This is a genomic window from Acidobacteriota bacterium, from assembly GCA_019347945.1.
Taxonomy (GTDB): domain Bacteria; phylum Acidobacteriota; class Thermoanaerobaculia; order Gp7-AA8; family JAHWKK01; genus JAHWKK01.
Window position 1 is genome coordinate 1 of sequence record JAHWKK010000021.1, and the last position, 57,671, is coordinate 57,671.

The window sequence follows — 57,671 nt, forward strand, 5'->3', positions numbered from 1 at the left end:
CGATCTGGCTTCCTCTGCGGGTACCGTCAAAGCTGCGGGGTATTCACCCGCAACCATTTCTTCCCCACTGACAGGAGTTTACAACCCAAGGGCCTTCATCCTCCACGCGGCGTTGCTGCGTCAGGGTTTCCCCCATTGCGCAAAATTCCCCACTGCTGCCTCCCGTAGGAGTCTGGGCCGTGTCTCAGTCCCAGTGTGGCCGATCACCCTCTCAGGCCGGCTATCGATCGTCGCCTTGGTGAGCCGTTACCTCACCAACAAGCTAATCGAACGCGGGCCCCTCTCAAGGCGAGAGCCGAAGCCCCCTTTGATCCGTAGATCATATGCGGTATTAATCCGAGTTTCCCCGGGCTATCCCCCACCTCGAGGCAGGTACCCACGCGTTACTCACCCGTCCGCCGCTCGACTCTACTGAAGAGCAAGCTCTTCAGCAGGCCTCGCTCGACTTGCATGTGTAAAGCACGCCGCCAGCGTTCATTCTGAGCCAGGATCAAACTCTCCAGTTTTATCTGTTCGCGAGCCCGAAGGCCCGCAATTCGAGTCTGATTCGTTCCGGCACAGCTGATAACGCTTGCTGTTGCATTCGGAAACATGATTACTTCAATTTGGATCGCTGATGCGATCTCAAAGGAATCACGATGGTCCTACTTCCTATTCAGTTTTCAAAGAGCCAACCCCCGTTCAGAAGGGCCGATCATTCTGTCAGCCCCCGCTTCACGGTGTCAAGCGAACACTCCCGACTCAGCCGGGCGTTTTCGCCTGCCCCATGACGCCGAAGCGAGGCATCTAACTCCTCCCCGCTCCCTCGTATTCCTCCCGCCTCGCCAACCGGCGAAATCGAGAAGAATCGGGCTCCGATCTCCAGATTTCAAATGAACAAAATTTCCTGATGCGCAAAGAGTCAAAACAAGCTTGCGGCACCCGAAATTCCAGAAGGCCGTGCCGTCCAATCGACCATTTTCCGGCAGGCCCCCCAGCTAACGGTCCACCCCCTCCCCCTATTCCATCGATAGCGTTTTCTACCCCCCTCTTCCGTTCCGCCCCTCGTCTGGAATGTTTCACTCGCCGCGAGGCTTCGGATCGCCGAGGAACCGAATGCAACGAAAAACCCGCGAAATCACGATCGGATCGACGAAAATCGGTGGGTCCAATCCGATCGCCGTGCAGTCGATGGCCGCCACGCGTACCCGTGACATCGAGGCGACGATCCGGCAGGTACGCGCCATCGAAGCGGCCGGTGCCGACATCATCCGGATCGCCGTGGATACCCCCGCCGACGTCGAAGCACTTCGCGAGATCCGCCAGCAGACCTCGGCGAACCTCTCGGTCGATCTCCAGGAGAACTACAAGCTCGCCGCCCGCGTGGCGCCCTTCGTCCAGAAGATCCGCTACAACCCGGGCCACCTCCATCATCTCGATCGGCAAACGCCCGTTCGCGACAAGGTCGCCTTCATCGTCGACACAGCGGTTACGAACGGCTGCGCGGTGCGCATCGGCGTCAACTGCGGATCGGTCGATCCGGCCAGAAAGGATCAATACGGGCGCGACGACTCGATCAGCCCGATGGTCGATTCCGCCCTCGAGCACGCCGAAATGCTCGACGATCTCGGCTTCGCGAACTACTGCGTATCGCTCAAGGACAGCGATCCGAACAAGGTCATCGAGGCAAACACCAGATTCTCCACCCGCCGCCCGGACGTCCCCATCCACCTCGGTGTCACCGAGGCGGGACTCCCACCGGACGGCATCATCAAGACTCGAGTGGCTTTCGAGCAACTCATCCCGCAGGGGATCGGTGACACGATCCGCGTTTCGCTCACTCTTCCGTTCGATCAGAAGGGGGAGGAAATCACCGTCGGCCGGCAGATTCTCGCCGACATCGCGGACGGACGCTTCCGATCGGTCCCCCGTTTCGTCCAGTCAGGGCTGAACATCATCAGTTGCCCCTCCTGTTCGCGCGTCGAGAACGAGGCGTTCATCGATCTTGCCCACAAGGTGAGAGAGATCACCACATATGCGAAAGACCACGACGTGACGATCGCAGTGATGGGATGCCGCGTGAACGGTCCGGGCGAAACCGACGATGCGGACCTGGGGATGTGGTGCGCTCCCAGTTTCGTGAACCTGAAGCGGGGAGAGACGACCATCGGTACGTTCGGCTACGACGAGGTTCTCGACGTCCTCCGGACCGAGCTCGACGAGCTCATCGCTCGCCGACAGACCGAGGTGAGCGTTTGATGACGAATGCGCGTCTCCGGGGTCTTTTTCTCCTGATTCCCGTCGCCATCATCATTCTGGATCAATGGACGAAGGGACTGGTCCTCCGGAATCTCCGCCAGTACCAGGACACGATCGAGGTCATTCCGGGCTTCTTCCGGCTGGTCCACTACAGGAACACCGGCGCGGCGTTCGGACTCGGGAACGCGTCGGGGAGCAGCCTCGTACCGACCCTGCTGACGGTCGCGGCAATCGGGGTCATGATCTTCGTCATCGTGTACGCCTGGCGCTCGTCCCCGAACGAGAAGATTCTCCAGACGGCGCTTCATCTCGTAATGGGGGGAGCGGTCGGAAATCTCATCGACCGGTTCCAGCACGGCTCGGTGATCGATTTCCTCGACGTTTACGTCGTCACCGGAGGCGAGGCTCATCACTGGCCGGCATTCAATGTGGCCGACTCCGCGATCTGCATCGGTATCGGGCTTCTGATTCTCGACAGTCTCCGCCGGCCCTCGGAGCGAACCGACCGCGTGGCGGATCCGACCCAGACGTGAGGTGGCCGCTTCCGCCCGTCAGACGTCGATGACGGTCGGCTCGCCCTCGACGATCAGTGCGGGCTCGGTCAACTTCTGCACCTCGTCCACCGAGACGCCGGGCGCGACTTCCACGAGCTTCAACCCTCGTTCAGTCACATCGAGAACGCAATAGTCGGTGATCACACGATCCACGCACGCGACCCCGGTCAGCGGGAGCGAGCATTCGTTCAGAATCTTCATCTCTCCCTTTCGCGTGACATGCTCCATTGCGACCACCACCCGCTTCGCTCCGGCGACGAGGTCCATCGCCCCGCCCATCCCTTTGACCATCTTGCCGGGAACCATCCAGTTGGCGATGTCCCCGCTACCGGACACCTGCATCGCTCCAAGGATCGTGAGATCGATCTTCCCTCCTCGAATCATCGCAAAGGAATCGGCGGAGGAAAAAAACGCGGCACCCGGTATGACGGTCACCGTCTGCTTTCCGGCGTTGATCAGATCCGCGTCGACCTCGTCCTCTTTCGGAAACGGGCCCATCCCGAGGATCCCGTTCTCCGACTGGAGGATCACGTCCATCCCATCGGGAATGTAGTTGGCGACCAGGGTCGGCATCCCGATCCCGAGGTTCACGTAATAGCCGTCCCTCAGCTCTCTGGCCGCCCGCCGGACGATCTGGTCACGATCAAGCGGCATGTGACGCCTCGCTATCGAACGGCCACCGGATTCCGCGAGGGACGACCCGGTTCAGTCTGGCGCTCCCTGTTCTCGACATCGGCTCAGCTCCTCACCGTCCGCTGTTCGATCCGTTTCTCCCGGGGAGCAACGATCAGTCGATGGACATAGATCCCGGGCACATGGACGAAGTCGGGATCGATCTCCCCGACCTCGACGAGCTCTTCGACCTCGGCAATACAGATTTTTCCGGCGGTGGCGGCCATGGGATTGAAGTTCCGGGCCGTCTTGCGAAAAATGAGATTTCCCATCCGGTCGGCTTTCCACGCCGCCACGAGCGAAAAGTCTCCGACGATTCCGCGCTCGAGGACGTAATGTTTTCCATCGAACTCGCGAGTCTCTTTCCCCTCGGCGACGACCGTTCCATAGCCGGCAGGCGTGTAGAAGGCCGGAATCCCCGCGCCACCCGCCCGCATCCGCTCGGCGAGGGTTCCCTGAGGAACGAACTCGACCTCGAGCTCTCCCTCGAGATATTGCCGGGCGAACTCGTCATTCTCACCGACGTACGATGAGACCATCTTCCGGATCTGGCGCGTCTGGAGCAGCAGGCCCAATCCCCAATCGTCGACACCGGCGTTGTTCGAGACACAGGTTAGGTCTTTTGCACCGAGCTCGACGATCGCCGCAATGAGGTTTTCGGGGATTCCGTTCAGGCCAAAGCCACCGACGACGAGTGTCGCACCATCGCGGAGATCGGCCACGGCTTCCTTCGCGGATCCGACGAGTTTGTCGATCATCGGGCCGCTTATATCACAGTGATTCCGTCCCGAAGAGAGGACGACATGTCCTTGTTCGAGGGCAAAAGCGAGGGTCGAACGCTCAACGGCCGGGCCAGCGGGCGGGTAATTCGTTTGCTATTACGGCTCTCGGAGGGAGTTGCCATGACCGGAATCTCGTATCGAGCTTCATTGGTAATCATCACCCTGTTTACGATCGCATGCGTCCCCGGAGCAGGCTCGATCGCCAGCGACGACGTTTCCATCGCCGGCGTCACCGGGAGCGCGACAGACTTCGGTGAACATCTCGACCTCACCGTGATCCAGACGGCATGGCCGGTCCCGGGGGTGGACGGGGAAGTCAGCGTCCCCTTCGAGCTCACGATGTCCAATCGAACCGGTGAACTGCTCGAGATCACCCGGGTCACGATGTCGAGCGTCGGTGAAGGCCGCTACCGCATACTCCGAACATCGAGACCGATCGAGGAGTCGCTCGAAGGTGGTGAAACGTCCACTGTCGATTACTGGGCGAGAGCATCGGTCGTGGGTAGCTCCACCCGAGAGCCTTTGCTGCTGAGGGTCGTCGTCGTGTACGAAAAGAGGGATCAGAGCTTCGAGGAAGTCTACAGCGTCCGATCGGGGCATCGCTTAGCGGGCGAGATTCCGATCGACTGAAGTTAGCCGCAACGCCTCCCGTAGGATCTCAGACCATTTCGACGATCATCGACGTCGCTTCTCCGCCCCCGTTGCAGATTGCCACCATGCCGCGCTTCAGGCCGCGCTCTTCGAGGGCGTGAATCAGGGTAACGAGGATTCGCGCTCCGCTCGCCCCGATCGGATGGCCGATGGCGACCGCGCCTCCATGGACATTCAGCTTTTCGTGCGGGATCTTCGCATCCTTCATCGCTGCCATCGCGACGGCCGCGAATGCCTCGTTGACTTCGACCAGATCGATGTCGTCGATCGACAGACCGCTCTTGTCCAGGATCTTCCGAATCGCGCCCCCCGGAGCTGTCGTGAACCATTCGGGCTCCTGGGACATCGTCGCCTGCGCGACGATTCTGGCCATCGGCTTCAGATCTTTCTCTTTCGCATGCTCGTCCGAGCAGATTACGAGGGCCGCGGCGCCGTCACTGATCTTGGATGAGTTCGCCGCGGTGACGCTTCCGCCGTCCGGCTTGAAAGCGGGGCGGAGTCTACCCATCTTGTCGAGTGGAGCTGCGAAGGGTTCCTCGTCGTCGGTAACGGTCGTCGTCCCCTTGCGGCCCTCGATCTCGACGACCGCGATCTCCTTCCGGAACCTGCCGTCCCTGACCGCGGACTGCGCCCGCTGATACGACTCGAGAGAAAACGCGTCCTGTTCCTCGCGCGAAAAGGAATACTTGTCGACGCAGGCTTCGGCGCACGCTCCCATGTGCTTATCGCCGTATGGATCCCACAGCCCGTCATGAATCATCAGGTCGAGGGCTTTCGCATTGCCCATCCGGAATCCGTCGCGGGCTCCCGGCAGCGCATAGGGCGCATTGGACATCGATTCCATGCCGCCCGCGACCGCGAGGTCGTACTCTCCGAGCCGGATGTCGTTGGCCGCCATCATCACGGCCTTCAGTCCCGAACTGCAGACCTTGTTCACGGTGACGGCGCCGGCCGAGGTGGGGATTCCGGCTCCGATCGCGGCCTGCCGTGCGGGCGCCTGACCTGCTCCCGCCTGCAGCACCTGTCCCATGATGACTTCCTGAACGTCCCCCGAGGAGACACCGGCGTTCTGGAGAGCGCATTCGATCGCAATCGAGCCGAGCTCGGTTGCGGATTTGGGGGCCAGAGCTCCCTGGAATGATCCGATCGGCGTGCGCGCTCCACCGAGAATTAAGATGCTTTTCATCTGGTCGACTCCTTGATCAATTTGCCGCACCTTCGCCAAGTCCCTTCCCCTCCACTCCCATTCCCGAGCGAACGCACTCGCGTGGCTTCTCGCGCCACCCCGCTCTGTTCTATGATGGAGCAACGCCGCCGGGCTCGGGTGTTTCGGTGCACCAGCCCGGGCCGGGCCGAGGCCCGCCGGGATCAATCGATCCGACCTTTTCGCAGGCGGCAATCCATTCCGAGGGTGAAACGAAATGACAATTACCACCACGATGTCCCAGAGGCTGACGATCGCGCCTCAACAGGTCCACGAGACGCTCGCCACGCACATGCTCGCCGACGGTTACGACATCGTCATGGATCTCGATCAATCCCAGGGATCCTGGCTGTTCGACGCGAAACGGAATGAGCGCGTGCTCGACTTCTTCTCCAATTTCGCGTCGATGCCGATCGGCTACAACCATCCGAGTCTCGACAATCCTCAATTTCGGGACCGGATCGCGACTGCCGCCCTGAACAAGCCGGCCAACTCCGATCTCTACACGACCCAGATGGCGGAATTCGTCGAAACGTTCGCCCGCGTCGCCGTTCCGTCTCCGTTCAACAAGCACATGTTCTTCATCGAGGGTGGAGCGCTGGCCGTCGAAAACGCTCTCAAGGCTGCCTTCGACTGGAAGGTTCGAAAGAACCTCAGCCGCGGGCTCCCCGAAACGACCGGATCCAGAGTTCTTCATCTGAAAGAGGCCTTCCACGGACGGACCGGCTACACCCTTTCGCTGACCAACACGGCCGACCCGAGAAAGACTCAGTATTTTCCAAAGTTCGACTGGCCCAGGATCGACAATCCGAAGATGCGCTTTCCGATGACCGAGCGCGTCACGGCGGAAGTCGCCGCGGCCGAACAAAAGGCGATCGCGCAGGCGAAAGCCGCGATCACCGAGCATCCCAACGACATCGCCGCGCTCATCCTCGAGCCGATTCAGGGCGAGGGTGGAGACAATCATTTCCGGCCCGAGTTCATGAAGGCTCTCCGTCAGCTTTGCGACGAGAACGAGATCATTCTGATTTTCGACGAGATTCAGACCGGGCTCGGGCTGACCGGGACAATGTGGGCTTTCCAGCAGCTCGAGGTCGAGCCCGACATGTTCTGTTTCGGCAAGAAGACACAGGTATGCGGGTTCGCTTCGAACGAGCGGATCTTCGACATCGACAAAAACGTGTTCACCGTCTCCTCCCGGATCAACTCCACCTGGGGAGGCAACCTCACCGACATGGTCCGCTCACAGCGTTATCTCGAGGTCATTGACGAGGAGAACCTGGTCGAGAACGCCGCTTCCGTCGGGAAGTTCATACTGGACCGCCTGGCCGGCATGGCCGGTGACGAAGCCGCCGGAATTTCCAACGTTCGCGGCCGCGGTCTGATGATCGCGTTCGATCTCGCGTCGGGCGAGCAGCGGGATCAGCTGCTTGAGAAGCTCGAAAAGAAAGGTCTGCTGGTCCTCGGCTCGGGGGAGCGCTCCATCCGGTTTCGCCCTCACCTGATCGTGACGGAAGAAGAGGCCTCGGAGGCGCTGGTCCGTCTCGAACAGGCCATCGGCTGAAGTCGTCCGAAGATTTCAGGAAAGCTTTGCCATCACCGCCGTCAGGTCGCTGAATTGCCATGGCTTGATCAGCAGGGCCACCGAGGAGTCGCCTTCGACGAACGAGACTCGATCCTCGGTTCCATGGCCGGTCGAAAAAACGACCTTCTGACCGGGCCGCTCTGCCCGAATCTCATGGAAGAGCTCGACTCCGTCGTAGTCGGGAAGTCCGATGTCGATGATCACGAACTGCGGATTCGTTGCGATGATCTCGCCGGTGGCACCTGTTCCTCTGTCGAGCGCGACCACCTCGAACCCTTCCATCTTCAGGAGTGTCGAGATTCCCGCGCGGACGGCCGCATCATCTTCGATCAGTACCACGCTGGTTCCCTGCTGAGGCTCGGAGAGAGAGTCCTTCCCTGCGGCGAATGAAGGGAAGATCAGGTGGACCGTCGTCCCATGACCCGGCCGACTGGAGACCTCCACCGACGCATCATGCTCGCGCAAAACGTGATGGACCCAGGTGAGCCCGAGACCCTTCCCCCTGGCGAGTCGTGTCGTATAGAGAGGATCGAAGATGTTCTCGAGATGTTTCTTTTCGATACCGGTGCCGGTATCAGAGATTCGAATGACGACCTCGTTCTCTCCGTAGGGGGGCGTTGCGGCATCAAACGTGAGCCGGCCGCCCTCGGGCATTGCCGCGACCGCGTTGGCGGCAATCTCTTCGAAGATCGTCCCGAGCCTGGAGGGGTCGAACCAGATCGACACGGGATTCCGTGGAGGCAGCATGACGAGCTCGATATCGGAGGGAAGAACAGCCCGGATGTCCGCTTCGAGCTGGGGAAAGAGCTCCTCCACCCGAATCTCGGCCGGTCGTGATTCGGCGGGACTTGCCTGGCTCTGAATCACACGAGTCAGCGATCTCCCCCGATCCACGGCCTCCCGGATCCTGTCCAGGGCCTCGCTCGACCTCCCGCTGGTCTCTGTGCGTACGATCACTTCGACCTGGGGGAGAATCGCCATCAGGATGTTGTTGAACTCGTGAGCGATCGTGATGGCGGCATGACCGAGTCCCGATACACGGTTCGCGCGGCGGAGTTGTCGTTCGAGCCGGACACGATTCGTCACGTCCCGAAGATCCACGAGAATGCCGCCGATGAGGGGATCATCGAGCAGGTTTCGTGTGACGCCCTCGACCCATCTCCAGCCGCCCCGGGCACGCCGGATCTGACTTTCGGTCGTTGCGATCTCCTTTCCGGCGAGCAATTGCCCGAGATCCGCCTTCACCAGTTCACGGTGCTCGGGGTTCACCAGGTCGAGAGCAAACTTGCCGATCAGTTCCTCCGGTCGAAACCCGAGCATCGGTTCGCAAGCCTGGCTGATGTAGGTAATGTTGAAATTGCGATCGAGCAGGAGAATGACGTCCGACGAGCTGTCGATCAGAGTTCGCGCCCGGAGCTCGCTCGATCGCAGTTTTTCGGCCATTCTGCGAACATCGGTTTCGTCCGAGACCGCCCCGACGAGCTTCACTGCCGTCCCTGCCTCATTGCGGAGCACTCTCCACCGACTGCCGACATACGCATATTCTCCGCACTTCATGCGGATACGGTAGGCATTCTCGAAGCTGGTCCGACCCTCGGACTTCAGGCTTTCGACGAACGATTCGCGAACGACCGGGAGGTCGTCCGGATGGATCAGCTCTTCGAAGCGCGTCACGGTTCTTTCGATTTCCCCCGGCCGGTAACCGAGGATCTCGTAAAACGCCTGGTTCCACCAGACACTGCCTTCGCCGACGTCGACTTCGAAAATGATGTCGCGTGCAGCGAGTGAAGCGTTGCGAAACCTCTGCTCGGCAGCCTGGAGCGCGAGAGTCTGACGGTGTCTGATCAGGCCACTCAGGATCACTGCGGCGAGAGCGCTGAGGCGCTCCACGTCGCGCCGCTTCCATCTTCTCCGCTCTCGTACCATGTCCAGGCCGAGAAAACCCAGCGGTTCACCCGCGTGAACTGCGGGGACGACGACACGGGAGGCGACTCCCTGCTGCTCGAACAGCTCAAATTCCTCCACGGCCTCGGGATCCGGTTTCCCGACATCGGGAATGACGACAGACTCGCCGTCGAGAATCCTCCGGGAAAGCCAGGGGATTCGGTCGCGCGCCATCTCCCGGCTCAGATCAGGGATGGGCCCGACGTCTTCGGCAGTCCACTGGTGTGCGCTGTTTCCGGCTTCGCCGTTTTTCGAAACGAGGACCGCGTAGACGCGATCCACCTTCATGAACGAGCCGATCAGACCGAGGGCGTCGTTGATCGCCCGATCGAAGCGAGACGGCTCGACCATGGCCAGACTCGTCGCGAGCTCCGCGACCAGCTCCACGAACGAGCGCTCGTTCCGCGCCATCCGGATCACTGATCGGCTCCGATCCGTTTGAGGGGGAGACGCACCGTGAAGGTGGACCCCCGGTCAGGCTCGCTTTCGGCCTGGATCGTTCCGCGGTGCGCAACGACGATCTGGCGTGCGACCGCGAGGCCAAGCCCGGTCCCGCGCGATTTGGTCGTGAACATCGGCTCGAAGACCAACTTCAGATCTTCCTGCGTGATCCCGACACCGGTGTCGTGCACCTCGATGTCGACCGAGTCGTCCCGAGCCGTAGCCCTGATTGTGACTTCTCCCGAGGGCATCGCATCAAGGGCGTTCATCACGAGATTCACGAGAACCTGAATCAACTGATATCGATCGACCTCGAAGATCGAGCCGTTGGTGAAGTCCTGGATCTTCAATGTGCAGCCGGAGCCGCTCAGAAGGGCCGAAGTCTCTTTTTCGAGGTCCCGCAATATCTGTGAGACCTCGAGACTGGTGAGGTCCAGCTCCGCAGGGCGGGCAAATCGGAGAATTTCCGAGGTCACTCTGACTCCACGTGCAACCGAGTACTCGATTCGTCGCGCAGCGTCTTCGAGGAGGGCGTCGCCCGCCGCCCTGCGAAGAATGACCTCCCCAAAGGGGCGGATACCCATCAGCACGTTATTGAACTCGTGAGCAATCTTTCCCGCCGTTTTGCCGAGACTGTCGAGTCTGGAAATCTCGTCGAAGCGTTCCCGAAGACGCACCTCTTCGGTGAGATCCTGAAACGTGATGACGACGCCTTTCTCGGTTCTGCCGAGCGGGACCGTTCGAAAGCGAACCAGCGAGGAGCGATCGCGGCCCGTAAACTCCGTTTCGGAAAAAACTGTCCCGGGGAAACGAATCGCCTCGAGCAACCTGCAATGGTCGACCTGCTCGGGACCATGCACGAGCAGATGAAAGTCGGATCCGACGAGATCCTCCTCGGTCGCTCCGAGAATGGCAACCGCCCGCCGGTTCGCTGCGGAGCACGTTCCATCCTCGTCGAGCGCAACCACACCGTCCTGGACCGAATCGAGAACCGCTCTCGCAAGCCCCGCGGCTTCGTCCGCGCTGCGGAGCGCGGCAATTCGCTCCATGTGGGCATCACGCTGAAACAGCTCCCGATCAATCACCAACGGGAGTCGTCCGAGATCGGATCGAAGAACCCAGTCGCAGATTCGCCCGGTTCGAATCAACCCTCTGATCAGTTCAACGTCGGTGGAATCGAGTAGCGCGATCACGGGGAGCTCGGCGAACTCGGAGAAAAGAGCGGAGATCTCCCGGTCCGGATTCTCCAGCCCGTGCCAGTCGACCAGCGCAAGGTCGTAGCTCCCTCTCAGCCGACCGATCTGGTCGGCGCCGGAGATTCGGTCGAGATCAACCTCGAGATCGGACTCGTCGAGACTCTTCTCGATCGCCGAGGAATCGGCCGGGCCGTTCTCTACCAGGAGGATTCGGAGAGGTCGCACGGGTTATGAGCCCAGTATGGCAGGTGTCAGCTCTGGTCGGCCAGCTCCAGCTCTCTCTGTGCCGGACTCCCCCCCCAGTTCGTATGCGGTGGCCGGTTCAGGACGATGTAGTTCCAGAAAAGCCTGGAGTAAGTCGTCGGTTTCATCCCGTGGCTCTCGTACCAGGGCGCCAGCAGCCGCTGCAGTCTCGGCAGGTTGTAGAGGGGCACGCCCGGAAAGTAATGATGTTCGAGGTGATAATTCGAGCAGAGATACACCACATCCCAGAACCGCGATCCTCGAACCAGCGTCGCCCATTTCTCCGGCTCTTCGGCCACGATGTCGTAATGCTGGCCGAGGCGGTTGAGAGCAAAGGCAAAGGGGAAGACGAAAAAGTAAGGGACGATCCAGGCCTTGAAGCTGACCCACCACCCGAGGCTCATACCGAGCAGCGCAATCACGAGCACGTGGATGAGGATCGTCAGAATCCTCTCATTTCGGATTTTCCGCTGCATATCCGGCGGATAGGTCGCGGTCTCCTTCGCAGCCGCCCGAAAATAGATGAGGAACAGTGCGGGGGTGAAATAGAGGAGCTTGAGCCATCGCGCGTTGATCTTAGGCGAGAGGTGATGTCTTTTCGGATCGTTCTCGGCCGAACCGAGCTCCGCGTGATGGTCCAGATGCCATCGTGTGAACTGCGTAGCGGAGATTCCGCTGGGGACCGCGTACAGCCAGCCGAGCCAGCGACTGAGCCGGTCGTTTCTGACGGGCAGCACGGTGGAATGAACGACCTCGTGCAACAGGATCGTGAAATTGAACAGCGCGAATCCGGCGATCACCGAGAACGGCAGCCAGAAATACCACGGCTGGACGAGGGCGGCGCCGATCACCCCGATGAGCAGCGCGATCACCAGGCCCGCGACGACCATGAAATGCTTCCCTCCGCTCCGCTCGTGGAGCTCCCGCACCACCTCGAGGGGAAGCTCCCGCCCGAGACTGTTTCGCATGGTGACCGTATGTTCGGCGTAGTGGCCCATTCGTCCCGGTCTAACGCGTCGAGAACGACCGAAATTTTCGCCGGGCCTCCCTGCTCTTCCCTTCCGTTCCGCGCGCCGCCCGCCCTACCGGATAGAATTCGCTCCGCGAAGCGATGCTCGTCATTCAGGATCCATTCAGAGAAACGGACCTTCCGCACGATTGCGTCTCGACGGTCGGCAATTTCGACGGGATCCACGTCGGACACCAGCAGATCGTCGAGCGTGTCGTCCGGCTGGCACGCGAAGCCTCCGTTCCGCCGGTGGTCATTACGTTCGACCCGCATCCGCTCGCAATCATTTCTCCCGATCGCGTTCCGCCACGGATTCTCACGACGGCGCAGAAAGCCGAAATTCTCGAAGGGATGGGAGTCGAGGCTCTTCTCGTGATTCCATTCACACCCGAGCTTTCCAGGATGCATGCCGCCGATTTCGCGAAGGAGCTGTTCGTCGATGCGCTGAAGATCAGGCATCTTCTGGTCGGGAGAGATTTCCATTTCGGTGCCGGCCGGAAGGGGGATGTCGCGCTGCTCGAGTCGATGGGAAAAGACCACGGATTCGAGGTTACGCCCATCGACGACGTTACAGTCCGAGGAATCCGGGTTTCCAGCTCGATCGTCCGGGATGCGATTCGGAAGGGAGCATTGCACGTCGTCCGCCTCGCCCTCGGTCGCGATCATTTCATCGATGGGGTGGTCGAGACGGGCCGGCGCCTCGGACGAAAGCTCGGCGTGCCCACGGTGAACCTCGCTCCCGACAATGAGCTCTTCCCGGAGTCAGGAGTTTTCGTGACCTCATCGACATTCGAATCGTTCGGTCGCGCGTTCAAAAGCGTCACGAATATCGGCGTCCGACCAACCCTTTATGAAAACTACGGAAGAACGATCGAGAGTCACGTGCTCGATTTTCACGCAAACGTTTACGGCGACCGGGTCAGACTGACGTTCCATCGTCTGTTGCGCAGAGAGCGGCAGTTCGAATCCGCGCTCGAGCTCTCTGCCCAGATCCAGCAGGACATTCAGCACGCTCATCAGTTCTTCGAAGGAAGGCCTCAAATTTGAGACTGCCAATTCCAATCACGGTGCTTTGCGTCTTCGCCGTCACCGCGGGTGCTCAGATGACCGAACAGGGGCCGTCCGCCAGATTCTACGAGACCAATCCCGATTTCACGTTCGAGTTTCCTTCGATCGAGGAGGGAGGTCAGGTCGTCATCGCGGCGGATACCCAGAGCCTCGACGACGATTACATGATTCTCGAGGGAAACGTCTCGCTCACCTATCAGGATGTGACCCTTTCGGCGGACTCGATCTCGTACAACCGGAGAACCCGGGATGCATCCGCCCGGGGACACGTCATCCTGGATCAGGGTCCGCGACGGATCACGGCTTCGCGCGCGATTTACAACTTCGACGCCCGCAGCGGCACCCTGTTCGACGCGACGGCAACCCTCGGATCGTCGGTCTGGGTCGCCGGAAAAACGATCGAAAAGCTCGACGATTCCACCTACCGAGTCGTGGACGGGGTGTTCACATCATGCGAGCTTGGCGATCCTTCCTGGATCTTCTCGTTGGATGAGGCTCTCATCGAAGTCGAAGGTTATGCGCGTCTCCGGGATATCTCGTTCCGCGCCGGAGGGGTTCCGATCATCAGACTGCCGTACATCATCTGGCCGACGAAGCGGGAGCGGGCGCGCGGATTTCTGATCCCCAAGCCAGGCTATTCGTCACGCTTCGGCGCGTATCTCCAGAATGCCTATTTCCTTCCATTCAACGAGTGGTCGGACGTCACGCTCAGAGCCGATCTCTACAGTTCGGGAGTCCTGGCGACCGGCGTTCAGGCGAACTACGTCCCGACGGCAAACACGGACGGGACTCTCGATGTCTTCACAGTCTACGATTCCGACACCAACGAGCTCGAGTGGAAGTACGACTACCGACATACGCAGGAGAACCTGCCGGGAGGGTTCAGGGGGGTCATAGACATCAAGGACTACTCCGACCTCCCCTTCTTTCAGAGATTCGAGCGCGATTTCGACCTCAATACGATCTCGAATATTTACTCGGCGGCCTATCTCACTCGCAACACACCAACCTGGTCGCTCAACATACGGGCCGACCGCCGCGAGCACTTTCTGGGCCTGTCGGACGTTCAGATCTTCGAGCAGCTGCCGGCCCTGCAGTTGAGGCTCTATCCGAAAAGAGTGCCCGGAACGCCGCTCTATTTTTCGCTGGACTCCTCTGCCTCGCATCTTCGAACATCCGGCAGCGTGACGCGCAGCGCCGAGTACTTTCGGACCGACCTCTTCCCGAAGCTCTCTCTGCAGCTTTCAACTCCCTCGTGGATCTCGGTGAATCCGGAGATTTCCTTCCGTCAGACCGACTACACCAAGAGTCAGGATCCTCTGACGGGATCGATCGTGGATGAATCTCTATCGCGAAGCTCCGGCCAGGCGAGCATCGACGTCACCGGTCCGAGTTTTTCGAAGGTCTTCGACATGACCATCGGCGAATTCACCCGCTTCAAGCACATCATCGAACCGAGGGTGCGATACCGCTACATCACCGACGTCGAGGGTCAGGACCGCGTCATTCGCTTCGACACGGTCGACTCGCTCGCTCTACCGCTGGTTTCCCAGACGATCGAGTATTCACTGACACAAAGGCTGCTCGCAAAGTCCGACGAGGGTGGCGGCTCGGCACGGGAGGTTCTCAGTTTCGCAATCGAGCAGTCCCAGGCGATCAGCGAACCGTTTCGGATCTCTGACGGCGAGGAGCAGTTCTTCAGTCCGCTCCGTGCCTCGCTCCGGTTCAACCCCTACCGCTCCGTTCGCGTCGAAGCAACCGCGGCGATGTCGAATCAGAACGACTATGTCGAACGAGCCAATGTGTCCGCCTATCTCTCAGGGGCGAAGTCGTATCTGCAGACGACCCTCTTCTCCACATTCTCTCGGCCGGGATCGATCCTCGAGGATTCGAGCCAGATCCGTATCGCGACCGGCAGTCCCCTCTGGGGCGAAAAGCTCCGGGGTGATGTCCAGATCAACTGGGACATCACGGAAGGCACTCTCCTCGAGCAGCGCTATCTCCTCGGTTACACCGCCTCCTGCTACACTTTCGCCTTCGAGTACCGGGACTTTCAGGAGTTCAGTACCGTGCTCACCCCGGTGCCCTCTCTCGACGTTCGCAGGACTCGCGACTATCAGATATCGATCAGCCTGAAGAACGTCGGCACCTTCGTCGACTTCCGCGGCTCGTTCGATCGAACCTTCTAAGGAGCAACCTCTTTTGAACAGACGCATGAAGGGCCTGATCCTCTCCGGTGGAAAAGGGACCAGGATGAGGCCTCTGACGTTCACGTCCGCAAAGCAGCTCATTCCCGTGGCGAACAAGCCAGTCCTCCACTACGGAATCGAAGCAATCGTCGCGGCCGGGATCGAGGACATCGCAATCATCGTGTCCCCGGAGACCGGAGGGGAAATCCGCGATGCGATCGGAAACGGAGATGCGTTCAACGCCCGGATCGAGTACATCGAGCAGGACGAGCCGAGAGGACTCGCTCATGCGGTACTGATCGCGGAAGAGTTCATGGCGGGAGATTCGTTCGTGATGTATCTGGGCGACAATCTGCTGCAACACGGCATCTCCCTGCTGGTGGACGAGTACCGTGAGCTCGGCGTCAACTGCGAGATCCTTCTCACCAGGGTGCCGGATCCCTCGCAGTTCGGGGTCGCCGAGCTGGGTCCGGACGGCGAAGTCGAACACCTGGTAGAGAAGCCGCGCGAGCCCAAATCGGATCTCGCCCTCGTCGGTGTTTACATGTTCGACTCCAATATTTTCGAGGCTGCCCGCTCGATCGAGCCATCATGGAGAAACGAGCTCGAGATCACCGACGCCATCCAGTGGCTGATCGATCATGATTTTCGAGTGCACTCCCACATCGTCAAGGGATGGTGGAAAGACACCGGAAAAATCAACGACATGCTGGAGGCGAACCGAACTGTTCTCGACACCCTCGAGCCGAGGGTCCATCAAGCTCCGGATCACGACTCCAGCATCGAGGGAAAAGTTCTCATCGATGAGAGCGCACGAGTCGAGCATTCCGTGATCCGCGGACCGGTGATCATCGGCCCCGGCTCGGTGATCCGTGAGGCGTTCGTCGGCCCCTATACGTCGATCGGCGCCAACTGCCACATCGAAACGAGCGAGATCGAGAACTCGATCGTTCTCGAGGGCTCATCGATCATCGGGGTCGACAATCGGATCGAAGCCAGCCTCGTCGGCAGGAACGTCAGGATCGGGAGGACGAGAAGAAGACCGTGGGCTTATCGCTTCGTCCTCGGGGACAACAGCGAGGTCGGTATTCTCTGAGCAGCTCTGACGACACTCGATACGTTTTCAAGCAATCCTCCCGGAGCAGCCATCAGATCATCCTGAGGATCCTCGGAAAGCTTCACCCAAACCATGTACTCGACCTCGGAGCATGGGACGGCGCACTCGCATCTCAGATCCGAAACTTCGCCGATGTCGAGACCCTGACCGCAGTGGAAGCTAACGTCGATCAGATCGGCCGGATCGCGAAGGTCTTCGATCGAGCGATCATCGCGGATCTCGATCGCCTCACGAGGCTTCCCCGGCCGGTCGATATGATCGTGATGGCCGACGTTCTCGAACACCTCGCCAGACCCGAGGCTCTTCTCGCTCTTGCTATTGAAGCACTCGACCATGGCGGCGCGATCGTCGTTTCGATTCCGAACATTGCGAATCTAACCAGCCGTCTCGGCCTGCTCTTCGGCCGATTCGAATATCAGGATCGAGGAATCCTGGACCGGACTCACCTCCGCTTCTACACGCTCTCATCCGCCCGACGCCTTCTCCGGGAGGCCGGGCTTCGAATCGAAGCGGAAGAAACATCCTCGGTGCCGCTCGATCTTGCGCTTCCGTGGATGCCCTCGATCCTGCTGCGGCCGCTCGGTTGGATCACGGACGCCCTGACGCCGCTGCTTCCTCGCCTACTCGGCTACCAGTTCATCTTCGTCGCGCGCAAATTGGAACGGTAGAGAACCCAGCTCGTCCCGAACAGAAGGATTCCAAGGAGCGAAGCCGGCCACGCATCGCGCCCGATTCGCCGCCGCAACTCCACGCTGTGATCTCCCGGCGGCACCGGCACTCCTGCGAACAGTCCATTGATGAGGAGCGGCTCGACGATTCGCCCATCCATTTCCACACGGAGATCTTCGTTGACCTTCTCGGAGGTCGTGAGAAGGAAGCCGCCGGAAGAGCCGACTTCGATCAGCGCCCCACTGCTCGATCGTTCGACGATCCGGAACCGCGCGGTTCGCTTGGAAAGTGGAACATCCTCGAGCTCGTAATGAGCAACGTCCTCAATCTGCGTCGTTCGCCCGAAGTCGAAGGTCCGGTCGTCGAGCACCTCGCGGATCGGCCGGCGGTCGAGACGCCACGTCGCTCGATATCTGGGCAGTGCCGTACTTCTCGAGAAGACCCGGGCCTGATCGAACGTCCGCTGAAGCGTCACACCGCCATACAACCGGCCGGTCAGAATTCGCTCATCCGCATCTGTGACGATCTCGATGCAGCCATCCGGCGCGGAGACGCGGACCAGTAACGCTTGGCCTGGCCGTATCTCGTCGGGAACCCCGAGCTGAACACGATCGTGAGCCTCGAGATCGCGTCCGGCAAGTCTGATCGAATCGACGACTTCGCCCGTCTCCGGAACGACCGTGACAATCTTCAGATGGCACGGCGCAGCCTCGCGCTGCCGGCGATAGAGAATCTCGAAACCGGTGATCGACTCGTCCATGACGATCAGTCGCTCGGGACTCAGCGCCCCGTCGATCGATCCGAAGGGCGTCGGGCGGGTCATTCCCTCCTCGATCCGCCAGCGGAGAATGTCGATCGGTGGAGGCTCGACGAAATGGGTCACTCCCAGCAGATCGAGAACCGGATGATCGATGTCCGCCGTGAGCGCGTTGACCGTCGTCACCGTTCCCGCACGCACCGTCTCCGGGTCGACCCGTTCGAGCATCGATCGATACAGACTCTCCGATGCCCACTGACTTCGGACGTCCTCGACGCCGAAGATCTGCGCCGAGTTCGGCATGAGCCAGAAAAACATCGGAAGGACTCGCTCGCCGGACGCTTCGAGAAGGTACTCGATCGATGGATCGGAGGGAACCTCGGCGACCTCGGGCGTGACGAATGGATAGAAAGCCCCGGCGAAGAGGGCGAGCTCGACCGCAACGATCGACACGACGAGAATCGTCAGGAGTTGCCTCCGCCGGGGAGGCAACCACGCCGCGAACTTCATCATCCCCGCTGCCGCCAGAAATCCGACCGCCAGCGGTACGAGAACTTTCAGACGCGTCAGCGGCGAAAAGTTCATGCCGGGGAGTCTCTCGATCAGAGCTGCCACGGGTGTCCCGAACATCGCAGCGATGACGACGGCCAGGAAGAGGAGCCAGAAGATAGTATGACGTGAACGGCTAAGGATACCGAGAATCGACAAGCCGAGAGCAGCGACGCCGACGTAGATGGTGGCCTCGATGAAATTGTTCGCGGTGCCGAGGTTCTCGACTCCGCTCCAGTTTCTCGCCATGGGAGAGCCCGCATAGAACGGCCGAACGAAGCCGAGCAGATGCGACCATGGAAAGAAGATGCTCCCCGCGAAATCCTCCCTCATCTCCAGATATGCCGTCCGGCTCAGAAACCTGATGAACGGCAGAAGCGCGGGGGAGACGATCAGGAATGCCGTCACCGCCGCAACGACGCATCTCGCCGTCTCTTTCCAGGCCACGCGTCGAGCTCTGATCGACTTCAGCGTCCAGTAGCCGATCGAAACGTAAAGCCCGTAAAGGATCGCGGCGGGATATCCGCTCAGAAGAAGAGTGATTCCGAGCAGCACGAGCGCAGGGAACGAGTTTTTCTTCCCGCGGTACATCCGCGCGATCATCCACAGCAGGGCGGGAAAGATGACCGTGGCATTGGTCATCTGCCAGAGCAACAGAACGGAAGTGGCTCCGGCCGCCGCGATCACCAGCGCTCCGACCGTCGCGCCCGCCCGGCTGAGCTGCTCCTCCCGCAACCAGCCATAGGCGAAACCAAATGCGAGGATCAGCTTCAAAAAGACGATCAGCTGAAAGAAAAGCGATGGAGGCGCAAGCGAAGGAATCAGGATGATCGGAGTCAGAACCGCGGAGGCGGCCGAGCCCCAGCCCGGTACCCCGGAAGCGATGTAGGGATTCCAGTGAAAAGACGCGAGGTCTCTCCGAAGCATACGGGCCATCGGATAGTAGGCAAGAGGGGGGTCGTGGATCTGCGGATTTTGTGCTTCGACGGGATTTTCGCCGACCCACGGCTCGTAGTTTCCATAGACGTCGTTCGGCGAGAGAACTCGATCCATGAAGATCGTCGGGAAGAAGACAACCCCGAGGAGAATCATCAGCCCGAACATCGGGATCCATGCGGGCTCTCCGGCGGGAGTGGGCTCGGTCTCGTCGGCGCTGCTCACCATTGGCCGCTCATCTTAACTCGCGCGATTTGACGGCGATGCCGCGCTCGCGCAACCATCCGGTCGTGACACCCCACCGAATCATCCTGGCAGCCAAGCCCGATCCAGCCTTCATCGATCTCGTCGGAGACGACCCGAGATTCGTTCTCGAGGATCACTCCGAGACACCGGATCTGGGGGAAGTTCTGCCGGGAGCTTCCGTCCTCGTCACCCGGTCTCACGTGCGCATCGGCGAATCGCAACTCACGAGGGCGGGAGAGCTCCGCCTCATTCTTCAGGGGACGAGCGGGATCGACAATCTCGACGTTTCCGCCGCGAAAATGAGAGGGATCTCGGTGGTCACCGTTCCGGGAGCGAACGCGAATGCAGTCGCCGAGGCGGTGATCGGGGTGATCATCACTCTCACCCGGTCGATGAGGTCCTACGACTCGACGATGCGCGCCGGTTCATGGGACCGCGCCGGCTGCGCTGGAAAGCGCGAGCTTCGGTCTCAGTCGGTAGGAATCATCGGCCTCGGAAGAGTCGGCTCGCGACTGGCTCTTCTCCTTCGACCCTTTGGATGCCGCGTTTCCGCTTTCGATCCGTACATCGACTCGGGCCACTTCGACGAGCTCGGAGTCGAACGGCGAACCGAGCTCGATGAGCTTCTCGCCCGTTCGGATGTAGTCTCGTTTCACGTTCCGCTCACTGAAGAGACGAACGGGATGGTCACGCGAGACCGGCTCCAGCTGCTTCCGCCGGGATCCGTGCTGATCAACACCAGCCGCGGAGCCGTCGTCGACTACCAGGATCTGGTCCAGAGTCTCGATGCCGGTCGACTGTCGGCCGCATGGGTCGACGTCTTCGACGCAGAGCCTCCTGACTTTTCGACCCTCCCCCATCATCCGAATCTGTTGATGACCCCGCACATCGCCGGCTGCACGAAGGAGGCCCGCGACGAAATCGGCGAAACGATGTATCGAGCTCTGATCGAACACTTCAAGTGAGGCGTGTCGGGTAGAATCGCCTCATGAGCAAGCGAGCCAGCAATTTCATTCTGATCGGCATCGTCGTGGGGATCATCCTCGCTTTCCTCGGGGTCTGGCTTTTCGGGGAAGCGATGACATCGGTCCAATGGCTCGGTGACCTGTTTCTCACGGCGCTCAAGATGATCATCATTCCCCTGGTGGTCGCCTCGATGATCGTCGGCATCACGGGTCTCGGAGACGTCCGGAAGATTGGAAGACTCGGAGGCTCCACGATCCTCTACTACGCCATCACGACCGGCATCGCGGTGATGCTGGGGCTATTTCTCGTCCAGCTGATCCAGCCCGGTCTCGGCATGGAGATGGGAGCGGACGTCCCCGATCGTGTGGCCGGCAAATCGGAAATCGGGTTTACCGACATCATTCTTTCGTTCGTCTCACCCAACATCATGCAGGCGATGGCGAACATGGATATTCTGCCGGTCATCCTGTTTTCGCTGGTATTCGGTGCCGTTCTGACGACGATCGGTCCGGTCGGCGAACCGGTCATCGCCTTCTTTCGAGGAGTGAACGAGACGATCATGCGGATAGTCGAGCTGCTGATGCTTTTCGCTCCCGTCGGTGTTTTCGGTCTGGTGGCCGGGAGGTTCGGCGAAGCAGGAGATCTCGGAGTAATGATCGGCGGACTCGGAAAATACATGTTCACCGTCATCCTCGGGCTCGGCATCCATGGACTCATCATCCTTCCCCTCATTCTCTGGTTTTTCGCACGGCGCAATCCCTACAGGTACATGTACAACATGTCGCCGGCTCTGCTGACGGCGTTCTCTACCGCCTCATCCTCCGCGACGCTCCCGCTGACGATCGAGCAGGTCGAGGAGAAGAACCGTGTCTCGCGAAAGGCCGCCTATTTCGTCCTTCCGCTCGGGGCTACGATCAACATGGACGGAACCGCCCTCTATGAAGCGGTCGCGGCGATGTTCATCGCGCAGGCCGCCGGAATTCACATGAGCGGGGCGGAACAGATCATCGTCTTTCTGACGGCAACGCTCGCCGCAATCGGAGCCGCCGGCATTCCGGAGGCAGGACTCGTCACGATGGTCATCGTTCTCAACGCGGTTGGGTTGCCGCTGGAAGGTATCGGCCTGATCCTCGCCGTCGACTGGCTTCTCGACCGGTTCCGGACGACCGTCAATGTCTGGGGCGATGCCTCGGGAGCCGGTGTGATCGACGCCGTCGTGGTCAGGAAAATGGAGGCTGCGGGTCTGGTCGCGGAACCGATCCATCGACCGGAAGTGTGATGCTGATCCGGAGTCCCGGATTGGTGTTCTCGGCCCTGATCGTACCGCCGTGTCGCTCGATGATCTTGCGGGCGTTCGCAAGCCCCAGACCGGTCCCTCCGCTTTTGGTCGAGAAATAGGGATCGAAAATCTTCGAAAGGTACTCCTCCGGCACCCCTGGCCCATCATCCTCGACACAGATCTCGACCAGTTCGTCGTCGAGTCGCCTCGCTTTCAATCTGACCGGAGTGTCGCTGCCGGTTGCGTGGAGCGCGTTTTCGATCAGATTGATGACGGCCCGCTGCAGCGACGCAGGGTCGCCTCGAAGCGAAGATGGAAGACCTTCCGCCTCCAGATCGACTCTCAGACGGTTCCCCGTGTTGTAGCCGCTGGCAATCTGCTCGAGCAGGACAGCCGGGGCCGTTTCACGAAACGAAGATTCCTCGTTCGCCGAATACTCACCAAACGCGCGTGAGGTCTCCCTCAGGGTCTCAACCTGACGAAGGATGTTCCGGCTGCCCGACCGAACCGCCTCGCGAAGATTCTCGTCCTCCCGGTCCGCGAGGTTCTCGAGATGCTCCGCAGTCAGCTGGATCGGGGTGAGCGGGTTCTTGATGTCGTGTGCGACCTGCCGGGCCATCTCCGCCCAGGCTTTGAGCCGGTTCGACCGCACGATGTCGGTCACATCCTCGATGATGACCATCCGTTCGCTGGACGCAGGAAGGCCGATGGTCGATATCTGAAAACTTCGGTCTTCGTCCGCCTTTCGCACGATCAGCTCGATGAACATCCGGGGAGTCGCGGACGGCTCCTCGAGAACTGCGGCGAAGGGTGATTGCCGGATCGCTTCACCATCGGGCCTGCCGTCGAACAGGCGTTCTGCGGCGGCATTGAACTCGAGCACGTCGGCGTGCTCGTCGAGCAGCACGACAGCCGCGTCGATGTTCTGAATCAGCGTTCTCAATCGGTCCCTCTGGAGTCGAAGATCGCCCTGCTGGGCTCCGATCGATCGCGCCATTTCGTCGAAGGTCGTGGCGAGGACGCGAAAATCCGGATCGGAAGGGGGGGAGATCGCAGGACTCAGGTTTCCTCTTCCGATCTGCCGGGCGGCGTCGGCCAGCTCCCCGACCGGACGCGAGATCGATCGCGCCACCCAGCCCGAGATCAGGGCGGCAATCGTCAGAATAGCCACGACGAGCAGTGACAGGTTCGTGGAGAGGTCGTCGATCTGTTCATCGATCTCCTTCGCCTGCACCACCAACGGCAGCCCCAATACCCAATCCTCTCCAGGAACGACGGCCATGGGGCTGTAGATCTCCGCGTAGTCGCGCTCACGCACACGATGAACTTCGAGAAGCGACTGTGCACCCTCGAACACGATCGCGGAGTAAACGGACCCGGGGAGAATCGAGGGCTCGACCCGTGCGGTGAACAGATCTCTTCGGCTCGATGCCGCGAGCCGCCCGTCACGGAACAGGTGGAGGTCGTGTCCAACGACGCCTGCGAGCCACTCGAGTATGGAGTCGTCGAGAGCGAGCTCCGGCTCGAGATCGGTCCGTGATCCCAGGTAGTCCTCCATCACACGCTGCGCGGCATCGAGGGCGTCCTGGCCGCGGAAGAGAAACTCTTCTTCGAACCGGTCGGCGACCGTGACTCGAAGGAAAATCCCGATTGCAAGAAAGGGGACGATCACGACCAGCGCCATCGCCGCGGAAAGTCTCGCCTGAAATCTGACGCCCGAAAGTCGGAGCGAGCCGACACCTCCCAGCCGTTCCGTCAGCGCCGGCGCTGAAAACAGAAGAACCAGCACCAGGGCCCACATTGCGAGAGATCCCGCTCTGCGCATCTCGTCACCCGCCGAGCTCACCTGAACGGGGAAGGCATAGAGCGCTTCGGTCCCTTCGCGAAGATAGACGTCGACATTCTGGGGAGCCGAGGCTCTCGCCCATACTGACTCGCCCGGCTCGAGATGACGCGAGTAATAGAACGCACTCCGCGCGAGTCTGAAGCCCGGAGGGGACGCTGGATTGCCGGAAGCATCGAAGATCGTATGTCGGAGCGCTCTCTCGGCGGCTGCGAGAAGGGGGTCGTGCTCTTCACTGTAATACTCGTAGTAGGGATCCTGCCCCACCGGTGTGGGTCCCCCGATCGGATCGGCAATCACCACCCTCGCCTCGCCGACGAGGTCGCCGGACCGGACGACCGGGACATGCCGCTCGACCACGTACATCCCCTCGAGCTCGGCTTCGGAGGCCGTCCCGAACCGGCTTACTCTCCGACCCGTCAGATCGCGGATCTCGATGCTCGACGGAGTACCCAGCCTGGCAAGGGTGCTCTCGCGCCATACCGCCCAGGCGAGATCTTCAGGAAATTTCGCGTTTCTCCCCTCCGGCACATGAGGCGTGATGTCGACCTTCTCGATCCGTTCGATCGTCGTCTCCACAATTCTTCCCAGCTGTCCGCTCTCCCCCATGACCAGCGGAGCCCGGACCTCGCTGACCACACGCCGCGCCGCCTCCGCATCGAACAAGGCCACCCCAGGTGAGATGAGCAGCGCGATCACGACCGCTCTGGTGATTCGCAGCCTCGCCCCATCCCGTCTGATCGCCGAGGTCAGAATGTTGCCGAGAATGCAGATCGCCATCATCACGATCAGCGCTCTTCCTGTCACGGTCGAAGGCCGGGCCAGATAGAACGTCAGGAGCAGAGCGCCCGCGCAGACGACCGCATAAAGAAGACGCCGGCGGTTCGTGTCGAGTCCCGGCCACCGCCTCACCAGGAGCATCCCCAGAAGGACCAGCGAAAGGGTCAGAAGACTCTGCGAGACGGATTCGGGAAGGATGTGCTCGGGAATTGACGAAATCCTCGAGTTCAGAATCAGATTCCGGACGAACTGAACCAGCAGCGGAACACCGACGACCGTGAAGACGACCGCCAGGGCGACGGAGTGGCGGCGCGGCACATACCGGACCAGAAGACTTCCGAGGGCCAGGATGACTCCCGCAGTGAGAAACAGGTCGAATGGTGAGCGGGAAAAAATGCCGAGCGCCCGCGACGCGTAATGGGAGTACCCGAACACCCCGGGATCGGCGTGCGAACCGGCAATCTCGAGGGCGACGAGCCGCCCTGCGACAATCAGCCCCGCCATCGCGAGGACCGCAGGAATCCCGAGCCGGGTCCTGCGTCCAAGCCAGCCGAGCCACGCCGCGATTCCCCAGAAGAATCCCGTCACCAGAAGCGGCGCCAGCCGCACACTGCTTCCGGACGGCCGATCGGGAGCTCTGACCGCGTAGATCGGCGGAGCACCCTCCCAGAGGCTCAGTTTCAGAATCCGACCCTTTTCACCCTCGACGGCTGCGCGTGACGAGGCAATCCGCTCGATCCTTCCGTGCAGCCGCAGCGAGAGCAGATCATCCGGACGTTGAAGATCCGCTGAGGAAGAGACGATCACCCGCATACCGGACTCGGGCGCCGTGCCTACCGCGTTCAGATGAACTCGGGTCGCCTCGAAGCACAACCGACTGCATCCTGCCGGAGGAAGGTCACCCCACCAGGCCAGAAGCTCCCCGCGCGCCGAGAGAACCTCGACTCCCGTTCGACCGGTCTGGGGAAGGGTGGCGAGGATTCGGAACAGTCCCTCTCGGGAGCTCGCGTCGCTCACGCGCTCCAGCAGGAGCTGCGCTTCGCGGTCGATCCCGGCGGCGCGGTCCCGGATATCGTGGACCAGCGCCGCTTCGAGATCGGCCTGGACATTGTCGGTCGCACACACGGTCAGCAAAGCGACCCCGAGCACGCCGACGATACTCAATCGCACCGGCCACCCCGCCTCCCCTTCACTCGCCACACGGGTTTACTGCAGCGAGCGAATCGAAGCGACGTACCAACGGTCGTCGCGGCTCTGAAGCGTGATGTGGACCTCCCGCGTCTGGGCGCTGTTCTCGATCTGGACTGACCATCGGCCATTGATGTGATACTGGTTCTGAGCACTCACTTTACGAGCATTCATCACTTCGAAACCAGTCGGAACCGCGCGGCTGAACAGCTCGTCGAGGACATACGACGCCTGATCGCGCCCGAAGAAGCCGGATTCGTTCACAAGCCCGGGAAACTCGAGCATCACCTGGTCTCCGATTCCGTTTACGATCGGATGGCTCTCCCCACGCTCGAACCCTCGTGTCAGGCTCGAGACCGCCAGGTCCAGCTCACGGAAACCATCCGCGTGCGCAGCAACTGCTGCGACGAGAGCGACGATAAACAACAGGCTCTTTTTACGCATTCGAGGCTTCCTCCTTCACTGCACAACCATTCGTGCCGCATGCCTATTCTAATTTACAAAATAACTCATGTTTCTGGAATAGTTTACGGCGGAAGCGCGCGTTCGACGCCGATCCTCGACCGACCTCTGCCGAAGACAATTGTCCTGATCAAGGGTCGGGAATAGATCAATCTATGCATTATTGTGCATGAATGCAATGAATGACTCATGCCGCCCATTCGATGTCGAATCCGCTGCCGAGATGCTTCGCGCCCTCGCCGAGCCGAACCGGCTGCGACTGATCGCGGGGATGACCAGCGACGATACGGGGGGTGCGCCGGTCGGTAGTCTCGCCGAGTGCTGCTCGATCGACCTTTCGGTCGTATCCCGCCATCTCAAAGCCCTCAGGGAAGCAGGGCTGGTCTCGTCCGAGAAACTCGGGCGGGAGGTCCGCTACTGCTGCAATCGCAACGAGGTCGTGGGATTGCTCCGCGATCTCGCCGACTGGATCGAGAACTGCTGCCCCGGACTCGAGGCGGCGGAGAAAGGAGAAGGAACATGAGCTGTTGCACGAGTGGTACTGGCTGCTGCGACGGAGATTGAGCCTCCGTTTTGATTCGAAATTCAGCCGGAGAGGCGCCCTCCGGCTGTCGATTCGAGCTCTGCTGCAGCAATCCCCAGTGTTCGGGCCTGTTCGATGAAATCGGACGGGAGCGGAGCCGCGATCACCAGGTCCTCGCCCGATCTGGGATGCTTCATCGTCAGCCGCAATGCGTGAAGCATCGGCCGGATCTCGTCGTCCCGAGTACCGTAGAGCCAGTCTCCGATCAGCGGATGACCGACGGCCGCGAGATGGACGCGGATCTGATGAGTCCTGCCGGTATGGAGGGTGAGCTCGAGAACCGACGCCCGTCGAGAGCTTTTCAGCGGCCGCAGGCTCGTGGTCGCGCGCCTTCCGTGGGGCCGCACCCCGAAGGTAATCGGGCCGATCCTGGCAATCGGAGCGTCGATCGTCTGTGAGACCGTGACCTCCCCCTCGACGAGCGCGAGATACGTCTTGCGAATTTCCTTCCGCTCGAATGCTCGATTGAGCTTCGCGTTGAGCTCCTTCTGCTTGGGAAAGAAGATGACGCCGGTCGTTCCCCGATCGAGCCGCTGGAGGAGGTACGCGGTCTCTCCGGCCGTTTCGAGATGATGTCGGACGGCGGCATGGAGATCCGGCTCGGATGGATCGTGAGCCTGCTGGCTCAGCAGTCCCGCCGGCTTGTCGACGAAGATCAGATCGTCATCCTCCCAGAGAATCCGGAGATCGCTCATTCGTCATACAGGAGGAACTCGCGACGATCTGCGGCGAACGTGGTGAGATCGTCGTTCCAGCTCTCGATCCAGTCCGCAAGGTCGCCACCCTCTTCGACGATGCTGCGATAGCGGTCCGTGCCGGCGAGAAGGTCGATTGCGAGCCGGTCGGCTTCGAACTCGTATGGCTCCTTCCTCCAGTCGAAGTTCTCGGGGTCCATGTCCCGCGCCGTCTTCACGCACCACAGACCGGTGCGATAAGGCTCGAACACCCTCCGATCGGTCACGTGAAGCTCCACACCGCCGCAGACCTTACCGGCATGCTTCTGAAACGTCGGCAGAAAATAGTGGGGACGAAATCGAATCCCAGGGAGGTCGAGGCGGTTCAGACGTCTGGCGAGCTCGAAGGCATCCAGCCATGGTGCACCGAAAAATTCGAACGGATGCGTGGTTCCTCGTCCCTCCGAAAGGTTCGTCCCCTCGACCAGGCACATGCCCGGGTACACTGCAGCGGTATAGACGGTCGGCATGTTCGGGGACGGAATCACCCAGGGAAGGTCGGTATCGCCGTACCACATCGCCCGCTTCCATCCTTCCATCGGGACGACTTCGAGATCGCACCCGAGATCGAACTTCGCGTTGAAGTAGCGAGCCAGCTCTCCCGCCGTCATTCCGTGACGCACGGGAAGCGGGAACAGGCCGACGAAACTCTGATAGCCCTCGCCCCGAATGTTTCCTTCGATGTGAATCCCATCGATCGGATTGGGGCGGTCGAGCACGACGATCCGGACTCCCAGCGGCGCGGCGGCGCGCATGCAGAGCGCCATCGTGTAGATGAATGTGTAATAACGGGAGCCGATGTCCTGGAGATCGATCACGAGGACGTCGAGGCGCCGGAGGATCTCCGGGTCCGGCTCGAGCTTCTCCCGCGTGGAGCCGTAGAGCGAATGGACAGTGAGGCCGGTCAGCGGATCCTTCGTGTCGGCGACGTGGTCCATGTCCTGAGCTTCGCCCCAGATTCCATGCTCGGGTCCGAAAAGCTCGGTCAGCTTCCAGCCTCGGCCGTTGTAGAGCAGGTCGAGCGAGTGCCTCAGATCGCTCGTCACCGCACTCTGATGGGTCACCAGGCCGATCTTGGACCCCATGATCGTATGCGGATCGTCGAACAGCACCTCGAGCCCGGTTCGTACTCTCTGCCTCATTCATTAAGTCTCCTCGGCCGCCTGACTCTGCGGCTTTCGTACCGCCGGGATCAGACGGAAAGACGCGCCAGTGAATCGATTGCGGTCTTCTCGTCGGCTCCCGGAATCTCGGCGAACTGGACCTCCAGCCCGGTCAGCAATTCCCGAAAGCGCCTGGTGATGAGATCCCGGTCGGCCTCCGGATCCCGAACGCCGTCGGGGATCATCTCCATCGAAGGGAGCAGCATGTAGAGATCCGCACGCCGCTTGCTCGCTTCACTCTCGATCCACTCCGGACACGATCCGTAGTAATGCCGCGCATACACAATGGTGGAAAAGAGATCCGTGTCGTGAAACACGATCCCTCCCCGAGCGGCTGCCACTGCTCGATCGATCAGATGAATCTGTCCGATCGCGATCGGCGGGACGTCCCGTGCCTCGAGCGGTCTTCCCAGATCCCGGGCGTACTCGCGCGCAAACTCACCGCTCCAGACGGTTCCAAAGATCTTCGCCAGCCGGGCCGCGAGCGTCGACTTGCCGCTGCACTCGGGACCGACGAGCGTCACCCGCCGCAGCTCCCGCGCCGCCATCACGCCGGCCGCTCTCCGATGAGGGTTTCGTACCCCGCCGCTGCTCTTGAATCCCGCAGAGACTGCTTCCATCTGAGGAATCCGATGACCGCGAGGACGAGCAAACCGACGTGGAGAATCGCCGTCGGAATCAAATCGCGGTTGATGAAGAGAGCGACGTAGAAGACGTCGACGACGATCCATATGATCCAGCTCTCCAGATGTTTCTTCGCCGTCATCCATTGAGCGACGAGACTGAAGCTGACCAGCGTCGAGTCGGCCCAGGGAACCGCCGCGTCCGTGTACGTCGACAGAACAGACGCGAGCGAGACCGCACCGATCGCTCCGAGTCCGAGCGCGACCACCAGCGGGAACCGCGGAATTCTGGTCACGCGCAGAACGTCGGCCTCAGTCTCGCCTCGCGTCCACAACCACCATCCGTAGATCGCGAACAGCCCGTAGAGAAAGTAGAGCCCGGAATCCGCGTAGAGCCGGGCCCGGAAATAGACGACCACATACATCGCCGTACTCACCAGCGAGACCGGCCAGCACCAGACGCTCTGCCGGGAGGTCAGCCAGATCGCGACCGCGGTGATGATGGCCGCGGAAACCTCGAAGAGGGACAACCCAGCCACTTCACAGCCGCCAGTCGAGTGTCAGCGAAAAACTCCTGCCTGACAACGGGTAGTAGAAAGCGATGCCATCGATCGACCTCGAACCGCCCGAGTCTTCGATCAGAAAGGGATAGCTGTAGCCGCTCGGCTTGAAACGCTCTTCGTCGAGCAGATTGCGAACGCTCCACCGGAGGCGCATTCCGTCACCCAGCCACCGGTCGAGCGCGACATCTCCCTGGAGGTCAGCGATGAAGTACGCTGGTGTCACCAGATCCGGATTCCCCGTGTTGTCCAGCTGCGACTCGCTCACCCACCGCGCCAGGAGCTCGGTGCGCAGCCCGTCGTACGGCCGCCACTCGACTGCCCCGTTCAGGATCGTTTCCGGAGTCAGCAGTGGCTCGACATCACGATGAACTATCGGGACCGTTTCGACGAAACCGAAGTTTTCGTCGTAGACGTCATAAAACTGCTCCCACTCGCGAATGCGATTCCGGCTGAAGCTGGATGCGCCACTCACGCTCCAACGGTCGCTGAGCATCCAGTCCACCTCCAGCTCGAGACCTCGACGGGAGGAGCGGTCGACATTGCGCCGCGTCGGCAATCCGATCTCCGAGAGCTCTCCGGTCAGTGCGATCTCGTCGCGAAACTCCATCGCGTAGACATTTGCAGCGAGCCTCAGAGCTGCCGTCACGTGATCGACGCCCAGCTCGACGTCCACGACACTCTCGGGACGGACGGCCCGCAGATCGTAACGGATCGAAGCATTGTCTTCGCCGAAGAGCATGTCGCTTCGAGCCGGTTCACGCTCGGAACGTCCGATCGAGCCGTATGCCGAGACCGCGGGCGTCAGCTGGTAGCGGGCCCCGACTTTCGGATTGAAAAATGTCCAGTCGACACTACCGAGATCGAGATCGCCGATGTACGTGAATGACGCCCATCTCACCTGGCCATCGCCAAAGAGGGTCCAGTCCCCCACCTTTCTCGAAAGCTTCACGAATGCATTCGCTTCATTTTTTTCGGCGGTGTTCAGGTACTGGCGAGCGCCCTCGATATGAAGCTGATGATCCCGCGTGAAATCGGTCAGGTGGAACCCGACGTCGACGTTCGTCGCTCCTCTGATTTCGTTGTAGACCCCGATCAGACCAATCTGATGACCATCGATCGAAAACCGGAGCACCGAATCGGGCACCGCCACATCGAACCATCCATCGGCTCCGTTGTAGTAGGCGGTAGCCGAGACGGTTCGCGTCTCGCTCAGCGGGCGGATCAATTCGACCTTCAGCAGGTCCTGTCCGAAATCGTCGCGATCGTCGGCCCCGAGTGGATTGAAACGGCGATTCCCTTCGAGAATGTCGTCCTCGACCGCCAGATACGAAAGCTCGCTCTTCTCGTTTCCCGAGAATCCGAACACACGAACGAGGGTCTCGCCCACCGTCCCGTCGAGCCCACCCCAGAAGGCGACCTGCTCGACTCCCGAGTTGTCGCGGTAGCCGTCACTCTCGTTCAGGGAGATGCTCGAATAGCCTCTCCAGTCATCGAGAAAACTTCCCGTATGCCAGGCGACCCTTGCGCGACGATGGTCGAACGAGCCGAGCCCGACATAGCCGTCGATCCTCGAGTCATCGGCGGGAGTGAGCGATAGGAAGTTGACCGACCCGCCGAACGAAGGCGAACCGAGCGTGGAGGTCCCGACGCCCCGCTGCATCTGCAGCGAGCTCGTGTTCGACGCCAGATCGGCAAAGTTCGCGAAATAGATCGCGTTCTCGGCTGGATCGTTCAGCGGTACACCGTCCAGTGTGACGTTGATTCGCGTCGTGCCGATTCCTCGTATCGAAAAGTACGAGTAGCCGCTTCCACCCGAACCGGCGTCCGCCCAGCTCACAACCGAGGGAAGTCTCTCGAGAAGCAATGGAATGTCCTGTCCCCGATCGTTCTCGAGAATCTCCTCACGGGACATCTCGCTCGACGCTACCGGTGCCTGATCCGAGGCGCGGATTGCCGTGACGGTCACAGACTCCCGATATCCGGCAGAACCCTCGAATCGAATCTCCAGGTACTCATCCGGATTGTCGACGCTAATCCTCTCCGTGATTCCGCGGTACGACACGGTCAGGACATCCACGCCAACGACGGGCAGCATGAACGATCCATCCTCCCCAGTGGTTCGTGTCACTCCCGCCGCACTGACTCGCGCACCTTCGACGCCGAGTCCTGCGCCGTCGATTACCCGACCGTTCAGTCCGCTCTGAGCAACGGACGAAAGAGAGAACGCGAGACTGATGCAAAGAAAAGAAAAAATCGAAAGCCGCTTCATCTTCACCTCCGAGTCGTTTTGGCCGGAGACTCAGAGATGATTCGCTCTCTTGCCTTTCCCTACGCCGGTTCAAACCGGATCAGGTTCTAAGGGTTTGATCTCAGGCCCGCATGGGCCACCCCCAAGGCTCCCGCCATCCATAAGAACCCAACTCGATCAGAGTGCGGGTTGTTCCAGACTCCGTCTACACGACTGAGCCGAAGCGAATCGAAAGCTCACCGACTCACTCCTCGTGCACGGTCTTTCCTGCAAGGAGGTCGAGGGCATGGGGAACGAGCTCGATCACCGCCTCGAGATTGTCGATTGCTCCCGCGCGGCTTCCGGGAATATTAATGATGAGCGAGTCCCCGGCCGCCCATCCTCCCGCTCTGGACAATGGCGCCATCGGGGTCTTCTCCAACGAGCGGTCTCGCATCAGCTCACCGAACCCCGGAATCAGACGGTCTCCGATCCGCGCCGTTGCTTCGGGTGTCACGTCACGGGCGGAGATACCCGTTCCACCGACCGTCACCACGAGTCTGATCTCCGGCGTTCGCACTGCCGCGATCAGAGCTGCTTCGATCGCCTCGACGTCGTCGGGGACCACGACGGCATCCGCACAGTCGTACCCGCGCGAACGGAGATAGTCGACGACATCAGGGCCCGAGAGATCGTCCATCGTTCCGCTGCTCACACGGTCCGAGCACGTGATGACCACAGCCTCGGGCTTCTGCGCCGGCCGGCTCATCCTCTGTAGACGACCGAGTTGTTCTCCGTCTCTCGAAGCCTGATCTCGTCGAGTCGCACGCCGTCGAGCTCGCCCGATAGACGGTTCCAGAACGCTACGATGAGATTCTCCGCGGTCGGATTGATCCCGAGGAGGAAGTCGACGTCGACGTTCAGGTTGCGGTGATCCACCTCGTCGATGATCACACGGCGGACCACGTCCTTGAGATCCTTCAGATCGATGACCATGCCGGTCACTGGATCCACCTGCCCCTTTACGCTGACCTCGATCGTGTAGTTGTGTCCGTGCCCGGCCGGGTTGTCACACTTGCCGAAGACTTTCTTGTTCCACTCGTCGTCGAAATCGTCGTTGTGCAGCCGGTGAGATGCCGAAAACTGCAGCCGCGCGGTAACCCCCACTTCAGTCACGTCATCCCCCCTTGCTCAACACTGTTCAGGCCGGACATCCGCTCCCGGATCTCGGCGCGCCGGCCATCCAGAACCCTCAACGAGTTGCGATACCGAGGATCGGATCGCAGATGCTCGAAAAGAGGACTCGTCTCGATCGCTCCGGCATGCGGCTCCGCCGCCTCGGCTGCCCGCTGGATCGCATCGAGTGTTCCCCTCGTGTCCCGCATCAGACTTCGTATTTCGGCAATCCGCGTGTAAGGCGAATCGTACCAGCTGGCTCCGCTGATCGCGTTCTCGATCAGCCTCTCAGCCTCGGAATTGTCCCCCGAGTCAGCAGCGATGTATGCCGCGAGAAGCGACGTTTTCGGCTCCGCGCCGAGCCCGCGAAGTTTGTCGAGCTCGAGGTTCGCGACCGGTCTCGATCTCCGAAGGATCCCGATCCGCCCTACGCGAAAAGCGAGCTCCGGGTCGTTCGGATCGAGCTTCTCCGAGTCGTAGTATTGATTGACCGCCCCCCTGAGGTCGCCATCCCGGGCCGCGAGATCACCGGGATGAAGGCCGAGCGACCCATGCAGGTCGACCAGGCGCATGAAGATCCCGTCCTCTCGCGCGAGCAGAGCGGCATGCGCGAGCCCCTTCCGTGCGGTCTCGGCATCCGAATTCGCTTCGTAAATTCTCGCCCAGGCCCCTACTGCATCCGAAACGAGCCCGTATTGCAGACTCCTTCGGGCAATCTCATTCCAGATCTTTTCGCCAGCGCGCGTGATCTCGGCGGCTCGAGCCAGCGCCTCGACCTCTCTCGACGGCGTTTCGCTCGACGCATACAACCTCGCCAGGCGCAGCCACGAAAGGTAATCGCCGCTCTGCTCGGCCTCCGTTCGGAGGCTGGTTGCAAGCCGCTCGAGATTTCCGCTCGGATCGAACGAGCGAAGATAGGCCTCGCTGGCCGGGCTCGTGACCGGAGGGATCGTCCGCCGAAAGCCGAGCGCTTCCGCGATCCAGGTGACGATCTGATCGGCCGCCAGGACCGGGTCGTCCACCGGCACGGGCGGGCTCGAAGCGGGACGGCCCTCGATCGTGGCCTGAATCATCGGCGCAGCCGGCTCCCCCGGTTCGATCGCCTGATCGCCATCCGGCTCGAATCGTTGAATCCGGATCTCGAGAACACCTGATGACGCCTCCGCGACAACATCTGTCGCCGGCTCCAGCATGAGCATCATTGCGACAGTTTCGACGACGACTTCGCGAGCGTCCGCCTCTGCGCTTTCGATCGCCGCATCCCTCGTAAGGAACAGTCGGAACGCCTCCGCTTCCTGAGCGATCCGATCCCCCGTCTCGCTACCAGTTTCCAGCTCCGCTCCTCTTTCACTCGCCGGGCGGAGAACGAGAAACAGGACGGCCACGACGGCAATCAGAACCACTCCGGCAATCCCGGCGATCATGAGGCTGCGCCTGCGACCACCCGTTGTTCCGGCCGTCGGAGCTGCGGAAACCGAGGCTCGCGGCGGGCGAGCCTGTCCCGCCACGGGCTTCGGAGGTTCGGCCGGGCTGACGGCGGCGGCTTGCGGCGCCGCTGCGACGACGAACGTCCTGCCGACGAGGGTGCCGAGCTCGCTCTCGACGTCGAGACCGGTCTCCGCGGCAATTTCCGAGGTGGTCACGAACTGTCCCGGTTTGATCGCATCGAGAACCAGAAGCGACGTTCGGAGCGCTTCACCGCCGATGGTGAAATCCCTGTCGACCACTTCCCCATCGCCGACGACGACCTTCAGGTCGGACGATCCTTCCGCAGTCAGCGTTTCCTGGTGGATCCGGCGGCTCGCCGCGATGGCTTCCCGATTGGTCGCGAACTCGGCGATGACGATTGGCCCGGTCGTCTCGACGATCTTTCCACCGGTCAGATAGATGCTCTGACTCACGACATCCCCACCGGGGGAAGATGTCTGGTCGGAGAAGCCAGTCGTGTCCGCCACGAGTACGGTAGCGCGTCGACCCATTTGTCCGATCCTAAACGATCTCGATCAGGTCTGCACCCGATTCGACCGTCTGGCCGTCGGTTACGAAAACACTCTCGACTGTGCCATCTCGCGTCGCCCGGATCTCGTTTTCCATCTTCATGGCTTCCAGCACGACGAGGGGGGCGCCTTTTTTGACCGAATCACCCTCGGCCACCAGCACGCGAGTCACCCGCCCGGGCATGACCGCACGAATCCTGCTGTCTCCCTGGACGTCGGATTCCCTGAGCGATCGTTGCATTTGAAGCGGGTCGCGCACCTCGACGCCGACTCTCGCGTTGTCGAAAAAGACGTGGTGCGACGCACCATCTCGAGCATCCACTACGGCGTACTGGCGTCCATCGCCTAAACGGATCGAGACGAGAAGGTCGTTCGCCTTCAGAAAGTCGACCTCGTACTCCGTGTCGCCGACCTTCGCATGAAATCCGTCCCCCGCTCTCGAGATCTCGACTGGAATCAGATCCTCCCCATGTTTCGCAACGAGTTTCATGGACGCCTTCCCGACACCGACATCAGCCGGGCCGATCGTCTCCAGGCGGAATCCTTCCGCACGTCGACCTGAACACGCTCGGCGTTCTCCAGCTCTCGAATCGCGGAAACGATGATCGCGACATCGCGAAGCTCCTCCTCCACCCCGGATGCCCTCGTCAGCGCGTCGAGCATCCGATCGATGGTCCCGGTATCGAACTCGCCGCGCCTGAAATCGCTGTCATCCATGAGCCGGAGATAAAAGGGAATCGTCGTCTGGATGCCATCGACCCGGTACTCTCCGAGTGCTCTCTTCATCCGGGCGATCGCTTCATCACGACTCTTTCCCCACGTGATCAGTTTGGAAAGCATCGGATCGTAGTGGAGCGGCACCTCATATCCGCTGTAGACGCCGTTGTCGTTTCGAACGCCTGGGCCCTGCGGCAACATCAGATTCCGGATCAGACCCGGCGACGGCGCGAAGCCCGAGAACGGATCTTCGGCATAGATTCGCGCCTCAATCGCGTGCCCCGACATCGTGACGTCCTGCTGGCGAATCGTCAGACGCTCTCCGAACGCGATTCCGATCTGCTCTTTGACCAGATCGATGCCCGTCACGAGCTCGGTGACCGGATGCTCGACCTGAAGCCTTGTATTCATCTCGAGAAAGTAGAACTCACCGGAGCTCGCCCGCAACAGCTCGATGGTCCCTGCCGAGTCGTAGTCGACTGCTCGCGCGGCGCGAATCGCAATCTCACCGATCTCCGCACGGGTTTCCTCGTCGAGAACTGGCGAGGGACATTCCTCGATGACCTTCTGATGCCTTCGCTGGAGCGTGCACTCCCGCTCGCCGAGATGGATGATGTTCCCGTGCTTGTCTCCGAGGACCTGGACCTCGATGTGGCGGGGGGCCTCGAGCGCTTTCTCCGCGTAGACGGCGGAATCACCAAAGAACGCGAGTGCCTCGCTGCTCACACGCTCGAAAGCCGCTCTCAGACTCTCCTCATCGCCAACGACACGCAGTCCTTTCCCACCACCCCCAGCACTCGCCTTCACCATGATCGGGTAGCCGGACTCGCGCGCGAATGAAACGAGATCCTCGACCGATTCCACCGGCTTCTGAAGCCCGGGAACGATCGGAACTCCCGCCGCCGCCATCCGGGTACGACTCTCGGTCTTCGACCCCATGGCGCGGATTGCCGATGACGACGGGCCGATGAAGACGATGCCGGCTTCGGCGCATGCGTCCGCGAAGTCGGCGTTCTCTGCCAGAAAGCCGTATCCCGGATGGATCCCGTCCGCACCACAACGTTTGGCAACTTCGATGACGCGGTCGATCCGAAGGTAGCTTTCCGAAGAGGGCGCGGGCCCGACGGGAAAAGCCTCGTTGGCATAGAGCACGTGGAGAGACCGGCGGTCCGGCTCGGAGTAGATCGCGACCGACGAGTGGCCGAGCTCGCGGCACGCGCGTATCACCCGGAGCGCAATTTCGCCCCGATTGGCGATCAGGATTTTCAACTCTCGTCTCCCGACCGCCTGTGATCGACCTCCCCGGCGCGCTCCAGATACGATTCGATCGAGCGGCCGAGCGCCAGCCGGTCGACGAGATTCTCGGTCGAGTCGAACTCCTCACGCTTCCGCTTCGCTTCCGCGAGATAGTAGGCCCTCAGCCCCGCCTCGATTCCGAGCGACGGATACTTGTCGCGCAGCGCGCGAAGCCAGTCTTCAGTCTGCTTTCGCTGGCTCTCGTCGCCGGTGCCGGTCTCCAGGTCCTTCAGCAGCTCCGCAACGACCCCTTCGAGCACATCCCCGTTGGGCAACCCGGTCTTCTTCGACTCTTTGTCGGCCATCAGCCCCTCCGCCGCCGTAGTGTACACAGAGCGCGCCTGTCCCGTTCATCCCACCGGAATCCAATCCCTGATCGGTTCGTAACCCATCGACGCGAGCCGCGGCGCAATCAGCTCCCGCGCACCGTAGTTTCGAACGTAGACTAGAACGAACGGGCGCGGCGTCCGCGAAGCGAGCCACTGCGGGGCGTGAACCGGGATACCTCCAGCCTCGCGGCCGATCTTGCGGGGATCGACGTCGATCCAGGATTCAATCGAAGGACCGGAGAAGATGTCGCGCGCGCTGCCGGGTCCTACGTCCTGCGCCCCAGATCACCAGCGGCCGCGAGCCTGCGATACGAGGATCCCGGGCAAGATGACGCGCTCGCAGCCGGTCGAAGGCTTCGCGTGAATAGCGAGGATCAACGCGGGAAGTCCGATCCGGTCGCTCACGCCAGTGAACCAGCACCTCTTTGCATTTCCTCATCTCCAGTCCCTCCGCATGCATCCGCAACCAGAGCTCGTAATCCTCTGGAAACGGGCCATCGCGATATCCACCAATTGCATGGAACATCTCGCGGCGAAACATCACCGTTGGATGGGTGAACGGAGATTCGAAGAAGATTTCGAAACCGATCTCCTCGGGGGTGATGATCGCGTTCTGCCAACGCTCGTATTCGCGGTATCCGGCACGGAGAAGCTTGCGGGGGAAGATCCGAACCCGGGAAGCGACCAGGGCGGTTCTCGGATTGTCGTTCAGGGCTCCGGCCTGAACCTCGAGCCTGTCCGGAGTCATCAGGTCGTCGGCATCCATCCGGGCAACCAGAGGTGCGCGCGCACGAGAGAAGCCGTACTGCAGAGCGGCGACGAGCCCGTTTCCATGATTCGACGACAATCTGATCCGTCGGTCGACAGCCGCCGCGGCGCGGAGAATCGAGGCCGACCCATCGCTCGATTGATCATCGATTGCGTGAAGCTCCCAATCGTCGATCGACTGGTCGAGGATCGATTTCAGCGAATCCTCGATGAATTTTTCTTCGTTCCGGAACGGAAGGACGATCGAAATCCGGGGATTCAGTCGGGAAGAACGGTTTTTCATCGTTGGCACCCGGACCATACAATGAGATTCGATGTCGAACCTCACTCCCGAGAAGCTCGAACAATTCCGAGAGACGCTTCTGCTCGCGAAGGCCTCCGCGGAAGCGCTTCTGACGCAGACGTCAAACTCGCAACCGATCGAGCGGAGCGGATCGGCGATTGGGCGGCTGACTCGGATGGATGCGATCCAGATGCAGGCGATGGAGCAGATGAGCCGAGGCCAGCTCCAGGTCCGGCTCCAGCAGATCGAAGCCGCGCTGAAATCATTCGATCGCGGGACTTACGGAATGTGCCGCCTCTGCAAGGAGCCGATCGGAATCCACCGTCTCGAGGCTTTGCCCGAGGCGCCGTTTTGCGTTTATTGCCAGGAGGGTTTCGAATAAAAGTCACCCGCGAATCCGACCTGACGGACCGGGTCCGCTTATTTCTCGACCATTTCCTTCAACCACTTCCCGATGTCGGTGTTGTCGATCCAGCCGCTGAATCGCTCGGAGCCGGGGCCGTAGGCCAAAACTGGAAGCGCCTGCCCCGTGTGGTGGCCGGAGAACCATTGCAGCCTCAGCTCGCCGCTCGCGCCGGGAGGAGCAATCTGGAACGCGCCGGTCTCATGATCGCCGGTGAACACGACGAGCGTCTCACCGTTTGCTTCGGCATAGTCGAGAGCAACCGCCACAGCTTCGTCGAGTGAGCGGAGGCTGTCGAGCACGGCCCCGGTCTCGTTCTGATGACTCGCCGTGTCCGTCCCCTCGCTCTCGATCATCAGGAAAAAGCCGTCCGGATCACCTGCGAGCTGCTCGAGCGCATAACGAGTCAGAACGGGAAGCGGCGCTTCGGGATGATCGAGGTCGAGATCGTTGCCCGGAAACACCGCGAGCACCTTCCCGGGAGTCGGCGCGAGACCCGCGGGGTTTGTGACCGGCAGATATCCGAATCGATCCGAAATGTCGCCGATCGACGGGATCCCGTCGACTCCGAACTTCTCCGAACCGTTGCTGATCACCAGATCGACTCCGCTGGTCAGCATCTGGGGAACGATGCCGAGTGCGTCACCACGGTCGAGCGTATGGGATGCGAATGCCGCCGGTGTCGCATCCCAGAATCCCGTCGTGGTGACGAGCCCCGTCATCATCCCACGCTGTTCGGCGATCTCGAGAACCGTCTCGACCTCCCGGCCGTCCGGAGTCACTGAAAGAGCGGCGTTGGTCGTCTTGATCCCCGCTGCCATCGCCGTGGCGGCAGCCCCCGAATCGGTCACGCTCGAGCTGGCGGAGTGGGTCGTGACGAGCGCCGCACTCGTAAATCGCGGCAAGGTCGACTCCGATCCTCTCAGATGATCGAGGACGGTGAAATGCGTGGAGCCCATCCCGTCACCGATCAACAGAATGATGTTCTTCGGTACCGCCTCGTCAATCGACCGAACCGGTGCGCGATCCGCCGTACGGCAGTTTCCCAGAAAAAGCGGAATCAACAGGAGCAGACTGAGTTTTCGCGTCATCATTCCTCCGAGGCATCGCGATCATATCGAAGGGGTCCCGGAAGTTGAGACTCCTCCGCGCGAGTCGAAAGGAGTCAATCGGACAAGAGCTTGCGTCAGGGACTCGAGCGTGAAAACTCGCGGCCGGGGTTCTTCTGCCTCAATGTTTCCTCGGCCCACGGACCCTCGATCATCGCGACGGACCGCCCCTCGCGGTCGTGCGCGAGATTCACACCATAGTTCGGCCAGTCAATCTCTTCGGAATCCTCCGTTCCGTTCTGTGCGACGGGCCAGAGTGCGTATCGGAACGGCAGCCGGTCGAGAACGGTTTCCACTCCATATTCCGAAGACAGCCGCGACCGGATGAGGTCGAACTGCAGCTCACCCACCGCGGCGAGAATCGGGTCCCGGCGCATCGGATCCCTCAGGATCTGGATTGCGCCTTCCTCCTCGAGCTGACGAAGCCCCTTCTGAAAGCTCTTCTGACGATCGACCGATTTTGCCCGCAGAGTCGCGAACTGCTCCGGAGCGAAGCGCGGAAGCGGAGGAAAGCGCAACGGCCTTCCCTCGCAAACGGTATCGCCAATCACGAACAGACCCGGATTGACGAGCCCGACGACATCACCCGGGAAAGCCTCCCCGGTCGATTCCCGCTCGCGAGCAAAGATCCGATGAGCCCGCGGCAGGCGGAGCGAGCGACCGAGCCTCGGGTGCTCCACGGTCATACCAGTCTCGAAGCGGCCCGAAACGACCCGCATGAACGCCATGCTGTCGCGGTGCATCGGATCCATGTTCGTCTGGATCTTGAAGATGAATCCGGAAAATCGGTCGCTCACGGGATCGATCATCCCCTGGTCGCTCGCCCTGGGCATCGGCGGAAGCGCAAGGTCTCCGAGAGCGTCCAGAAATGCCCCGACCCCGAAATTGTTCAACGCGCTTCCGAAGTAAACGGGCGTCTGCCGGCCAGCTTCGAAGGAAGCTCGATCGAAAGTCGTTCCGGCTTCGCGCAACAGCTCGGCCTCTTCGCTCAGCTCCCGGAAGAGCCGCTCGCCGAGCTCCTCGCGCAGCCGTTCGTCACCGAGACTCGCGGGAATGATCGGAATGGCACGGTCCCCACGCTCACCCCGTTCGAATCGGAGCACGCGCTCGCCCTCGAAATCGTAGACGCCCTGGAACTCCGGTCCGGCACCGATCGGCCAGTTTCGAGGAACGGCCGACATCCCGAGCACCCGTTCGATCTCATCGAGCAGCTCCATCGGATCCCGTCCGGGCTGATCGAGCTTGTTGACGAAGGTGACGATCGGAACGCCGCGATCGCGGCAGACGGCGAACAGCTTGAGCGTCTGGGGCTCGACACCCTTGGCCGCATCGAGAACCATCACCGCCGTATCGACCGCCATCAGAACGCGGTATGTGTCTTCGCTGAAATCCTGGTGGCCTGGCGTATCGAGCAGGTTGAAACGGCAACCGTCGTGATCGAACTGGAGCGCGGTCGAAGTCACGGAGATCCCACGCGCCTGCTCGATCGCCATCCAGTCCGAGCGTGCATGCTGCTGTCTCGCCTTGCGGCGCACCGCTCCCGCAAGATCGATCGCTCCCGCGTACAGCAGCAGCTTCTCCGTCAGAGTCGTTTTCCCGGCATCCGGATGCGAAATGATCGCGAAGCAGCGCCGCCGCGCCACCTCCTGCGCAATCCCGGATGGCGGTTCGTGTAGATTCATCGTCTCCATACTGACCGTGTGCATAAACATCCGCGCTCGAACCCGATTCCCCGGAAGTCCGGGGTTGACCGTGGCGGGGAGCAACGATCCTGCTAATCTCCAGCGCTGATGAAGAGATCGGACTTCAGCTACGAGCTCCCGGCAGAGCTGATCGCCCAGACAGCCGGGGAGCGAGGGACGTCCCGGATGCTGGTGGTACGGCCTGAAACCGGAGCGCTCGAGCATCGTTCGATTGTCGATTTCCCGTCCGAGCTCAATCCGGATGACCTCGTCGTTCTGAACGACACCCGGGTCATCCCCGCGCGCCTTTTCGCGGATCCCCTCCCCGGAATGGAGAGGCGGATCGAGATTCTCCTCGCCCGCGATCGCGGCGACGGAGTCTGGGAGGCGTTGGCGAAACCGGCCCGACGCATCGGCGAAGGTGACGTGCTTCGATTCAGCGCAGACCTGACTGCCCGAGTGATCACGAAGCTCGACCGGGGGCGGGTCGTCGTCGCATTCGAAAAGACCGCGGAAGAGCTACTCTCCCTTATCGAGACCGTCGGCCGCGCCCCGCTCCCCCCATACATCCGGCGCGACGCGACCGACGCCGACCGCGAGCGCTACCAGACCGTCTACGCCTCCGCACCGGGTGCCGTCGCCGCCCCGACCGCGGGTCTTCATTTCACCGACGACATTCTCGCCGCAATTCGTAAGCGGGGCATCCCGATCGAACGCGTCACCCTCCACGTCGGCCTCGGGACCTTCCGCCCGGTCGAAGCCGAGAATATTCAGGATCACGTCATGGATGTCGAGCGCTTCGAGATCCCGGAATCGACTGCGGAGGCCGTGCGGCGGGCGAAGGCTGCCGGAGGACGGGTCGTCGCGATCGGAACCACAACCGTGCGCGCCCTCGAGAGCGCCGCGGACGAAGAAGGCCGGCTGAGTCCCGGCAGGAGCGAGACCGGCATTTTCATCGTTCCGGGATACTCGTTTCGAGTCGTCGACGCGCTGCTCACCAACTTCCACCTGCCGGAAAGTACGCTCCTGATGCTCGTCTCCGCGTTCGCGGGGGTCGAGACGATCCGCCACGCCTATCGGGAGGCGATCGCCCGGCGCTACCGTTTCTACAGCTACGGCGACTGCATGTTCATCGAGAGGGGCGGGAGTTAGGAACTTTGCTGCGAGCTTGCGCGATGCAACGTTCGAACGGGAGGGCGAGCCTCTGGCGAGCCGCGAGCTGGCGGGATTGGATGGCCGACGGCAAACCTGCCCGGATGGTTGCGGGTTTCAGGTTCGGTTTCGAGGATCGCGGCTCGCCAGAGGCTCGCCCTCCCGGTGATGAGACTCGATTCAGCAAGCTCGTCACGGTGCGGCTCAGCAGGAGCTTCGCCCTCCCCTGCGTTTCAACACGTTGTACTTGAAGGGGATTGCCCACCTGCTCCATCCGGGCCGGAATCCTGCTATCGTGTAAATTATGGAGCCCGATCCCGAAGATCGAGAGCTGGGGAGTCTTCTCAGGCGGTACGAGGAGCATCGAAACGCGCTCAGGAGGCTCTCCGCCTCCGCGCCTGACGGTCGTCTGGCACGGAGATACGAGCGCTTCATCGAGGATCTGAGTCGCACCATCGACTACCTGGTCGATCTTCAGGTCGATGACGAGACCGACGATGGCTGGGAAGCCGAGGAGGACGATTCCGATACTATCGCCGCGCCCCCACCGGAGCAGCAGCCTCGAGCCGACGACTTCGAAACGATGAACATCAAGCGTTGGAACGAGCCGCTCGTGCACGACCGGACCCAACCAGTCCCGGAGGAGACGCCCAGCCGGACACGCAATATCCCGATGGCGGTGATCCTCATCGCGATCGTTGCACTGATCTCCGCTCTGATCTGGTGGTCGGCGGGAGACCAGCCGGGGGAGCAGCCTGCAGTCGAGGAGTCTGAAGCGCCGGCGGTCATCGAGGAAACCCCGGAGCCCGTCCCGATGACGATCTCGCCGGCCGATTTCGATTTCGGCACCGTCCGCGAAGGCACCCGAGCCTCTCACCAATTCACCGTCACCAATGCCTCCGACGCCCCGATCGAGATCGAGTTCGAACGATCGAGTTGCCGTTGCCTCTGGTATCAGCCGGGCTCAGCGATACCCCCCGGCGAGTCGGGCGAAGTCGCGATCACGATCGATGGTTCGAGAGTGGAACCCGGTCCTCTGACCGAAACGGTCGTGATCCGCAACAAGCTGAATCCCGAGCTGACGGCCTCGGCCGTCGTCACGGCAGAGATCGTCGGAAGGAACTGAGCTCCCGTTTGAAGATCTACATCGGTCAGATCAATCCGACTGTCGGTGCCATCCGATCGAACGTCGAAAAGATTCGATCAACCTACCGCGACGGTACAGCCGCCGGGGCCGATCTCGTCGTCGTGACGGAACTGGCCGTAACGGGTTATCCACCGCGGGATCTCCTCGACAAGCGTGTCTTCGTGGATGCCAGCGTCGCGGCCCGTGACGAGCTCGCGGCGTCCACCGGAAAAACCGCCCTCGTATTCGGCTGCGTCACCTGGAACGACGAGCACGACGGCAAGCCCTTCCGCAACACGGCAGTCGTCGCCAGCGAAGGAAAAGTCGTGCATGAACAGCATAAATCTCTCCTCCCGACGTACGATGTGTTCGACGAGCTTCGTTACTTCGAACCGGCGTCCTCCGTGACGACCGTGGAGATCGCAGGAAAACGAACCGGCGTCCTGATCTGTGAGGACTTCTGGTTCGACGACAAAGTGTTCGGCCGCCGTCTCTACGAGAGAAACCCGGTGCGCGAAGCGGTCGAAGCCGGAGCCGAGCTCCTGATCAATATTTCCGCGTCACCCTTCAACGCCGGAAAGAAAAGATCGAGGCGCGGGCTTTTTTCGGCCATCGCCAGGAACAACGGAATTCCGCTGCTCTACGTCAATCAGGTCGGCGGCAACGATGAGCTGCTCTTCGATGGGTCGAGTCTCGTTTTCAACGAATCCGGCGAGACGGTCTTCTGCGGGCCTTCATTCAGAGAAAGCGCCGCTCTGGTTCCGTTGGACGGTCCGCCCTGCGACTCGATCGCCTCACTGTCGCTCGAGGAAGAGATCGCCGAAGCGCTCACGATGGGACTTCGGGACTATCTCCACAAAGTCGGCTTTTCGGATGTCGTACTGGGCCTCTCCGGAGGCATCGATTCGGCAGTTGCTGCCGCGCTCGCGGTCCGGGCGCTGGGCCCGGAGCACGTCACCGGGATCGCCATGCCTTCGCGGTTCTCTTCGCAATCGAGTATCGACGATGCCCGCTCACTCGCCGAAAACCTCGGGATTCGATTCACGATCGTTTCGATCGACGACATCTTCGAGAGCTACCTCCGGCGTTTCGAAGAGATGTTCGAGAATCCCGACTTCGGGCTGACCGAGGAGAACGTTCAGGCGAGAATACGAGGCAATCTGCTGATGGCCTGGTCCAACGAGAATGGGTCGATGGTGATCGCGACGGGCAACAAGTCGGAGCTCGCGGTCGGCTATTGCACTCTCTATGGGGACATGTCCGGAGGCCTCTCGCTCATCGGCGACGTCTACAAGACGATGGTCTACCGGATCGCGCGGTGGCTCAACTCGGACGGCGCGGTCATCCCGGAGTCCTCGATCGTCAAGCCGCCGTCGGCCGAGCTCCGCCCTGATCAGACGGACCAGCAATCTCTTCCCCCTTACGAGGTTCTCGATCCGATTCTGGTTCACTACATCGAAGACTGGCTCGAGGTCGACGAAATCGTCGCAAAGGGCTTCGATCCGGCCGTCGTCGAACGGATTGTCAGAATGGTCGACGGCAACGAGTTCAAACGCCGTCAGGCTGCCCCTACACTGCGGGTATCGTCGAAGGCCTTCGGAAGCGGCCGGCAGATGCCGATCGCTCAGCGCTGGAGAGGCTGAGCAGGATCACTCGGTGCTGCTTTCTCCACCAGGCGAGATTCGAGAATCGAGAGGTGCCGCAGAAAGCGCTCCCGCCTGAGCCGCTCGGCCTCAGCGATCGCTTCGGGATTCGCATCGCGAAAGGCTCGTCGCAGAGGCGTGGACTCGAGAACCAGCATCCGGAAATTGCGATACCAGCTCAGATCGCGGCGCATCAGACGCCCACTCTCGTACTCGATCGTCGGCCGGTCGTCCCGGTGAGGCGCGACATCCCTGGTGATTTTTTCGACCCCGAACGGATCGAGAACGAGCATACTCGCGAGCTCGGCTGAACCGTCGACGCCGATCTCACCCAGTTGCGACGCCGCCTCGCCCTTCAGCTGAGCGCCCAGCTCAGCGAGGGGTAAAGGACCCGGCGACATCTTTCCGATGACGATCGTGAACGCGTTGAGCGTGTCCGGTACGTACCAGACGGTCGTGTCCGGAAAAACCTCCCGGAACGCCGCGAGAATCTCGAGGTAATTTTTCGTCGTCATCGTATAGATCGGCAGCCACATCGAGACCACGCCGCTTTCCTCGAGCCGGTCGCGGCAGAGTCGGAAATAGTCGAGCGTGTAGAGCGAGCCGTTACCCGCAAAGCGCGGATGAATCGAGTCGGAGAGAATCACATCGAACTTCTCCGGGGTCGCAAGCACGAAGTTTCGGCCATCGTTAATGACCGTCTCGACGCGGGGATCTTCGAGAACCCCGTGATTCACACTCCTCAGATAGCGATCCGACGACTCCAGGACTTCGGGTGAAATCTCAGCGATGACGATCTCTTCGACGGGATGTCGCGAAACGGAGTAAGCCGTGCCTCCGCTGCCGAAGCCGATGTGAAGGACTTTGCGGGGATCCTCGTGAATCATCAGAGGAAGGTGGCCCTGCAGCATCTGGGTGCCGACCAGATCGCGGGCGGTGCCCGCCACGTTGACCCCATTCAGCTCGAGCCAGAGACCGTCGCCCACTTCCCGCAGGACCACGGTCGCGGAGGTGTCCTCGCGCATCATTCGGATCTTCGAGCGTTCGCCCTCGTAGATGCCGGCCGTGTAGATCACCGCGTCGCGGTCGATCAAAACCCAGCCGATCGAGAGAGCGCCGGCGGCAACGATCAGCATCGTCACCAGCGCTCTCCGCGTGGAACCGGCCAATCTTCCGGACGGAATGATGAGAAAGGCGGCGAGCATCATCGAGACCACGGCCGTTGCAAAAATCCCGTTCTGTGACCCTAGAGTACGAATCAGAAGGAAGCCCGCCGCGAGAGATCCCGCGATGCTTCCGAGCGTGTTCCAGAGATAGACCGAGCCGGTCGCCCTGCTCTCGGAATTCTTCGTGATGAGCTCATACAACAGGACCACGAGCGGAAACGTCGCGCCCATCAGAAGCGTCGGAGGGATCACCGCCGTGAGCACCCCTGCAAGAAGAACGAGAAACGTTTCCGCGTATCCGGTGGGTCTCACGATCTCAGCGAGATGGCCGAGAACATCCGACAGTTTCGTGAAGTACCAGACCTGGAAGGCGAGAACGACTCCGAGGGTCGCCTGCAGAGCCCCGAGAGCGGCGACCGGATGCGTTCTTGGCCATCGGGTTCGCGCGGCCGCACTCCCGAGGGCGATACCAATCAGAAATCCGAACAGCATCAGCGAGAACGCGTAGACGCTGCTTCCGAGGTGAAGCACGAGGATTCGCGTCCAGAAGATCTCGTTCGAGATCGCGACCATCCCGGTCAGAAAGGCGACCAGCAGAACGGCGCGGGCACCGAGTCCGTAAGCGGAGCCGATCTCTTCCTGCAGGGTCGCGGTCTCCTCCGCTCCGCGGGACGACGATCGGATGCGCGCAATCAGTACTGCGGCAACCGCCAGGACGAAGTTGGTCGCGACCGCGACGACGAGCGTTCTGACCAACCCGAGCCTCGGAATCAGAACGAAACCGCCCATTGCGACCCCTGCGGCGGCACCGAACGTATTGATCGAGTAGAGCGAAGCGATCGCGCGACCGCTGCTCTCGACTGCCTCCTCCCACCACCGGATCAGAACGGGAAGCGTCCCCCCCATCAGGATCGTGGGCGGAAGGAGAAACAGGCTCGACACGGCGATCCGCATCAGCGAGACAGCGCCGGGAGCGTCGGCCAGTGAGCTCCAGGTCGAAACATAGATCGCGTCGAGAAGCCTGAAAATCCACGGCGAGAACGCACCGATGACTCCGATGAAGGCCTCGACGACGGCATAGACGAGAAGCGGGGATCGGGACCGGAACCGCTTGCCGAAAATCCAGGCGCCGATTCCCAGTCCGCCGAGAAAGATCGCAACGAGCGTGGCCGTGGCGTAGACCGTGTTGCCGAAGACGTAGCCGAGATTTTTCAGCCAGACCGTCTGATAGAGCAGCGAGCTCGCACCGGAAAAAAAGAAAATCGCGGCCACCAGCACCCGCCGGCGCAATCGTCCCCGGTCGATCACGAAACAGCCTCTTCGCCTCTCCTGAGAGCGATTCCGAGATCGCTATCCTCTTCTTCCAGCACCGTGCGGAGATCGACGATCACCGAGCCTTCCTCAACGCGTGAGACGACGCCGAGATCGCGAAGCGTCGAAGAAACCGTGGTTTCGCGTCCAGCCTTCGCGAGACCTCTCGATTCGATCGACTCGTCAGGAGTCGTTCCTCCTCCGAGCACGGCCTTCGTCTCGATGAGCTTCCATTCCTCGAGACCCTGCCGCTCGACGATTCGCCGTCCTCTCTCTTCGAGCGCAGCGTTTTCTGCCTTCATCATCCTGTAGATCGGGATGCGCTCTTCGTGCGCCTCCCGGAGAAACTCCCGAAGGGTCAGCGTGACGATTGCAAATGTTTCTTTCCCCGGTCGGAAAGCCCTCATGAGCGGATGCCGGCGGCACCGTTCGACCAGTTCACGACTTCCGAGGATCAATCCTCCCTGGATCGCTCCGATGAGCTTGTCGGTCGAACAGGTAACGACGTCGGCCCCCATCCGCAACATCTCGCCGACCGTCTCTTCCCGGGAGAAGCCGTAACCGCTCAGATCGACCACCCGTCCGCCGCCTTCGTCGACGACCAGTGGAATATTCGACTCCCCGGCGATACCGATCAGCTCTCCAAGGCTCGGATGCTCGGTAAATCCGACAATTCGGAAATTCGAGGCGTCAACCCGCAGCAACGCTCCTGTTTCTCCCGACACGGCGTCTCTGTAATCCGCCGCACGGGTTCGATTCGTGGTACCGACCTCGCGCAGCCGGGCTCCTCCCTGACGGATCACGTCAGGGACACGAAACGAGCCGCCGATCTCGACCAGTTCTCCTCTCGACACGACGACTTCCCGTTCGGCGGCGAGGGCCGCGAGCACCAGCGTGACCGCCGCGGCATTGTTGTTGACGAGTATCGCGGCTTCGCACCCGAACAGTTCCTCGCAGATCCGTCCGAGATGGATCTGACGCGAGCCTCGGGAGGCAGATTCGATGTCGTACTCGAGGTTCGAGTATGAGGTCACGAGCCTGGCGGCCTCCGCCCAGATGGACGGATCGATGGGGGAACGGCCGAGGTTGGTGTGGATCAGAACCCCGGTGCCGTTGATCATCGGTCGGAGGGACATCGATGCCCTCGCCGCGAGGTCGCCCGCGACCCGAGCCCGGACGAGCTCGGCATCGAAGATCTCTCCATCGCTTCTGACCCGATCGAGCGCGCGCCTGATGCCCTCCACGACTCTCGATCTTCCGAAATCCTCGACCAGCGGCTCGTACGACGAAGAGGAGATCATCTTCTCGACCGACGGGATCCCCGAGCGCGAACGTCCTTTCGATCCCCGACTCCTCCTTACTCCCCTCGATTTTTCACTGGCCATAGGCTGGTCATCGTGGCCTTCGCGCCCCGAGTCGTTCGTGTATTGTATTGCCTTGTAGAGATGAGAAATCCAAAGCTCGAGATGCTGGCTCAGCTGGAGGAGAAGCTGCGCCAGCTCAAAACCCAATACGATATGTTTTTCGCCGGCTCCCGCCCCTTGCCTCCCACCGAGGACCGGAAGCGGTTCGAGACCGATCTTCGCGAGCTCGAAAAGTCGCGGATTCGCGACAATACGGTGCGGTTCCGCTTCAACAACCTGATGAATAAGTACACGATGATGCGGGAGCTGTGGGGACGCCGCCTTCGGGAAAAGGAAGAGGGTCCGGTCGACTACCGCAAGAGAGCCGCCGCCCTCAATATGGATGTCTCGGATCGACCCGATCGCTCCGCTGGCGCTCAGCGACGCGCGGAACGCGTAACTTCGACTGACGGCCGTTCGTACATCAGAGTGGAAGGCTCAGGAGATGCGGACCAGTTGCTCGAGCTTCACCGCGACCTTGCAGCGGCGAGCCGCGAAGCAGGAACACGCGAGATCACCGTGGGGCAGCTCTCAGCGATGATCGACACTCAGGTTTCCGGCCTTCGAGAGAAATACGGATCGGCCGACATCGGATTCAGGGTCGAGGTCGTCGACGGGAAGGTCAAGCTCAAAGCCAGACCCTTGCAGGAGAAACCATGAAATCCCGAATTGCCGCCATCGCAGTGATCGCCCTCTTCTCGGCAGGCTGCACAGCCTACCTCGCCGACCGCTTCGACGGCGATCCTTATGTGGATCCCTTCTGGGAGAAGTATCTCAATCCTGCCGAACCCCTCGATCGACGAATCACCGACATCCTCGAGGACATTCGGTCGAATGGCCCGAACCCGGTTCTTCAAAACGAGCTCGGCGCGCTGCTGGTCGAAAAAGGTTTCCCCAAGGACGCCGAGCGCGAGTTCCGGCGAGCGCTCCGGGAAGATGACCGCTACTACCCGGCCATGTACAACCTCGCTCTTTCCCGCCAGGCTCGTGGAGACGAGGCCGGCGCTCGGCGCGCACTTCGACGAACCCTTCAGGTGAAACCGGGCCATGCCGCGGCGCACTTTCAACTCGGCCTGTCGTACGAGCAGGAAGGACTGATCGAGCCGGCTCTCGAACAATACGAGAAGGCATATCGGATCAACGAGGCGCTGCTCGATCCGGGTGTCAATCCGAGAATCCTCGACACGGAGCTGGTCGATCTGGCGCTGCTGCGAATCTATCCGGCCGAGCACGTCATCAGAAGTCTCGCGTTCGAGAAACAGCCGTACTTTCCGGAAAGAACGGAGGCTACCGAACCCGCGCCATCCGACGTGCCGGAACCGGAGGAGATCGTGACGCCAGCCCCTCCTCCGACCGATCCGCAGTAGATCAGACCAACCGGTCCATCTCCGGGATCACACATCGGTAGCCCTCGCGGCTCAAACCGCCGACGACCGCGTCGATCATCTCCGAGCCGCGGAGCCCCGAAACGAGGTCCCCCTCGTGAAGCAGGACGATGGCCCCCGGTGCGACCTTTCCAACGATCCTTCGCCCAACCTGCTCCGGGGACTTCGAGACCGTGTCCCACGCTCTGGCGGTCCAGGCGACCAGCACCATCCGCTCCGATTCGAGAACCGGGTGTACGAACGGATTCTTCATCCCGACCGGCGCCCGGAAAAGAACCGGACGAGCTCCCAGTATTCGTTCGATCGCATCGTTGGCTCGCCGGATCTGTTCTCCGATCGCTCCCGGCGGCAGGCACCAGAAGGTTCCGCTGGGATGGGACCAGGAGTGGTTCCCGACGGAATGGCCCCGTTCAACGATCTCTCGAAGGAGATTCGGATGCGCGTCGGCCCTCTCCCCCTTGACGAAGAACGTCGCCCGCGCGCCATACGCGTCGAGAAGATCCAGCACTTTCGGTGTATCGTCGGGATCGGGTCCGTCGTCGATCGTCAGCCATACCTCTTTTTCATCGGAGCGAAACCGGCGGACCACCGGACCGAGGAGACGCGACGCCGGCATCAGAGTCGCCCATACGAGGATCGCATGCGCAACGAGCATGACCAGCAGCGACACCGGCCCTATGACCGGCCACAGCACGAGCGTCACCAGAGGCGCTGCAATGGCTGCTGTCAGGATGACGACTCGGATCGTCCCCTCCCTTTCGTGAATGCCGATTCCATGACTCGGACCATCGCATTCAGTATCACCGCACCGATATAGACGACCGCCACCCACCGCGCGACGGGCCCCCCGAACGCGACGAGAAACGCGCATACAGCGAGCATGAGGACCTGCTGAATCCGGCTCTGCAGGTCCGGCCTTCGCCGAAGATCGGTGTCGGCTCCCGGTGCGAAAATCCGGACCAGAAGAGTCCCCAGCGCAATGCTCGCGATCACCGCAAAGAGCATGAACGGAAGGGCGGCGACGAAAAGAATCACCGCCGAGACCATTCCGAGGCCGAAAGCCCTCGTGATCAGTTCCGTCAGCAGGACGTCGAGCACCAGGTAGAACGCAATCCCGAGAGTCCAGGCTTCGAGAGGATTGTGTCGGGGCCGGTCGGTCAGCATGACGACATCCGCGACCGGGTCGGAGCCGCAGCCAATGCCCAGCCGGGCAAGAGCTCGGAAGATCGCAAGGCGGCTTCGTACCGGATCGCAGACGCTCGTGATCACGTCCTCACCTCATAGAACGAGGCCCACTGATGCCACCATCGGGTCAGAATCCGTTCGAGAACTGCTGCCCATGAGCTCGCGGCGCGTTCGAGAGCAGGCTCCCTTCCGCCTTCCTCGGGGCGCGCCACATGAATCGGATCGAATGCGATCACCCGGTACCGATGGAGCCCGGATCGAACGACGAAGAGGGGAATGATGGGAACGCCGGCCACCAGGGCGAGCTGGAAGGGCCCCGACGGGATCGACCATTCACATCCGAAGATGGAGACCATCCGCGATGCGACACCCGGATAGCTGCGGTCTCCCTGAATGGCGACGATCTCCCCCGCACGCAACCGGTTGAGGAGCTCGATCCCCATCGACTCCGGACTCAGGTTGTAGGCGACCGAGAGACCGTCACCGCCAAACGTCTTGCGCTTTTCTCTCGCGAGCTCTTCGGTTCTTCGGTCGACCTCCGGCAAGCGGACCACCGAAAGACGCCGGCCTGTTCGCTCGGTGAAGATATAGGCCCCGAGATCGTAGTTGCCCATGTGCGCGGTCAGAAGAATCGCACCGCCTTCGATTCTGGAGAGGGCTTCGAGCTGATCCTCCCCTTCGATCTCCCAGTCGACCGGCTCTCGCCTGTCGATGAACGACCAGGTATCCGTCATCGACCACGAGAAGTTCCAGACCACTCGCGCTCCACGAAAGAAGTTCCGGACCGGCTGCTCTGGAAAAATGATCGCGAGATTTCGCGTCAATCCTCTTCGTCCGCTCGACCACGCCAGGTAGAAGGCCAGCGAGATCCAGACAATCGAGATCGGCATGAGCCACGGAGGGAAGTTGTTGACGCCCCAGAAATGCAGCTTGCGCCAGAAAACACTCCGAACCGACAGAAAGCGAAGCCAGTTGCTCATCCGGCGTTCATGTCCTCGAGAGCGCCGGATTCCTTCGCGACGTCGGGCCAGAGAGCTTCGAAAAGCTTCGACGAGAAGAGCCGGTCGTCGCCGTGGTAGGTCGGGACGACGAAGGGCGGAAAGCGAGCGAAGATTTCACGGTCGGAGACACGGCGCTTCGCCTGAACCCGTTCACGCTTATCCATGATCCGGTCATTGTTGGCGAAGAACCACTCTACCGCCCGGAACTGCATCGCCGTCAAAGGATCGTCGATTGTCGCCTTACCGGATTGCGTCGACTTTCCTGAGTCAGGGGCATCGAGCGGCGGCCGGGAAAGCAGGCCCGCCCTCGCGTTTCGTTCGGTCGAGTAGCGATGGAGACGATGAAGCAACGTCAGGAAAATCGGGCCTGACAGCCTGCCGAGCATTTCGTCGTCCAGATTCTTCACGACCATCTGAATCGCATTCCTCTCGAAAAGCACCCCCCTCTCGAATGCTCCCAGCCGGTTGCTCGTAGAGGACGATCGATGCCGAACCACCGCCGCAGGGTTCCAGACCGTGCGGTACCCCGCCTGCCACGACCTCCAGCCGAAGTCGACGTCCTCCAGATAGGCGAAGAAGTCGTCGTCGAAGCCGCCGAGCTCCAGAAACTCCCGTCGCCTGACCACCATGTTGCCCCCGCACGCAAAAAAGAGCTCCGTTCCCGGCTCCGGCTCGTCAATTTCATCGAGAGAGCGACCGTAGCCCGGCTGGAAGCCATGACCATCGAAGGTCATCACGCCGCGTACGAAATCGGCTTTCGTTCCGCTCGGATCGACGATCTTTCCTGCGGCTGCCACCACGTCAGGATCGGAGCCGGCGAGCGCATCGAGCGACGCTCCAATCCAGCCGGGCTCCGGGATGGCGTCGTTGTTGAGGAGGATCAGCAGATCCGCGGCCGACCGTCGTGCCGCTGCCATCACGCCGCCCGTGAAGCCTCGATTCTCTTCCAGCCGAATGACACGCACGGTCGGAAATCTCCGATGGACCATCTCCTGGATTCCGTCGGTCGAACCGTTGTCCACGACCGTGATCTCGACGTTTTCACGCCGCCCTTCGCCGGCCCCGGTCTGCAGAAGACAGGCTTCGACCGCCCGGATCGTGTCTTCACGACCATTCCAGGAAACGACCACGATCTCGGCCGCTGGGGCGCTCAGAGGATGCTCCTCAATTTCCGTCGGACTCGCTGGCCGACAGTCAGCGGAATCCTCATATCGGGAAACGCCGAGGCGATCCGCTTCGTGCGATCGACCGCGGGCTTCCGGAGAAACCGGAGCAGCGGCTCGGCAAGAGCCGGCCACTGATACTCCCTGACGAAATCCCGCGCCCCCGCGCGCAGCCTCTCCATTTCCGACGGACTGTTCAGAATGTCGATCAGCACTCCCGCCAGGTCATCGGGATCATTCGACGGCACGCTGACGCCGGCGCCGAATCGCGTCAGAATCGCGTCGGTCTCGGGAGCAGAGCTCGAGACCACCGGCAGCCCACCCCAGAGATAGTCGAGGATGCGGGTCCGGTAGGAGAGGTCGGTCTCCAGCGAGCGGTCGAATGTCAGCAAAGCGAGCTGGTGGCTCGCATACAGGGCCGATCGTTCCTCGTAACGAACCCATGGAAGAAAGTCGATCACGGCCTCGGCGCCGCTTTTCCGCACTACCGATCGCGCCTCCTCGAACCTCTGCCGTGGCGCGTCGGGATTCGGATTCTCGAGAAAGGTCAGCTTCGTGGACGCTCCTCGACGATTGGCCCGCATGACCGCCTCGATCGCGAGCTCCGGACGGTACCAGTCGTAGACGGAGCCGAAGAGCACCCGGTGCTCCCCGCTTCTCTCTCTCTGGAGCTCTACCGGCCGGGGAACGCCGAACGGAACGATCGCGAGCAGATTGTCGAGCCGGGGAGAGCCGTTGAATCTCTCGGGATTGATTCGTCCCGTTGCGGAGAGCATTCCGGTATAGAACATCTTCTGCGTCTCCGAGGCGCAAAGAAAAAAATCCCCCCGGCGAAGAGACCGGAGAATCGTCTCGTAATCGTGACTGAAGGCATCGGGATGTGCCTCGGCGTAGTGAAGATTCTCGATGAAGTAGGGGTCATAAAGATCGATGACGAGCGGTTGGGTGGAACCATGTTCCAGGACGTCGTTGACCGCGTGACCCTGTGTGTAGATCGAGTCTGAACGCCGGGATTCAACGTCGAGATTCTCTGCGGAGGAGACGACCGGACGCCACGGTCCATCCGGCGCCCCGTCCGGACTGGCCAGCACGACTTCGATTCCTCCGTCGGTCGCGGCCTTCGCCAGTTCGAGGAACCTGATGCCGATCCCGGCGGGCGATCCCGACCTGAGCTTCTCGGGACAGACGAAGAGCGATCTCATTCGCGTCCGATACCCTTCAGCTTCTGGAACAGATCGTGAGCGCGCCAGGCTTTCGTGCCGCGCATCTGGTCGATGAGCGAATTGAGCCGGGAAATCTCATTGAACTGCGCCTGCATCGTCCGGTCGCGATCGTCCATGGCGTCGGCGAATCGTTTCCGGTCTGCCTCCACTCGAGCCAGCTCTGCGCGAAGTGTTCGAACTTCTCCTTCCAGAGCAAATCGGCGAGTTTCGCTTTCCTGGAGCCGGCCCCCGAGATGGTGTGCGTTGGCAGCGGCGGTCTCGTGAGATTCCCTCACTCTGGACGCGAGGGTCCTGGTTTCCTGCTCGAGGTGTCGCGCCCGCCCCGATTCCGTCCAGCCGATCGATTCGAGCTTCTGCCGGCGTGCGTGCTCGGCGCTGATGTACCGGGCCAGCACCCGCAGATCGATGAGCTCCTCGTGTTTCTGCCACACCGCGAGTTTCGCATCGAGAAATCGATCGCTGCCCGCACCTGCGCCGAGGATCGCCGACCCGATATTCTCAATGTGCCGGATCTCACAGGTGATCCGCGGAATCCGCCTCAAGGGCCCTCTTCGTGACAGGCGAATCAGAAAATCCCAGTCCTCGAAAAGATCGAACGCCGGATCGAACCCCTTCAGATCGAGATAATCGTCGCGCCGCATGAGAAGCGTCGGCAACGGAATGTAGTTGTCGAACAGCAGTGCGTCGGGATCGTAGTCGCGCGCGTACGTCCTGAGCGTCTTGTCGCGCATGAGTCTCCCGGAGGCTTCCATCGACCAGAAGGCCGAGAGCGCATCCGAATAAATCGCGACCTCTTTTCCGTCCCACTCCGATCCGAGCTCGTCTATGTGCTCCGGATAGTGGAGATCGTCGTCGTCGAGAAACATCAGGAAGCCGGTGGCAGCAGAATCCACCCCGATGTTCATCGCCACGCTGCGTCCACGGCTTTGTTCGTTCTCGACCAGGCGGACGCGATTCCGGGACCCGATCACGTCGCGTGGCGATGCACCGCCGTCGTTCACCACGACGATCTCGCTCGCTGGCGTCCCGAGCCGGATCGAGTCGAGAGCCTCGCGAAGAAGATCGAGCCGATCTCGGGTCCTGACGATCACCGAGATGTCCAGCGGATCCCGGAGAACGCGGATCTCGGGTTTCGGCCCGAGCTCATCGATCAGCCCGCTCCACGGCATCGAGGCGAGGTCTCCCACAGAGATCAGATGAAAGGCTTCGACGAATCGCACGTCCGATCCGAGAGTGAGCGCGCGATACTGGGCGAGTCCCCTCGCGAACCACTCGTAGTCACGGTGGCCTATCTGCGACTCGTGCGCCCGTATGGCGGCGAACTTTTTCTCGGCGACTCCGGTGATGTCGACCAGCACATTCGGACGGAACGGGACCGAAGTCTCGTAGAAAGCGACGGATGCGGACCCGAGCCGGGGGAGCGAATCGGGTACCGCGACGAAAATCCTCCAGAGCACTCGGGCGACCGCGCGGTGATCCGGATGGATGTCGAGCGGGCTCGGGACGAGAATGAGATCGGGCGAAAGCTCCTCGATGATCTCCCGCAGCTCGGTACGAAGAGAATCGGATGCCCCGGCCACCCCCCTGTCGGAATAGCCGAGAAAGCGGGGGGAGCCGGTGATCCCGATTGTTGCGAGCCCCCTTGCCATTTCGGAGGCGCGAACGTGCTGTCCATCTTCGCCGGCTGCCGCC

Annotated in this window: 47 protein-coding genes, 1 rRNA gene, 1 pseudogene and 1 riboswitch (1 of these 50 running past the window's edge); of the genes and pseudogenes, 17 read left to right on the plus strand and 32 right to left on the minus strand. The window is 61.3% G+C overall.

What is annotated here, in order from left to right; all coding sequences use genetic code 11:
* A 16S ribosomal RNA gene (locus tag KY459_12695) occupies window positions 1-506 on the minus strand; the annotation flags it as partial.
* Between the two features lie 589 nt (window positions 507-1,095).
* On the opposite strand from KY459_12695, the gene ispG reads away from it, so the two are divergent.
* Together ispG and lspA are read left to right on the plus strand one after the other, a co-directional pair.
* A complete protein-coding gene (gene ispG, locus KY459_12700; GenBank protein ID MBW3565577.1) occupies window positions 1,096-2,238 on the plus strand; it encodes a (E)-4-hydroxy-3-methylbut-2-enyl-diphosphate synthase in 1,143 nt (380 codons plus the stop codon).
* Window positions 2,238-2,771, plus strand: a complete 534-nt coding sequence (gene lspA / locus KY459_12705; protein MBW3565578.1) for a signal peptidase II — start codon at window positions 2,238-2,240, stop codon at window positions 2,769-2,771. Before ispG ends, lspA begins: the two co-directional genes overlap by 1 nt.
* Window positions 2,772-2,789: 18 nt before the next feature.
* On the opposite strand, the gene KY459_12710 is transcribed toward lspA, so the two are convergent.
* Both KY459_12710 and KY459_12715 read right to left on the minus strand, forming a co-directional pair.
* Entirely contained in the window at window positions 2,790-3,446 is a 657-nt protein-coding gene (locus KY459_12710; GenBank protein ID MBW3565579.1) for a CoA transferase subunit B, read from the minus strand.
* Between the two features lie 83 nt (window positions 3,447-3,529).
* Complete coding sequence (locus KY459_12715) at window positions 3,530-4,222, minus strand: CoA transferase subunit A (GenBank protein MBW3565580.1); 693 nt, start codon at window positions 4,220-4,222, stop codon at window positions 3,530-3,532.
* 45 nt (window positions 4,223-4,267) lie between these two features.
* On the opposite strand from KY459_12715, the gene KY459_12720 reads away from it, so the two are divergent.
* Window positions 4,268-4,876: a hypothetical protein gene (locus KY459_12720; protein MBW3565581.1), complete on the plus strand. Its 609-nt coding sequence runs from the start codon at window positions 4,268-4,270 to the stop codon at window positions 4,874-4,876.
* Between the two features lie 28 nt (window positions 4,877-4,904).
* Here the strand turns inward: KY459_12720 and KY459_12725 are convergent, their stop codons facing one another.
* Window positions 4,905-6,083, minus strand: coding sequence for a thiolase family protein (locus KY459_12725; protein ID MBW3565582.1), 1,179 nt, complete (start codon window positions 6,081-6,083; stop codon window positions 4,905-4,907).
* A 253-nt stretch (window positions 6,084-6,336) separates the two neighbouring features.
* Between KY459_12725 and lat the strand changes: the two genes are divergently transcribed.
* Complete coding sequence (lat, locus tag KY459_12730) at window positions 6,337-7,665, plus strand: L-lysine 6-transaminase (GenBank protein ID MBW3565583.1); 1,329 nt, start codon at window positions 6,337-6,339, stop codon at window positions 7,663-7,665.
* Window positions 7,666-7,680: 15 nt separating this feature from the next.
* Here lat and KY459_12735 read toward each other — a convergent pair whose 3' ends face one another.
* Genes KY459_12735 through KY459_12745 form a run of 3 tightly spaced genes read right to left on the minus strand, consistent with a single transcriptional unit; the run spans window position 7,681 to window position 12,478 of the window.
* The gene (locus tag KY459_12735) at window positions 7,681-10,050 is read right to left on the minus strand and encodes a PAS domain-containing protein (protein ID MBW3565584.1); all 2,370 of its coding nucleotides are present in this window, start codon (window positions 10,048-10,050) and stop codon (window positions 7,681-7,683) included.
* The gene (locus KY459_12740) at window positions 10,047-11,492 is read right to left on the minus strand and encodes a PAS domain S-box protein (GenBank protein ID MBW3565585.1); all 1,446 of its coding nucleotides are present in this window, start codon (window positions 11,490-11,492) and stop codon (window positions 10,047-10,049) included. Before KY459_12740 ends, KY459_12735 begins: the two co-directional genes overlap by 4 nt.
* Before the next feature lie 26 nt (window positions 11,493-11,518).
* On the minus strand, window positions 11,519-12,478 hold the full coding sequence (locus KY459_12745) for a fatty acid desaturase (GenBank protein MBW3565586.1): 960 nt from the start codon (window positions 12,476-12,478) through the stop codon (window positions 11,519-11,521).
* Between the two features lie 143 nt (window positions 12,479-12,621).
* On the opposite strand from KY459_12745, the gene KY459_12750 reads away from it, so the two are divergent.
* Genes KY459_12750 through KY459_12765 form a run of 4 tightly spaced genes read left to right on the plus strand, consistent with a single transcriptional unit; the run spans window position 12,622 to window position 17,561 of the window.
* Complete coding sequence (locus KY459_12750; protein MBW3565587.1) at window positions 12,622-13,566, plus strand: bifunctional riboflavin kinase/FAD synthetase; 945 nt, start codon at window positions 12,622-12,624, stop codon at window positions 13,564-13,566.
* Window positions 13,563-15,776 (plus strand): LPS assembly protein LptD, encoded by a 2,214-nt coding sequence (lptD, locus tag KY459_12755; GenBank protein ID MBW3565588.1) that lies wholly within the window; start codon window positions 13,563-13,565, stop codon window positions 15,774-15,776. Before KY459_12750 ends, lptD begins: the two co-directional genes overlap by 4 nt.
* Before the next feature lie 25 nt (window positions 15,777-15,801).
* The gene (locus KY459_12760; GenBank protein MBW3565589.1) at window positions 15,802-16,872 is read left to right on the plus strand and encodes a glucose-1-phosphate thymidylyltransferase; all 1,071 of its coding nucleotides are present in this window, start codon (window positions 15,802-15,804) and stop codon (window positions 16,870-16,872) included.
* Window positions 16,821-17,561: a class I SAM-dependent methyltransferase gene (locus KY459_12765; GenBank protein MBW3565590.1), complete on the plus strand. Its 741-nt coding sequence runs from the start codon at window positions 16,821-16,823 to the stop codon at window positions 17,559-17,561. The genes KY459_12760 and KY459_12765 overlap by 52 nt, the downstream gene beginning before the upstream one ends.
* Here KY459_12765 and KY459_12770 read toward each other — a convergent pair.
* Complete coding sequence (locus tag KY459_12770; protein ID MBW3565591.1) at window positions 17,522-20,032, minus strand: hypothetical protein; 2,511 nt, start codon at window positions 20,030-20,032, stop codon at window positions 17,522-17,524. The genes KY459_12765 and KY459_12770 overlap by 40 nt on opposite strands.
* Before the next feature lie 62 nt (window positions 20,033-20,094).
* On the opposite strand from KY459_12770, the gene KY459_12775 reads away from it, so the two are divergent.
* Together KY459_12775 and KY459_12780 are read left to right on the plus strand one after the other, a co-directional pair.
* Window positions 20,095-21,015 carry a hypothetical protein gene (locus KY459_12775; protein MBW3565592.1) on the plus strand — a complete coding sequence of 307 codons (921 nt, stop codon included), beginning with the start codon at window positions 20,095-20,097 and terminating at the stop codon, window positions 21,013-21,015.
* 23 nt (window positions 21,016-21,038) lie between these two features.
* Window positions 21,039-22,295: a dicarboxylate/amino acid:cation symporter gene (locus KY459_12780; protein ID MBW3565593.1), complete on the plus strand. Its 1,257-nt coding sequence runs from the start codon at window positions 21,039-21,041 to the stop codon at window positions 22,293-22,295.
* On the opposite strand, the gene KY459_12785 is transcribed toward KY459_12780, so the two are convergent.
* Both KY459_12785 and KY459_12790 read right to left on the minus strand, forming a co-directional pair.
* On the minus strand, window positions 22,237-26,088 hold the full coding sequence (locus tag KY459_12785; GenBank protein MBW3565594.1) for a HAMP domain-containing protein: 3,852 nt from the start codon (window positions 26,086-26,088) through the stop codon (window positions 22,237-22,239). The two genes, KY459_12780 and KY459_12785, sit on opposite strands and share 59 nt — an antisense overlap.
* Before the next feature lie 36 nt (window positions 26,089-26,124).
* Window positions 26,125-26,550 carry a DUF4783 domain-containing protein gene (locus KY459_12790; protein ID MBW3565595.1) on the minus strand — a complete coding sequence of 142 codons (426 nt, stop codon included), beginning with the start codon at window positions 26,548-26,550 and terminating at the stop codon, window positions 26,125-26,127.
* Between the two features lie 196 nt (window positions 26,551-26,746).
* On the opposite strand from KY459_12790, the gene KY459_12795 reads away from it, so the two are divergent.
* Window positions 26,747-27,091 carry a metalloregulator ArsR/SmtB family transcription factor gene (locus KY459_12795; protein MBW3565596.1) on the plus strand — a complete coding sequence of 115 codons (345 nt, stop codon included), beginning with the start codon at window positions 26,747-26,749 and terminating at the stop codon, window positions 27,089-27,091.
* Between the two features lie 62 nt (window positions 27,092-27,153).
* On the opposite strand, the gene KY459_12800 is transcribed toward KY459_12795, so the two are convergent.
* The 12 genes and pseudogenes from KY459_12800 to KY459_12855 form a co-directional block, all read right to left on the minus strand.
* Window positions 27,154-27,846 (minus strand): RluA family pseudouridine synthase, encoded by a 693-nt coding sequence (locus tag KY459_12800; GenBank protein MBW3565597.1) that lies wholly within the window; start codon window positions 27,844-27,846, stop codon window positions 27,154-27,156.
* Entirely contained in the window at window positions 27,843-29,027 is a 1,185-nt protein-coding gene (locus tag KY459_12805) for a DUF1343 domain-containing protein (protein ID MBW3565598.1), read from the minus strand. Before KY459_12805 ends, KY459_12800 begins: the two co-directional genes overlap by 4 nt.
* Window positions 29,028-29,077: 50 nt before the next feature.
* Window positions 29,078-29,596: an ATP-binding protein gene (locus tag KY459_12810; GenBank protein ID MBW3565599.1), complete on the minus strand. Its 519-nt coding sequence runs from the start codon at window positions 29,594-29,596 to the stop codon at window positions 29,078-29,080.
* A complete protein-coding gene (gene pnuC, locus KY459_12815; protein ID MBW3565600.1) occupies window positions 29,596-30,210 on the minus strand; it encodes a nicotinamide riboside transporter PnuC in 615 nt (204 codons plus the stop codon). The genes KY459_12810 and pnuC overlap by 1 nt, the downstream gene beginning before the upstream one ends.
* Before the next feature lies 1 nt (window position 30,211).
* Complete coding sequence (locus KY459_12820) at window positions 30,212-32,329, minus strand: TonB-dependent receptor (GenBank protein ID MBW3565601.1); 2,118 nt, start codon at window positions 32,327-32,329, stop codon at window positions 30,212-30,214.
* Window positions 32,330-32,542: 213 nt separating this feature from the next.
* A riboswitch (TPP riboswitch) is annotated at window positions 32,543-32,636 on the minus strand.
* A gap of 90 nt (window positions 32,637-32,726) precedes the next feature.
* Complete coding sequence (locus tag KY459_12825) at window positions 32,727-33,230, minus strand: MogA/MoaB family molybdenum cofactor biosynthesis protein (protein MBW3565602.1); 504 nt, start codon at window positions 33,228-33,230, stop codon at window positions 32,727-32,729.
* Entirely contained in the window at window positions 33,227-33,637 is a 411-nt protein-coding gene (locus tag KY459_12830) for a 6-carboxytetrahydropterin synthase (protein ID MBW3565603.1), read from the minus strand. Before KY459_12830 ends, KY459_12825 begins: the two co-directional genes overlap by 4 nt.
* Window positions 33,634-35,616 (minus strand): hypothetical protein, encoded by a 1,983-nt coding sequence (locus KY459_12835; GenBank protein ID MBW3565604.1) that lies wholly within the window; start codon window positions 35,614-35,616, stop codon window positions 33,634-33,636. The genes KY459_12830 and KY459_12835 overlap by 4 nt, the downstream gene beginning before the upstream one ends.
* A 10-nt stretch (window positions 35,617-35,626) precedes the next feature.
* Complete coding sequence (locus KY459_12840; protein ID MBW3565605.1) at window positions 35,627-36,124, minus strand: acetyl-CoA carboxylase biotin carboxyl carrier protein subunit; 498 nt, start codon at window positions 36,122-36,124, stop codon at window positions 35,627-35,629.
* Window positions 36,121-37,620 carry an acetyl-CoA carboxylase biotin carboxylase subunit gene (locus tag KY459_12845; protein MBW3565606.1) on the minus strand — a complete coding sequence of 500 codons (1,500 nt, stop codon included), beginning with the start codon at window positions 37,618-37,620 and terminating at the stop codon, window positions 36,121-36,123. The genes KY459_12840 and KY459_12845 overlap by 4 nt, the downstream gene beginning before the upstream one ends.
* Complete coding sequence (locus tag KY459_12850; protein ID MBW3565607.1) at window positions 37,617-37,952, minus strand: hypothetical protein; 336 nt, start codon at window positions 37,950-37,952, stop codon at window positions 37,617-37,619. Before KY459_12850 ends, KY459_12845 begins: the two co-directional genes overlap by 4 nt.
* Window positions 37,953-37,997: 45 nt before the next feature.
* Window positions 37,998-39,027, minus strand: a pseudogene (locus tag KY459_12855) (glycosyltransferase).
* Window positions 39,028-39,058: 31 nt separating this feature from the next.
* On the opposite strand from KY459_12855, the gene KY459_12860 reads away from it, so the two are divergent.
* Window positions 39,059-39,409: a TraR/DksA family transcriptional regulator gene (locus tag KY459_12860; protein MBW3565608.1), complete on the plus strand. Its 351-nt coding sequence runs from the start codon at window positions 39,059-39,061 to the stop codon at window positions 39,407-39,409.
* A 38-nt stretch (window positions 39,410-39,447) separates the two neighbouring features.
* On the opposite strand, the gene KY459_12865 is transcribed toward KY459_12860, so the two are convergent.
* Complete coding sequence (locus KY459_12865; GenBank protein ID MBW3565609.1) at window positions 39,448-40,521, minus strand: alkaline phosphatase; 1,074 nt, start codon at window positions 40,519-40,521, stop codon at window positions 39,448-39,450.
* Between the two features lie 95 nt (window positions 40,522-40,616).
* The gene (locus tag KY459_12870; protein MBW3565610.1) at window positions 40,617-42,230 is read right to left on the minus strand and encodes a peptide chain release factor 3; all 1,614 of its coding nucleotides are present in this window, start codon (window positions 42,228-42,230) and stop codon (window positions 40,617-40,619) included.
* Between the two features lie 99 nt (window positions 42,231-42,329).
* On the opposite strand from KY459_12870, the gene queA reads away from it, so the two are divergent.
* From queA to KY459_12885, 3 genes are all read left to right on the plus strand, one after another.
* A complete protein-coding gene (gene queA, locus KY459_12875) occupies window positions 42,330-43,373 on the plus strand; it encodes a tRNA preQ1(34) S-adenosylmethionine ribosyltransferase-isomerase QueA (protein MBW3565611.1) in 1,044 nt (347 codons plus the stop codon).
* A gap of 304 nt (window positions 43,374-43,677) precedes the next feature.
* The gene (locus KY459_12880; GenBank protein MBW3565612.1) at window positions 43,678-44,499 is read left to right on the plus strand and encodes a DUF1573 domain-containing protein; all 822 of its coding nucleotides are present in this window, start codon (window positions 43,678-43,680) and stop codon (window positions 44,497-44,499) included.
* An 8-nt stretch (window positions 44,500-44,507) separates the two neighbouring features.
* Window positions 44,508-46,142: an NAD+ synthase gene (locus KY459_12885; protein ID MBW3565613.1), complete on the plus strand. Its 1,635-nt coding sequence runs from the start codon at window positions 44,508-44,510 to the stop codon at window positions 46,140-46,142.
* On the opposite strand, the gene KY459_12890 is transcribed toward KY459_12885, so the two are convergent.
* Window positions 46,124-48,616 carry a fused MFS/spermidine synthase gene (locus KY459_12890; protein MBW3565614.1) on the minus strand — a complete coding sequence of 831 codons (2,493 nt, stop codon included), beginning with the start codon at window positions 48,614-48,616 and terminating at the stop codon, window positions 46,124-46,126. The two genes, KY459_12885 and KY459_12890, sit on opposite strands and share 19 nt — an antisense overlap.
* Window positions 48,613-49,920: an L-seryl-tRNA(Sec) selenium transferase gene (gene selA / locus KY459_12895; protein MBW3565615.1), complete on the minus strand. Its 1,308-nt coding sequence runs from the start codon at window positions 49,918-49,920 to the stop codon at window positions 48,613-48,615. Before selA ends, KY459_12890 begins: the two co-directional genes overlap by 4 nt.
* A 144-nt stretch (window positions 49,921-50,064) precedes the next feature.
* On the opposite strand from selA, the gene KY459_12900 reads away from it, so the two are divergent.
* Together KY459_12900 and KY459_12905 are read left to right on the plus strand one after the other, a co-directional pair.
* Window positions 50,065-50,682, plus strand: a complete 618-nt coding sequence (locus KY459_12900) for a hypothetical protein (protein ID MBW3565616.1) — start codon at window positions 50,065-50,067, stop codon at window positions 50,680-50,682.
* On the plus strand, window positions 50,679-51,389 hold the full coding sequence (locus tag KY459_12905) for a tetratricopeptide repeat protein (protein ID MBW3565617.1): 711 nt from the start codon (window positions 50,679-50,681) through the stop codon (window positions 51,387-51,389). The genes KY459_12900 and KY459_12905 overlap by 4 nt, the downstream gene beginning before the upstream one ends.
* A 1-nt stretch (window position 51,390) precedes the next feature.
* On the opposite strand, the gene KY459_12910 is transcribed toward KY459_12905, so the two are convergent.
* The 6 genes in view from KY459_12910 to KY459_12935 are tightly spaced (at most 23 nt apart) and all read right to left on the minus strand, a layout consistent with a single transcriptional unit that may run on beyond the window.
* Entirely contained in the window at window positions 51,391-52,110 is a 720-nt protein-coding gene (locus tag KY459_12910; protein MBW3565618.1) for a polysaccharide deacetylase family protein, read from the minus strand.
* Window positions 52,111-52,133: 23 nt separating this feature from the next.
* A complete protein-coding gene (locus KY459_12915) occupies window positions 52,134-52,676 on the minus strand; it encodes a hypothetical protein (protein ID MBW3565619.1) in 543 nt (180 codons plus the stop codon).
* Window positions 52,673-53,572, minus strand: coding sequence for a lysophospholipid acyltransferase family protein (locus tag KY459_12920; protein ID MBW3565620.1), 900 nt, complete (start codon window positions 53,570-53,572; stop codon window positions 52,673-52,675). Before KY459_12920 ends, KY459_12915 begins: the two co-directional genes overlap by 4 nt.
* Entirely contained in the window at window positions 53,569-54,723 is a 1,155-nt protein-coding gene (locus KY459_12925) for a glycosyltransferase family 2 protein (protein ID MBW3565621.1), read from the minus strand. Before KY459_12925 ends, KY459_12920 begins: the two co-directional genes overlap by 4 nt.
* Window positions 54,724-54,743: 20 nt before the next feature.
* Entirely contained in the window at window positions 54,744-55,958 is a 1,215-nt protein-coding gene (locus KY459_12930) for a glycosyltransferase family 4 protein (GenBank protein ID MBW3565622.1), read from the minus strand.
* A protein-coding gene (locus KY459_12935; GenBank protein ID MBW3565623.1) for a PIG-L family deacetylase crosses the window boundary here: on the minus strand, window positions 55,955-57,671 show its 3' portion. 173 nt of this gene lie beyond the right edge of the window; the window shows 1,717 of its 1,890 coding nt (coding positions 174-1,890); its start codon lies off the right edge, out of view — the gene reads right to left on this strand; its stop codon occupies window positions 55,955-55,957. The genes KY459_12930 and KY459_12935 overlap by 4 nt, the downstream gene beginning before the upstream one ends.

Bases quoted from the DNA above. Each gene is read 5' to 3' on its own strand.
- KY459_12810 (MBW3565599.1), bottom strand. From the start codon at position 29,596: ATGGCGGCGCGGGAGCTGCGGCGGGTGACGCTCGTCGGTCCCGAGTGC.
- KY459_12725 (MBW3565582.1), bottom strand. From the start codon at position 6,083: ATGAAAAGCATCTTAATTCTCGGTGGAGCGCGCACGCCGATCGGATCA.
- KY459_12900 (MBW3565616.1), top strand. From the start codon at position 50,065: ATGAGAAATCCAAAGCTCGAGATGCTGGCTCAGCTGGAGGAGAAGCTG.
- KY459_12850 (MBW3565607.1), bottom strand. From the start codon at position 37,952: ATGGCCGACAAAGAGTCGAAGAAGACCGGGTTGCCCAACGGGGATGTG.
- KY459_12750 (MBW3565587.1), top strand. From the start codon at position 12,622: ATGCTCGTCATTCAGGATCCATTCAGAGAAACGGACCTTCCGCACGAT.
- KY459_12820 (MBW3565601.1), bottom strand. From the start codon at position 32,329: ATGCTGCCCGTCGTTGGCGTGGATGTCCTGACCGTGTCGTACCGCGGA.
- KY459_12745 (MBW3565586.1), bottom strand. From the start codon at position 12,478: ATGCGAAACAGTCTCGGGCGGGAGCTTCCCCTCGAGGTGGTGCGGGAG.
- KY459_12715 (MBW3565580.1), bottom strand. From the start codon at position 4,222: ATGATCGACAAACTCGTCGGATCCGCGAAGGAAGCCGTGGCCGATCTC.
- KY459_12720 (MBW3565581.1), top strand. From the start codon at position 4,268: ATGTCCTTGTTCGAGGGCAAAAGCGAGGGTCGAACGCTCAACGGCCGG.
- KY459_12805 (MBW3565598.1), bottom strand. From the start codon at position 29,027: ATGAGGCAGAGAGTACGAACCGGGCTCGAGGTGCTGTTCGACGATCCG.
- KY459_12710 (MBW3565579.1), bottom strand. From the start codon at position 3,446: ATGCCGCTTGATCGTGACCAGATCGTCCGGCGGGCGGCCAGAGAGCTG.
- KY459_12835 (MBW3565604.1), bottom strand. From the start codon at position 35,616: ATGGGTCGACGCGCTACCGTACTCGTGGCGGACACGACTGGCTTCTCC.
- KY459_12865 (MBW3565609.1), bottom strand. From the start codon at position 40,521: ATGACGCGAAAACTCAGTCTGCTCCTGTTGATTCCGCTTTTTCTGGGA.
- KY459_12770 (MBW3565591.1), bottom strand. From the start codon at position 20,032: ATGGTGAGCAGCGCCGACGAGACCGAGCCCACTCCCGCCGGAGAGCCC.
- KY459_12860 (MBW3565608.1), top strand. From the start codon at position 39,059: ATGTCGAACCTCACTCCCGAGAAGCTCGAACAATTCCGAGAGACGCTT.
- KY459_12780 (MBW3565593.1), top strand. From the start codon at position 21,039: ATGAGCAAGCGAGCCAGCAATTTCATTCTGATCGGCATCGTCGTGGGG.
- KY459_12930 (MBW3565622.1), bottom strand. From the start codon at position 55,958: ATGAGATCGCTCTTCGTCTGTCCCGAGAAGCTCAGGTCGGGATCGCCC.
- KY459_12880 (MBW3565612.1), top strand. From the start codon at position 43,678: ATGGAGCCCGATCCCGAAGATCGAGAGCTGGGGAGTCTTCTCAGGCGG.
- queA (MBW3565611.1), top strand. From the start codon at position 42,330: ATGAAGAGATCGGACTTCAGCTACGAGCTCCCGGCAGAGCTGATCGCC.
- KY459_12840 (MBW3565605.1), bottom strand. From the start codon at position 36,124: ATGAAACTCGTTGCGAAACATGGGGAGGATCTGATTCCAGTCGAGATC.
- selA (MBW3565615.1), bottom strand. From the start codon at position 49,920: ATGATCTCCTCTTCGTCGTACGAGCCGCTGGTCGAGGATTTCGGAAGA.
- lat (MBW3565583.1), top strand. From the start codon at position 6,337: ATGTCCCAGAGGCTGACGATCGCGCCTCAACAGGTCCACGAGACGCTC.
- KY459_12800 (MBW3565597.1), bottom strand. From the start codon at position 27,846: ATGAGCGATCTCCGGATTCTCTGGGAGGATGACGATCTGATCTTCGTC.
- lspA (MBW3565578.1), top strand. From the start codon at position 2,238: ATGACGAATGCGCGTCTCCGGGGTCTTTTTCTCCTGATTCCCGTCGCC.
- ispG (MBW3565577.1), top strand. From the start codon at position 1,096: ATGCAACGAAAAACCCGCGAAATCACGATCGGATCGACGAAAATCGGT.
- KY459_12905 (MBW3565617.1), top strand. From the start codon at position 50,679: ATGAAATCCCGAATTGCCGCCATCGCAGTGATCGCCCTCTTCTCGGCA.
- KY459_12760 (MBW3565589.1), top strand. From the start codon at position 15,802: ATGAAGGGCCTGATCCTCTCCGGTGGAAAAGGGACCAGGATGAGGCCT.
- KY459_12795 (MBW3565596.1), top strand. From the start codon at position 26,747: ATGAATGACTCATGCCGCCCATTCGATGTCGAATCCGCTGCCGAGATG.
- KY459_12870 (MBW3565610.1), bottom strand. From the start codon at position 42,230: ATGGAGACGATGAATCTACACGAACCGCCATCCGGGATTGCGCAGGAG.
- KY459_12920 (MBW3565620.1), bottom strand. From the start codon at position 53,572: ATGAGCAACTGGCTTCGCTTTCTGTCGGTTCGGAGTGTTTTCTGGCGC.
- KY459_12825 (MBW3565602.1), bottom strand. From the start codon at position 33,230: ATGAGCCGGCCGGCGCAGAAGCCCGAGGCTGTGGTCATCACGTGCTCG.
- KY459_12790 (MBW3565595.1), bottom strand. From the start codon at position 26,550: ATGCGTAAAAAGAGCCTGTTGTTTATCGTCGCTCTCGTCGCAGCAGTT.